Source organism: Streptomyces sp. ERV7 (assembly GCF_001653515.1).
GTDB lineage: Bacteria > Actinomycetota > Actinomycetes > Streptomycetales > Streptomycetaceae > Streptomyces.
In genome coordinates this window covers 1,321,025-1,378,695 of the sequence record NZ_LYOY01000029.1, presented here as the reverse complement: position 1 = coordinate 1,378,695, position 57,671 = coordinate 1,321,025, and the positions used below count along the sequence as shown (strand labels likewise).

Annotated in this window: 45 protein-coding genes, 3 pseudogenes and 1 other annotated feature (2 of these 49 running past the window's edge); of the genes and pseudogenes, 28 read left to right on the top strand and 20 right to left on the bottom strand. The window is 71.6% G+C overall.

Translation table 11 applies throughout. The annotated features are described in order from the left end of the window. Both A8W25_RS32280 and A8W25_RS12565 read right to left on the bottom strand, forming a co-directional pair. Positions 1-1,011 (bottom strand): annotated as a pseudogene (locus tag A8W25_RS32280) (DegT/DnrJ/EryC1/StrS family aminotransferase) (its annotated part extends 114 nt beyond the left edge of the window); the annotation flags it as partial. A 187-nt stretch (positions 1,012-1,198) separates the two neighbouring features. After that, complete coding sequence (locus tag A8W25_RS12565; RefSeq protein WP_234386444.1) at positions 1,199-2,047, bottom strand: RNA polymerase sigma factor SigF; 849 nt, start codon at positions 2,045-2,047, stop codon at positions 1,199-1,201. 390 nt (positions 2,048-2,437) lie between these two features. On the opposite strand from A8W25_RS12565, the gene A8W25_RS12560 reads away from it, so the two are divergent. The 5 genes from A8W25_RS12560 (at position 2,438) to A8W25_RS12540 (ending at position 7,692) form a co-directional block, all read left to right on the top strand. Beyond that, positions 2,438-2,806, top strand: a complete 369-nt coding sequence (locus A8W25_RS12560; protein ID WP_067159854.1) for an STAS domain-containing protein — start codon at positions 2,438-2,440, stop codon at positions 2,804-2,806. A gap of 80 nt (positions 2,807-2,886) precedes the next feature. Next, on the top strand, positions 2,887-3,357 hold the full coding sequence (locus tag A8W25_RS12555; protein WP_067159851.1) for an ATP-binding protein: 471 nt from the start codon (positions 2,887-2,889) through the stop codon (positions 3,355-3,357). 191 nt (positions 3,358-3,548) lie between these two features. Continuing rightward, positions 3,549-4,196 carry a peptidase gene (locus A8W25_RS12550; protein ID WP_067161133.1) on the top strand — a complete coding sequence of 216 codons (648 nt, stop codon included), beginning with the start codon at positions 3,549-3,551 and terminating at the stop codon, positions 4,194-4,196. Between the two features lie 35 nt (positions 4,197-4,231). After that, on the top strand, positions 4,232-5,161 hold the full coding sequence (locus tag A8W25_RS12545) for a hypothetical protein (RefSeq protein ID WP_067161137.1): 930 nt from the start codon (positions 4,232-4,234) through the stop codon (positions 5,159-5,161). Between the two features lie 1,124 nt (positions 5,162-6,285). After that, complete coding sequence (locus A8W25_RS12540) at positions 6,286-7,692, top strand: hypothetical protein (RefSeq protein WP_067161130.1); 1,407 nt, start codon at positions 6,286-6,288, stop codon at positions 7,690-7,692. 72 nt (positions 7,693-7,764) lie between these two features. Here A8W25_RS12540 and A8W25_RS12535 read toward each other — a convergent pair whose 3' ends face one another. Further along, on the bottom strand, positions 7,765-9,294 hold the full coding sequence (locus A8W25_RS12535) for a peptide MFS transporter (RefSeq protein ID WP_067159848.1): 1,530 nt from the start codon (positions 9,292-9,294) through the stop codon (positions 7,765-7,767). Between the two features lie 573 nt (positions 9,295-9,867). On the opposite strand from A8W25_RS12535, the gene A8W25_RS12530 reads away from it, so the two are divergent. Further along, the gene (locus A8W25_RS12530) at positions 9,868-10,545 is read left to right on the top strand and encodes a response regulator transcription factor (protein WP_067159845.1); all 678 of its coding nucleotides are present in this window, start codon (positions 9,868-9,870) and stop codon (positions 10,543-10,545) included. 59 nt (positions 10,546-10,604) lie between these two features. Then, positions 10,605-11,867 carry an ATP-binding protein gene (locus A8W25_RS12525; protein ID WP_067159843.1) on the top strand — a complete coding sequence of 421 codons (1,263 nt, stop codon included), beginning with the start codon at positions 10,605-10,607 and terminating at the stop codon, positions 11,865-11,867. A gap of 5 nt (positions 11,868-11,872) precedes the next feature. Here the strand turns inward: A8W25_RS12525 and A8W25_RS12520 are convergent, their stop codons facing one another. Next, complete coding sequence (locus A8W25_RS12520) at positions 11,873-12,388, bottom strand: GtrA family protein (RefSeq protein ID WP_067159840.1); 516 nt, start codon at positions 12,386-12,388, stop codon at positions 11,873-11,875. 195 nt (positions 12,389-12,583) lie between these two features. Between A8W25_RS12520 and A8W25_RS12515 the strand changes: the two genes are divergently transcribed. The 4 genes from A8W25_RS12515 to A8W25_RS12500 all read left to right on the top strand — a co-directional run bounded on the left by A8W25_RS12515 (position 12,584) and on the right by A8W25_RS12500 (position 16,884). Further along, positions 12,584-13,723: a 5-(carboxyamino)imidazole ribonucleotide synthase gene (locus A8W25_RS12515; protein ID WP_199831730.1), complete on the top strand. Its 1,140-nt coding sequence runs from the start codon at positions 12,584-12,586 to the stop codon at positions 13,721-13,723. Further along, positions 13,720-14,250 carry a 5-(carboxyamino)imidazole ribonucleotide mutase gene (purE, locus tag A8W25_RS12510; RefSeq protein ID WP_067159837.1) on the top strand — a complete coding sequence of 177 codons (531 nt, stop codon included), beginning with the start codon at positions 13,720-13,722 and terminating at the stop codon, positions 14,248-14,250. The genes A8W25_RS12515 and purE overlap by 4 nt, the downstream gene beginning before the upstream one ends. A gap of 5 nt (positions 14,251-14,255) precedes the next feature. Beyond that, positions 14,256-15,422 (top strand): dipeptidase, encoded by a 1,167-nt coding sequence (locus A8W25_RS12505; protein WP_067161127.1) that lies wholly within the window; start codon positions 14,256-14,258, stop codon positions 15,420-15,422. A 214-nt stretch (positions 15,423-15,636) separates the two neighbouring features. Then, positions 15,637-16,884 carry a dipeptidase gene (locus A8W25_RS12500; RefSeq protein ID WP_079125982.1) on the top strand — a complete coding sequence of 416 codons (1,248 nt, stop codon included), beginning with the start codon at positions 15,637-15,639 and terminating at the stop codon, positions 16,882-16,884. A 4-nt stretch (positions 16,885-16,888) separates the two neighbouring features. Here the strand turns inward: A8W25_RS12500 and A8W25_RS12495 are convergent, their stop codons facing one another. Further along, complete coding sequence (locus A8W25_RS12495; RefSeq protein WP_067159834.1) at positions 16,889-18,214, bottom strand: UDP-glucose dehydrogenase family protein; 1,326 nt, start codon at positions 18,212-18,214, stop codon at positions 16,889-16,891. Between the two features lie 189 nt (positions 18,215-18,403). Here A8W25_RS12495 and A8W25_RS12490 point away from each other — a divergent pair, with 189 nt between their 5' ends. Beyond that, a complete protein-coding gene (locus A8W25_RS12490; protein WP_079125981.1) occupies positions 18,404-19,561 on the top strand; it encodes an acyl-CoA dehydrogenase in 1,158 nt (385 codons plus the stop codon). Positions 19,562-19,646: 85 nt separating this feature from the next. Here A8W25_RS12490 and A8W25_RS12485 read toward each other — a convergent pair whose 3' ends face one another. The 5 genes and pseudogenes from A8W25_RS12485 to A8W25_RS12465 all read right to left on the bottom strand — a co-directional run. Next, positions 19,647-20,918, bottom strand: coding sequence for an LAETG motif-containing sortase-dependent surface protein (locus tag A8W25_RS12485; protein ID WP_067159829.1), 1,272 nt, complete (start codon positions 20,916-20,918; stop codon positions 19,647-19,649). Positions 20,919-21,128: 210 nt separating this feature from the next. Continuing rightward, positions 21,129-22,472: an LCP family protein gene (locus A8W25_RS12480; RefSeq protein ID WP_067161117.1), complete on the bottom strand. Its 1,344-nt coding sequence runs from the start codon at positions 22,470-22,472 to the stop codon at positions 21,129-21,131. 154 nt (positions 22,473-22,626) lie between these two features. Then, positions 22,627-24,339 (bottom strand): LCP family protein, encoded by a 1,713-nt coding sequence (locus A8W25_RS12475; RefSeq protein ID WP_067159826.1) that lies wholly within the window; start codon positions 24,337-24,339, stop codon positions 22,627-22,629. A gap of 220 nt (positions 24,340-24,559) precedes the next feature. After that, a complete protein-coding gene (locus tag A8W25_RS12470) occupies positions 24,560-25,894 on the bottom strand; it encodes an LCP family protein (protein ID WP_067159822.1) in 1,335 nt (444 codons plus the stop codon). Positions 25,895-26,195: 301 nt separating this feature from the next. Next, positions 26,196-26,636 (bottom strand): annotated as a pseudogene (locus tag A8W25_RS12465) (TIGR03089 family protein); the annotation flags it as partial. 13 nt (positions 26,637-26,649) lie between these two features. On the opposite strand from A8W25_RS12465, the gene A8W25_RS12460 reads away from it, so the two are divergent. Next, positions 26,650-27,510: a DNA-3-methyladenine glycosylase family protein gene (locus A8W25_RS12460; RefSeq protein WP_067159819.1), complete on the top strand. Its 861-nt coding sequence runs from the start codon at positions 26,650-26,652 to the stop codon at positions 27,508-27,510. A gap of 69 nt (positions 27,511-27,579) precedes the next feature. On the opposite strand, the gene A8W25_RS12455 is transcribed toward A8W25_RS12460, so the two are convergent. From A8W25_RS12455 to A8W25_RS12445, 3 genes are read right to left on the bottom strand one after another with little or no spacing between them, the layout of a single operon-like run. Then, the gene (locus A8W25_RS12455; protein ID WP_067159816.1) at positions 27,580-28,929 is read right to left on the bottom strand and encodes a coenzyme F420-0:L-glutamate ligase; all 1,350 of its coding nucleotides are present in this window, start codon (positions 28,927-28,929) and stop codon (positions 27,580-27,582) included. Beyond that, positions 28,926-29,882 (bottom strand): 2-phospho-L-lactate transferase, encoded by a 957-nt coding sequence (cofD, locus tag A8W25_RS12450; RefSeq protein WP_067161115.1) that lies wholly within the window; start codon positions 29,880-29,882, stop codon positions 28,926-28,928. The genes A8W25_RS12455 and cofD overlap by 4 nt, the downstream gene beginning before the upstream one ends. A gap of 13 nt (positions 29,883-29,895) precedes the next feature. Continuing rightward, the gene (locus tag A8W25_RS12445) at positions 29,896-30,405 is read right to left on the bottom strand and encodes a cysteine dioxygenase (RefSeq protein WP_067159813.1); all 510 of its coding nucleotides are present in this window, start codon (positions 30,403-30,405) and stop codon (positions 29,896-29,898) included. A 669-nt stretch (positions 30,406-31,074) separates the two neighbouring features. On the opposite strand from A8W25_RS12445, the gene A8W25_RS12440 reads away from it, so the two are divergent. Continuing rightward, the gene (locus A8W25_RS12440; protein ID WP_067159810.1) at positions 31,075-31,338 is read left to right on the top strand and encodes a WhiB family transcriptional regulator; all 264 of its coding nucleotides are present in this window, start codon (positions 31,075-31,077) and stop codon (positions 31,336-31,338) included. A gap of 177 nt (positions 31,339-31,515) precedes the next feature. After that, positions 31,516-34,872: a glycosyltransferase family 2 protein gene (locus tag A8W25_RS12435; protein ID WP_234386412.1), complete on the top strand. Its 3,357-nt coding sequence runs from the start codon at positions 31,516-31,518 to the stop codon at positions 34,870-34,872. Positions 34,873-34,999: 127 nt separating this feature from the next. Here A8W25_RS12435 and A8W25_RS12430 read toward each other — a convergent pair whose 3' ends face one another. The 5 genes and pseudogenes from A8W25_RS12430 to A8W25_RS12410 all read right to left on the bottom strand — a co-directional run. Continuing rightward, complete coding sequence (locus A8W25_RS12430) at positions 35,000-36,310, bottom strand: DUF58 domain-containing protein (protein ID WP_067161113.1); 1,311 nt, start codon at positions 36,308-36,310, stop codon at positions 35,000-35,002. Positions 36,311-36,320: 10 nt separating this feature from the next. Continuing rightward, a complete protein-coding gene (locus A8W25_RS12425; protein WP_067159808.1) occupies positions 36,321-37,304 on the bottom strand; it encodes an AAA family ATPase in 984 nt (327 codons plus the stop codon). Continuing rightward, on the bottom strand, positions 37,301-38,506 hold the full coding sequence (locus A8W25_RS12420) for a DUF4350 domain-containing protein (RefSeq protein WP_067159805.1): 1,206 nt from the start codon (positions 38,504-38,506) through the stop codon (positions 37,301-37,303). Before A8W25_RS12420 ends, A8W25_RS12425 begins: the two co-directional genes overlap by 4 nt. Continuing rightward, a complete protein-coding gene (locus tag A8W25_RS12415) occupies positions 38,503-39,219 on the bottom strand; it encodes a DUF4129 domain-containing protein (protein WP_067159802.1) in 717 nt (238 codons plus the stop codon). Before A8W25_RS12415 ends, A8W25_RS12420 begins: the two co-directional genes overlap by 4 nt. 4 nt (positions 39,220-39,223) lie before the next feature. Next, positions 39,224-40,288: pseudogene (locus A8W25_RS12410) on the bottom strand (glycerophosphoryl diester phosphodiesterase membrane domain-containing protein); the annotation flags it as partial. Positions 40,289-40,611: 323 nt separating this feature from the next. Between A8W25_RS12410 and A8W25_RS12400 the strand changes: the two are divergent. After that, on the top strand, positions 40,612-42,183 hold the full coding sequence (locus A8W25_RS12400; protein ID WP_067159793.1) for a DUF5719 family protein: 1,572 nt from the start codon (positions 40,612-40,614) through the stop codon (positions 42,181-42,183). Between the two features lie 29 nt (positions 42,184-42,212). Here A8W25_RS12400 and A8W25_RS12395 read toward each other — a convergent pair whose 3' ends face one another. Continuing rightward, on the bottom strand, positions 42,213-42,683 hold the full coding sequence (locus A8W25_RS12395; protein ID WP_067159790.1) for a metallopeptidase family protein: 471 nt from the start codon (positions 42,681-42,683) through the stop codon (positions 42,213-42,215). 273 nt (positions 42,684-42,956) lie between these two features. On the opposite strand from A8W25_RS12395, the gene A8W25_RS12390 reads away from it, so the two are divergent. From A8W25_RS12390 to A8W25_RS12355, 8 genes are all read left to right on the top strand, one after another. Then, positions 42,957-43,376, top strand: a complete 420-nt coding sequence (locus tag A8W25_RS12390; protein WP_067159787.1) for a DUF3499 domain-containing protein — start codon at positions 42,957-42,959, stop codon at positions 43,374-43,376. 85 nt (positions 43,377-43,461) lie between these two features. Then, positions 43,462-44,823 (top strand): phosphomannomutase/phosphoglucomutase, encoded by a 1,362-nt coding sequence (locus A8W25_RS12385; RefSeq protein ID WP_067159784.1) that lies wholly within the window; start codon positions 43,462-43,464, stop codon positions 44,821-44,823. Positions 44,824-45,035: 212 nt separating this feature from the next. After that, a complete protein-coding gene (locus A8W25_RS12380) occupies positions 45,036-45,218 on the top strand; it encodes a Trm112 family protein (protein WP_067159781.1) in 183 nt (60 codons plus the stop codon). Between the two features lie 97 nt (positions 45,219-45,315). After that, positions 45,316-46,458, top strand: coding sequence for an SIS domain-containing protein (locus tag A8W25_RS12375; RefSeq protein ID WP_067159778.1), 1,143 nt, complete (start codon positions 45,316-45,318; stop codon positions 46,456-46,458). Positions 46,459-46,586: 128 nt separating this feature from the next. After that, positions 46,587-47,753 (top strand): mannose-6-phosphate isomerase, class I, encoded by a 1,167-nt coding sequence (gene manA, locus A8W25_RS12370; protein WP_067159775.1) that lies wholly within the window; start codon positions 46,587-46,589, stop codon positions 47,751-47,753. A gap of 69 nt (positions 47,754-47,822) precedes the next feature. Next, positions 47,823-48,788, top strand: coding sequence for a cation diffusion facilitator family transporter (locus A8W25_RS12365; RefSeq protein WP_067159772.1), 966 nt, complete (start codon positions 47,823-47,825; stop codon positions 48,786-48,788). Positions 48,789-49,335: 547 nt separating this feature from the next. Continuing rightward, positions 49,336-50,793 carry an adenosylhomocysteinase gene (gene ahcY / locus A8W25_RS12360; RefSeq protein WP_067159770.1) on the top strand — a complete coding sequence of 486 codons (1,458 nt, stop codon included), beginning with the start codon at positions 49,336-49,338 and terminating at the stop codon, positions 50,791-50,793. Between the two features lie 175 nt (positions 50,794-50,968). After that, positions 50,969-51,586, top strand: a complete 618-nt coding sequence (locus A8W25_RS12355) for a hypothetical protein (protein WP_067159767.1) — start codon at positions 50,969-50,971, stop codon at positions 51,584-51,586. A gap of 84 nt (positions 51,587-51,670) precedes the next feature. Here the strand turns inward: A8W25_RS12355 and A8W25_RS12350 are convergent, their stop codons facing one another. Further along, positions 51,671-52,621 carry an RDD family protein gene (locus A8W25_RS12350; RefSeq protein ID WP_067159764.1) on the bottom strand — a complete coding sequence of 317 codons (951 nt, stop codon included), beginning with the start codon at positions 52,619-52,621 and terminating at the stop codon, positions 51,671-51,673. 164 nt (positions 52,622-52,785) lie between these two features. Here A8W25_RS12350 and A8W25_RS12345 point away from each other — a divergent pair, with 164 nt between their 5' ends. From A8W25_RS12345 to mtrB, 4 genes are all read left to right on the top strand, one after another. Continuing rightward, positions 52,786-53,793: a stage II sporulation protein M gene (locus A8W25_RS12345; protein WP_067159761.1), complete on the top strand. Its 1,008-nt coding sequence runs from the start codon at positions 52,786-52,788 to the stop codon at positions 53,791-53,793. A 613-nt stretch (positions 53,794-54,406) separates the two neighbouring features. Continuing rightward, positions 54,407-54,668 (top strand) — a sequence feature (16S ribosomal RNA rRNA prediction is too short). Positions 54,669-54,917: 249 nt separating this feature from the next. Then, positions 54,918-56,066 carry an S-methyl-5-thioribose-1-phosphate isomerase gene (gene mtnA, locus A8W25_RS12340; protein WP_067159758.1) on the top strand — a complete coding sequence of 383 codons (1,149 nt, stop codon included), beginning with the start codon at positions 54,918-54,920 and terminating at the stop codon, positions 56,064-56,066. A 4-nt stretch (positions 56,067-56,070) separates the two neighbouring features. Beyond that, positions 56,071-56,760, top strand: a complete 690-nt coding sequence (mtrA, locus tag A8W25_RS12335; protein ID WP_188278465.1) for a two-component system response regulator MtrA — start codon at positions 56,071-56,073, stop codon at positions 56,758-56,760. A 1-nt stretch (position 56,761) separates the two neighbouring features. Beyond that, a protein-coding gene (gene mtrB / locus A8W25_RS12330; protein WP_199831729.1) for an MtrAB system histidine kinase MtrB crosses the window boundary here: on the top strand, positions 56,762-57,671 show its 5' end (the start). 1,178 nt of this gene lie beyond the right edge of the window; 910 of the gene's 2,088 nt are visible here — the first part of the coding sequence; the start codon lies at positions 56,762-56,764; its stop codon lies off the right edge, out of view.

Genomic DNA, 57,671 nt, shown 5'->3' with positions numbered 1-57,671 from the left:
GGGGTCGGTGAAGGCGGCGCCCGCGTAGTCGTCGAGCGGGGGGTCGTAGAGGTAGCCGACGTTCACCCGCGCCTCGGCGAGCGCCGCCCGCGCCGCGTCCCGGTCCTCGACGAGCAGCGGCACCCGGAACAGCGGCTGCACGGGCCCGGACCCGGGCCGGGCCCACTCGCTGGCCAGCAGTTTCTCGGTTCCCGCCCGGTGCAGGGCGAGCACCGCGTCGAGGCGGTCCAGCTTCCGCCCGATCCGGGCGCGTCTGAGGCCGCCCGCGCCGGTGCGGTAGTCGTGCATGTCCACCCGTACCCAGGAGTGGAAGTCGGCCAGGGCGGGCGCGGCGGCGACGGCCCTGGTCAGCTCGCCGGGTCTGAGCGCCATCCGGATGTCCTCGCGCTCCTGGCGCCCGAGCGTCCGCAGCACCGACCGGGCGGCGGGCGCGAGCCGCAGGCCCCGGACGGCCGCCTCCGCGTACGGCCGGGCCCAGTAGGCGAGTTCGGCCGTACGCCGGGGCGGGTCGAGGAGTTCGTCACGGGCCTTGGCCAGGGCCTCGCGCAGGCCCGGGTCGGCGACCGCGAGGAAGCCGCCCGCCTTGGCGGCGGTGTGCTTGGAGAGCGAGAAGACGGCCGCGTCGCCGAAGGTGCCGACCGCCTGCCCGTCCACCTCGCTCCCGATGGCGTGGGCCGCGTCCTCGATGAGCGCGATGCCCGACCGGTCGCACCTGGCGCGCAGTCCGGGCGCCGGGTCCGGGTTGCCGTACAGATTGGTGGTGAGCACCGCCGAAAGCCCCGACCAGGTCTCCTCCGGTACGGCGGCGAGGTCGATCGAGCCGTCGAGCGGGTTCAGCGGCGCCTGTACGGGCCGCAGCCCGGCCGCGAGCACCACGAAGAAGATGACGTCGTCGTTGACGGGCGACATCAGGACCCGGCCGCCGGGCGCGCACCAGTGGCGCAGCGCCACGTACAGCGCGAGCCGGCAGGACGGCAGGTACAGGCACTCACGCCCGAGCCGGTCCCGCATGGTCGCTTCGAGCGTCGAGCACGACGTGGTCTCGTACGGCATGAGTCCCCCCAGACCCCCGGTTGCCCCGCGCTCAATGTGACCGAGACCGCACGGTTCGTCAACAATGCGGCGGGCCCGTCCCCATAAGGAACGGGCCCTCGCACAGGCGTGCCCGGCATGCTGCCGGGCCTGGGGAGCGGCGGTGTCACTCCTCCAGGGTCAGCCCCCTGCGCAGCCGGGTCAGGGTGCGCGCGAGCAGCCGGGAGACGTGCATCTGGGAGATGCCGAGCTCCTCGCCGATCTCGGACTGGGTCATGTTGGCGACGAACCGCAGCGACAGGATCTTGCGGTCCCGGGGCGGGAGTTCGGCGATCAGCGGCCTGAGCGACTCGATGTACTCGACGCCTTCGAGGTCGTGGTCCTCGTAGCCGATCCGGTCCGAGAGCGCGCCCTCGGTGTCGTCCTCCTCGGGCTGGGCGTCCAGCGAGCTCGCGGTGTACGCGTTGCTCGCCGCCATTCCCTCGACGACCTCGTCCTTGCTGATGCCCAGGCGCTCGGCGAGCTCGCCCACCGTCGGTGCGCGGTCGAGTTGCTGGGCGAGTTCGTCGCCCGCCTTGGCCAGGTCGAGGCGGAGCTCCTGGAGGCGCCGGGGGACCCGGACCGACCAGGAGGTGTCGCGGAAGAAGCGCTTGATCTCGCCGACGATGGTCGGCATCGCGAAGGTCGGGAACTCCACGCCCCGGTCGTGCTCGAAGCGGTCGATCGCCTTGATCAGGCCGATGGTGCCGACCTGGATGATGTCCTCCATCGGCTCGCTGCGCGAGCGGAACCGGGAGGCGGCGAACTTGACCAGCGCGAGGTTGAGTTCGACGAGCGTGTTGCGTACGTAGGAGTACGCGTGGGTGCCCTCTTCGAGGGAGTCGAGCCGGGCGAAGAGCGTCTTCGACAGGGCCCGCGCGTCCAGCGGCGCGATGTCTTCGTAGGGAGGGATCTCCGGGAGATCGTCGAGTCCCTCGATCGTGGTGTGCGGCATGTGCGTTGCCGACGTATCCATGGATTCGTCGAGCCGGGGTGACATGGGGTCTCCTCCATCGTTCTCGGCATATGGCTGCCGATGCCCATACGTGGCGAATCGGTGTGCGGCGCCTCCATGGCCGGTCGTGGTGAAAAACTGCTCCTCCTACCCCTACCCGCTTTGGTCGTACCGTCGCAAGGTCGTGTTGTCCGCATATGTCCGGTTCGGGACGGTGTTTGGCTTCCGGCGCGCGTAGGGAAGGCGTAGTGTTCTCGGGGAGTCCGCGTGTACGGAGCCGTGTTCGGTGACATATGCGGAGAGGTGCGTCACTTGTGACGGGGAGCACAGCGACCGCACCCCATGGGCCACGCGAACCACTGCCGCAGCGGTCACGGTGCGGCACGGCGAATCACGGCGAAGAGGGACGGCATGGACCGCGGCACGGTCGGCAGCACAAACGGGGGCCGGCTCAAGGTCGGTGTCCGCTCGCACGGCCGCAGCGAGGTCTTCACGCCCGTGGGCGAGCTGGACCACCACACGGCGGAACTGCTCAGCGAGCCGTTGGAGAACGCGGTGGAGGCGGGTCGCAGCCGGCTGGTCGTCGACTGCGGGCAGCTCGAATTCTGCGACTCCACCGGACTGAACGTGCTGCTCGGCGCCCGGCTGAAGGCCGAGGCCGTCGGCGGCGGGGTCCATCTGGCGGGAATGCTTCCCGTGGTGGCCCGCGTCTTCGAGATCACCGGAGCGGAAGCGGTCTTCACCGTGCATGATTCGCTCGAAGCCGCACTGGACGACTGACCCCGCTCTGGCGGGGCAGGAGACCAGACTCAAGACGTTGGCGAACCAGGCATTCGGTGAATCGGTGAGGTGAAGCGCTGATGAGCACCACCCGGCAGCATCAGCCGGGCGACCGTGGCCCCGAGCCGGACGGAGCTCCGGTGGCGGCCTCACGCGTCCTCGCCCTGTACGGAGCCAGTGGCATCGTGCCGCTGGCGCGCGACTTCACCCGCCAGGCGCTGCACGACTGGGGCTGGCTCCCGGCCGCGTCCGCCGACCGTCGCGCGGCCGCCGAGGACGTCCTGCTCGTGGTCTCCGAGCTGGTCACCAACGCCTGTCTGCACGCCGAGGGCCCCGAGCAGCTCCGGGTCGCCTGCACCTCGAAGGTGCTGCGCCTGGAGGTCACCGACCTCGGCTCGGGCCAGCCCGCGCCCCGCACCCCGCACCGCGCGGGGCGGCCCGGCGGCCACGGCATGTTCATCGTCCAGCGGCTCTGTCTGGACTGGGGGGTCGTCCGGACTCCCGGAGTGCCCGGCAAGATGGTCTGGGCGGAGCTCGCCGCGCCCGCGTAGGGCGCCCCCTCGGAAATCCGGCCCCGCGCGCGGCGCCCGCGCCACGGGGCACTCGTGTCACTTGCGATCCCTCATCCACTGCGTTGTGTGTCTTCCCTCTCCAAGGTCCCCGGCGTACCTTGACGCCCAATCTGATGTGCCGTCAGTAACGTGAACGGCCTCGGGAACGAGGGAAATTCGAGGTGTCGGACGTGTCGTACCAGAAGCGGACAGCACTCGCCCTTGCGGCTGCCGTGGCGGGCCCGGTGGTGCTGATGGCCGCCCCCGCCGCCCACGCCGACGTCGTGGACGTCAACTACAAGTGCGAGACCCCTATCGGACCCAAGAGCGCGGTGTCGCCCATCGACATCAGGGCGGTCAAGAGCGGCAGCGCCTACAAGCTGACCATGTCCTTCCAGAAGGGCGTCTCCTCCAGCCCGGTGGCGCTGGGCGCCGGGGCGATGAACCCGAGCGCGGTCATCAAGCTCGGCGGCCCCGACAAGGGGACGGTGGCGGTGGCCGGACCGGCCAACACGGCCGAGATCCCCGCCAACGCCCCCATCAAGATCAGCGACCTGAGCGGTACGTACACACCGAAGGCGTCGGGCAAGGTCACCTTCACCGCCTCGATCCTCACCATCAAGGCGCTGGGCACCACCACGACCTGCACCCCGGGCAACAGTCCCGGCCCCTCCCTCTCCCTGGACGTCACCGGTGCCTCGGGGCCGGTGGAATCGCTGCCCAGGACCGGCCCGCTCGACTCCGCACTCGCCCTCGGCACGCTCGGCGGCACGGTCCTGCTCACCGGCGCGGCCGGGGTGCTGTGGCTGACCCGGCGCGGCGCCCGGGCGCACGGCTGAACCGGGCCGTATCCACGCCCGACGGGGAGCCGCTGATGCCGCCACGACCGCTCCGCCTGGCCGTGTTCGCCGCGGCCCTGGCCCTGACCGCCCTGTCCGCCCCCGCCGCGCGCGCCGCCGAGGGGGAGTGGAGCGCCGCGCCCGCCTCGGGCGGGGGCTCGCGGCCCAGCGGCGACGGCAGACCGTACTTCTATCTGGAGGGCGCGCCGGGCTCCGTACTGGAGGACCGGCTCTCGCTCACCAACCCCACCGGGCGCCCGCTGACCCTGCGGCTGCGCGGGGCCGGCGCGTACAACACGCCCACCGGCGCCTTCGCGGTGCGGCCCGGCGCCGACCCCTGGCTGGCGCTCGCCTCGGGCGAGGTGCGGATCCCGGCGCGCACCCGGGCCGAGGTGCCGTTCGCGGTGACGGTCCCGGCGGGTGCGGCGCCCGGCGACCACCCGGCGGCGCTGGTCGCGTCCGGCGGCGGACGCGAGGCGGGGGTGCGGGTCCAGGTGCGGGTCGCGGGCCCGGTGCTGCCCGCGCTCACCGTCGAGGACGTACGCCTCGACAAGAGCCGCTCCCTCATCCGGTACGCCCTGGTCAACCGGGGCAACACGACGCTCGCCCCGAGGCTCGCCGTCCGCGCCGACGGGTTCTTCGGGCAGCGGCTGCGGCGCCCGGCCCGCGCGCTGCCGGTGGAGCTGCTGCCCGGCCGGCGCGTCGAGTTGACCGAGCCGTGGCGCCCGCCCGCCCTCGACCGTGTCGAGGTGCGGCTGACGGCGGCGGCGGACGGGGCCGCCCCGAGCGAGGCGAGCGCCTCGGCGGTGTCCGTGCCGTGGGGTCCGGTGGCGGGCGCCGGATGCGTGGCCGCGGGCGCGGGGGCGGCGCTGTGGTTGCGGAGACGGCGCCGCCGGGCCGGGCCCGGTGAGCCGGAAGAGCCCGAGCCCGTAAGCGAGTCGGCGACGACGGGAGCAGCATCGTGAGGCCGCGTACGAGAGTGGCGGCGCTGGTCGCGGCCGTCCTGCTGATGCTTCCGCCTGCGTGGGCGCAGCCGTCCGCGGCCGCGAGCGCCGACGACGCCAAGCCCGTCGTGACGCTCTCCGAGCCGGAGGCGGCCAAGGGGAGCGAGATCACCGCGAGCGGCACCGGCTGGCGGCCCGGCACCCTGCTGATGCTGCTGGTCTGCGGCCAGTCCACCCCCGGCCAGGGCGTGATCGGCGGCACCAACTCCTGCGCCAACGCCGACGGGCGCGCGGTGACCACCGACGCCAAGGGCGCCTTCAGCAAGCCGCTGCCGGTGTCTGCGCCGCCCAAGCCCTGCCCCTGTGTGGTGCACGTGGCCACCGTGACGGGGGAGCAGGCCGTGGTGGACGCCGAGTTGAAGATCACCGGCCATCCGGTGGCGCCGCTGCCCGAGCAGTCCGGTACCGGGCGCCTCAGCGTCCTGACCGCGCCGGAGCTCGACGGGAGCAGCGGGATCCTCACCTGGTTCGGGGCGCCGCCCTCGCGCACGCTGGTCGTCACCGTCGGCAACCTCGGCTCGGCCCCGGTCAAGGACCCGGTCTTCCAAGTGGGCACCTCCCACGGCGTGTTCGCGCCGCAGTGGGAGGACCGGCAGTGGAAGGGCACCATCGCGCCCGGCGGCAAGGCCGAGGTCCGCCTGGGCTTCGAGCTGTCGGCGGGTGCGCACGGCGACTACCAGGTCTCCGTGAAGTACGGGCAGAAGGTGCTCGCCGGCCAGCCGTGGGGGGTGGGCCGCCCGTGGGGCGTCACGCTCTTCTGGATCCTGTTGTGCCTGGTCGTCCCGGCGGCGGTGTTCCGTATCGGCATGGCCGTGGTGGACCGGGTCCGCCCGAGCGGCGCGGGGCACGCACGGCGGGGCCGCGCGGACGGTGGCCGGGGACGGTGGCCGGGCCCGCCTGCTCCGCCCGCGACGCCCCGCGCACGGGCCCGCCGACGGACCGCCCCCGCGGCCGTCCGCCGGCAACGCCTCCACCACGAGCACGGCGACGACGCCCCTGCCGTGGTTCACCCCCGACTCCGCACCGACCGAGAAGCGTCCGAACACCCCCACGACGAAGGGAAATCCGTGACCACGCAACGGAGGATGAGCGCGGCAGGAGTCGCGCTGATGCTCGGGGGCGCGGGGATCATTCTGGCCGCCGGGCCCGCCCGGGCGGCAGAGGTCTCCTACGCCACCGAGTGCATCCCGCCACCCATCTCCGGCCTGCCGGCCGTCGAGGGCACCACCAAGGTGCAGCTCACCGCGCCCGCCGAGGCGAAGGTGGGCGACGAGGTCGAGGTGGTCTGGAAGACCACCCAGGCCGCGTCGAAGAACCCCGACGTCCTCGACCTGGGGAAGGACACGGTGAAGCCGACCGGCACCGTCAAGGTGGCCGGTGCCCAGACCGCCGACCTGGGGGTGGAGGGCCCTCGGCAGAACCCGCCGATCCCCAAGAACAGCCCGATGGTCCTGCCCGACATGAAGGCCAAGCTGAAGCTGACCAAGGCGGGCGAGGTCACGCTCACGCCGGACAAGTACAACATCAACGTCAGCAAGCCGATCTCGACGGACACCAAGTGCTCCCCGAAGGAGAAGGTGGGCGCGGGGGCGACGATCAAGGTGACGGAGGGCGGCGGCACGACGGGCGGCACGACGACGTCCGGCGGGACGACCACGTCCGGCGGCTCGACGGGCAGCGGCGGCACCACGGCCTCCGGCGGCACGACGTCCGGCGGGACCACTTCGGGCGGGACGGCCTCGGGTGGGACCACCTCCGGCGGGACCACCTCGGGTGGGACGACGACGTCCGGCGGCACCACGTCCACGGGCGGCGGCACCGGTGGCTCCGGCGGCCAGAGCGACTTCCCCGGCAAGGAGGTCGCGGTCACCTTCGCCTGTACGGCCCCCGGCCCGTCGAGCATCAACTCCAAGGTGACGATCAACGCCAAGAAGAGCGGCGGGAGTTACGCCCTCACGGTCAAGACCGCCAAGGGCGTCATGAACAGCCCGGCCCCGCTGCCGGTGGGCGCGCTCAAGCCCTCCATGCAGGTCACCGTCGGCGGCGCCGACAAGGGCGCGGTGACGGTGACGGGACCGGCCAACTCCGGCCCCCTGAACACCGGCGACCCGGTCAGCCTCTCCGACATGACCGGCACCTACACACCGGGCGCGAGCGGCAAGTCCACGCTCAGCCCCGGCACCCTGTCGATCGACGTCACCCTGGCCGGCCAGAAGATCCACATCCCGTGCACGGTCAAGGGCGCGGCCCCCGTGTCCCTGGAGCTGGACACCGCGGCCCAGCCGGGCGGCGCGTCCGGCGGCACGGGTGCGTCCGGCGGCTCCGGCGGCGCCACCGGCGGCAGCGCGTCCGCGGCCGGCGGCCTCGCCGATACCGGCGCGAGCGACCACGGCGCCCTGCGCGCCCTCGGCCTCATCGCCGGGACCGCGGTCCTGCTCGGCGGCGCGGTCTTCACGTTCACGCCGTGGCGGCGGCTGCGCGGCACGCGCTGACACAGCGCCCGGTACGCGGAACGGCCCGGTACGCGCGATGCGTACCGGGCCGTTCCGTGCTGTGCGGGCGCGTCAGCGGACGGCGCCCATGTGCTCCTTGACCTTCTTGCGGTACATGAAGACGGCCACACCCGCGAGGACGGCGAGGGCGGCCTCGACCGCCACGGCGCCGGTGCGGTCCAGGCTGATGCCGAACACGGCGGGGTTCGAGAGCAGGCTGGTGATGGAGTCACCGGCGGTGACCGCGAGGAACCACACGCCCATCATCTGGCTGGCGTACTTGGCCGGGGCCATCTTCGTCGTGACCGACAGGCCGACCGGCGACAGGCACAGCTCACCCACGGTCTGGATGAAGTAGATGCCCACCAGCCACATCGGGCTGACCGCGGTGCCGTTCGCCGCCATGCCGAGCGGGATCAGGAAGAAGAAGAACGAGACCCCGATGAGCACCAGGCCCATCGTGAACTTCACGATGCTGCTGGGCTCCTTGCCCTGACGGTTCAGCCACATCCAGATCCAGGCGAAGACCGGCGCCGCCGCCATGACGAACAGCGGGTTCAGCGACTGGTACCAGGAGGTCGGGAAGCCGAAGCCCAGCATCGAGTGGGAGGCCTTGCCCTCACCGAACGCCTGGACGGTGGACGCACCCTGGTCGTAGATCATCCAGAACACGGCGGCCGCGACGAAGAACCAGATGTAGCCGGTCATCTTCGACTGCTCGGGGGCCGAGAGGTCCTTGTCGCGCTTGATCCGCAGCAGCACGGCGGCCGGAACGACCAGGCCGATGATGGTGAGCGGGATCATCGCCCAGTTCAGGGTGAAGTGGCCGGTGAAGCCGACGACCGCGTAGAAGGCGGTGGCGATGGCCACCCAGATCAGGCCCTTGCGCAGGAAGGCCGTGCGCTCCTCGGCCGCCAGCGGCTTGGGAACGAGGTTGCTCTTCGGGCTCAGGTTGCGGGTGCCCAGGAGGAAGGCGGCGAGACCGATGGCCATGCCGACCGCGGCCATGCTGAAGCCGAGGTGCCAGTTGACCTTCTGGCCGACGGTGCCGATGGCCAGCGGGGCGAAGAAGGCCCCCGCGTTGATCCCCATGTAGAAGATCGTGAAGCCACCGTCACGGCGCGGGTCGTCCGGGCCGTCGTAGAGGTGGCCCACCATCGTGGAGATGTTGGCCTTGAGCAGACCGGAACCGGCCGCGACCAGCGCCAGACCCGCGAAGAACGGGGCCTGACCGCCGGGCAGCGCCAGCGTGACGTGCCCGGCCATGATCGTGACGGCCGCGATGGCGACCGTCTTGCGCGGGCCCCAGACTCGGTCGCCGAGCCAGCCGCCGGGCATGGCGAGCAGGTACACCATCGCCGAGTAGACGGAGACGATGACCGTGGTGGTGGCCACGTCCATGGCCAGACCGCCGCCCATGCTCCCTTCGCCGGCGCCGGGGCCGCCGGAGAGCAGGTAGACGGTGAGCAGTGCCTTCATGCCGTAGTAGGAGAAGCGCTCCCACATCTCGGTCATGAAGAGAGTGGCCAGGCCGCGGGGGTGGCCGAAGAAGGTCTTCTCGGCGGTGGTGCTGGCCGAGTCCTTCGTCAGGCTGGACGCCATGGTCGATCCTTGCTTGCTCGGGACGCGCGCTTCGTGAGCGGTGATCGCGCCCGGTGGGGGGTGGCCGGCACCGGCAGGGGAACCGCCCCGCCCCTACGCCCGAGGGGTTCGCATCCGTGGTGACGGAGTCGAGAGGACGGACCCACCGGGATCCACGCCCGGGGCGCGACATCGCGCCCGGGGCCCGGCCCATAGGTCATTCACTGTCTTCGGAACCAGTAATTCCGGTCCTTGTGCAGAAAAGAGACCTTTGGCGCGCCAAGCAAGCCAAAGGTCCCCGTGTTAGTGCTAAAGGCGTTGAGACACCATACGACACCACACAGCCGCATATGGAAGGACTTGAGATATGGATCACAGGCGTCGCCGGAACCATCTGCCCACATTCGAAGGTGGTTAACAGGATCGCATCCCAGAGGCAGAGGGGTGGGCGCACAAAAGACGATCAAGGAACGGCCGTCGGACGATCAAGAGACGGTCAGGCGACGATCAAGAACGGACGCGCTCCCCGGCCCCGTCCGGTCCCTGACGGGTTCCACGGACAGCCCGTCCCGGTCGCGGACTACCATCACCCCCATGACCCGTGTACTGCTCGCCGAGGACGACGCGTCCATCTCGGAGCCGCTGGCCCGCGCACTGCGTCGGGAAGGTTACGAGGTCGAGGTCCGCGAGGACGGCCCGACCGCCCTCGACGCAGGACTCCAGGGAGGCGCCGACCTGGTCGTGCTCGACCTGGGGCTGCCCGGTATGGACGGCCTGGAGGTGGCCCGCAGGCTCCGCGCCGAGGGCCACACCGTCCCGATCCTGGTGCTGACCGCCCGCGCCGACGAGGTGGACACCGTGGTCGGCCTGGACGCCGGCGCCGACGACTACGTCACCAAGCCGTTCCGGCTGGCCGAGCTGCTGGCCCGGGTGCGGGCCCTGCTGCGGCGCGGCGCCACCGAGCCCGCCCCCCAGCCCGCCACCCACGGCGTCCGGATCGACGTCGAGTCGCACCGCGCCTGGATGGGCGACGAGGAGCTCCAGCTCACCGCCAAGGAGTTCGACCTGCTGCGGGTCCTCGTACGCGACGCGGGCCGGGTCGTCACCCGTGACCAGCTGATGCGCGAGGTCTGGGACACCACCTGGTGGTCCTCGACCAAGACGCTGGACATGCACATCTCCTGGCTGCGCAAGAAGCTCGGCGACGACGCCGCCAACCCGCGCTACATCGCCACCGTCCGCGGCGTCGGCTTCCGCTTCGAGAAGAGCTGACCACCGGTGGGCCGACGCCGTACGTCGGCCCGCGCCCGTACGTCCTGGGACACTGAGGCATGCGCCGCCGACTGATCAACTCCACGCTCGCCGTGGTGCTCGTGGTGATCGCCGTCTTCGGCGTCTCCCTCGTCATCGTCGAGACCAGGACGATCAGCAGCAGCGCCCAGGAGAGCGTCAGCTCCGAGGCGTTGCGGCTGGTCAGCGTCATCGACAGCCGGATGCTCGCGGGCGAGTCGGTCGGACCGCAGTCGCTGGCCGGGGTCGGCCCCGACCGCTACGCCCGGATCGACATCCCCGGCCGCGCCCCCATCGAGCTCGGCGCCCGGCCCGGCGGCTCGCTCATCCGCGGCACCGCCACGGGCGCGCGCGGCGAGTCGGTCGTGGTCGAGGAGTCCCGCTCCACGGTCACCCGGGAGGTCGGGCGCACCCTGCTGATCATCGGCGCGGTGGCCCTGCTCGCCATCGTCTCTGCGGTGCTCCTGGCCGTACGCCAGGCCAACAAGCTGGCCTCCCCGCTCACCGATCTGGCCGAGACCGCGGAGCGGCTCGGCTCCGGCGCCCCGCGCCCCCGCCACAAGCGGTACGGGGTGCACGAGCTGGACCGGGTCGCCGACGTCCTGGACTCCTCCGCCGAGCGGATCGGGCGGATGCTCACCGCTGAGCGCCGGCTCGCCGCCGACGCCTCCCACCAGCTGCGCACCCCGCTCACCGCGCTCTCGATGCGGCTTGAGGAGATCGCCCTCACCGACGACCTGGACACGGTCAAGGAGGAGGCGACGATCGCGCTCACCCAGGTCGAGCGGCTCACCGACGTGGTGGAGCGGCTGCTCACCAACTCCCGCGACCCCCGGATCGGCTCGGCCGTGGTCTTCGATCTCGACGAGGTGGTCAAGCAGCAGCTGGAGGAGTGGCGCCCGGCCTACCGCAGCGCGGGCCGCGCGATCGTCCGCTCCGGCAAGCAGGGGCTGCGGGCGGTGGGCACCCCGGGGGCGGTGGCCCAGGTGCTGGCGGCGCTGATCGAGAACTCGCTGATGCACGGCGGCGGCACGGTCGCGGTGCGCACCCGGGTCACCGGCAATCAGACCGTGGTCGAGGTCACCGACCAGGGGCCCGGGGTGCCGGCCGACCTCGGGGCGCGGATCTTCGAGCGGACCATCAGCGGCCGCAACTCCACCGGCATCGGCCTCGCCGTCGCCCGCGACCTGGCGGAGGCCGACGGCGGCCGGCTGGAGATGCTCCAGCAGCAGCCCGCCGTGTTCGCGCTGTTCCTGAGCCGGGTGGCGCGCGGCCCGCGCGAGGCGGAGCAGACGATCAGATGACCGGTTTACGACCCTGAATGGTGGCGGGCGTACGGCTGCGGGGCCTCGCCGAGAAAGGATTCGGCGGTCTGCACGGCCTCCCGGGCGGGCAGCGCCCGGAACACCCAGGTGCGGTACGACCAGAACCGGAAGACCGTGCCCAGGCCCAGGCCCACCACGTTCTTGGCGATGTTGTCGGCGAGCGTCGAGGTGTAGCCGAAGCCGTAGTGCGAGAGCGCGAGGACGCCGTTCTCGATCACCAGGCCGATGCCGCTGAACAGCAGGAAGAGCATCAGCTCCCGGCTGCGCCGGCCGCTGTCGGTGTGCCGGTAGGTCCAGTAGCGGTTGCCGACGTAGTTGGTGCCGATGGCGACGGCGGTGGCGATGACACCGGAGCGCACGACCGCGAGGTGGGCCACGTGCACACACAGGTTGAAGACGATCGCGTTGACGACGAACCCGATGGCTCCGACGGCACCGAACTTCGCGATCTCCCGGGCGAGCAGCTGCAGTCGCGTACGCAATGCGCCCCGTTCACTCATGGTGATCGCTCAGCCCCGTTCGGATCGTTTGTCGTTCTTGGATCGGTGTCATGCGTCGTACGTCAACCCAGCCATGCTAACCAGCGCCTCTGGGCATTGCTCGTGGACGCCCGCAAATCCCGGCCACACCCGGCCCCGCACCGGCCCGCGGGCCGCTCCGGCGGGGGCCCCGGGGACGGCGGATACCCTGGGGGTGTGACGTTCCCGGTAGTCGGCATGGTCGGCGGCGGTCAGCTCGCCCGTATGACCCACGAGGCGGGCATCCCCCTCGGCATCAGATTCAAGTTGCTCAGTGACACCCCCCAGGACTCGGCGGCCCAGGTGGTGAGCGAGGTCGTCATCGGCGACCATCGCGACCTGGACACGCTGCGTGCCTTCGCACGCGGCTGCGACGTGATCACCTTCGATCACGAGCACGTACCCACCGAGCACCTGCGGGCCCTGGAGGCGGACGGCATTCCCGTCCGGCCGGGGCCCGACGCGTTGGTGCACGCCCAGGACAAGGGGGTGATGCGCGCCAAGCTCGACGAGATCGGCGCGCCCTGCCCCCGCCACCGGCTGGTGGCGGACCCGGCCGATGTGTCGCGGTTCGCGGCGGAGGGCGAGGGCTACCCCGTCATCCTCAAGACGGTCCGGGGCGGCTACGACGGCAAGGGCGTGTGGTTCGTACGCTCCGAGGCGGACGCGGCGGACGCCTTCAAGGCGGGCGTCGACGTGCTCGCCGAGGAGAAGGTCGACTTCACCCGTGAGCTCGCCGCCAACGTGGTGCGCTCCCCGCACGGCCAGGCGGTCGCCTACCCGGTCGTCGAGTCGGTCCAGGTCGACGGCGTCTGCGACACCGTGATCGCCCCAGCACCCGGCCTCGACGAGGAGCTGGCGGGCGAGGCCCAGCAGCTGGCCCTGCGCATCGCGGACGAGCTGGGTGTGGTCGGCCACCTCGCGGTCGAGCTCTTCGAGACCCGCGACGGGCGCATCCTCGTCAACGAGCTGGCCATGCGCCCGCACAACTCCGGCCACTGGACCCAGGACGGCGCGATCACCTCGCAGTTCGCCAACCACGTCCGGGCCGTGCTCGACCTTCCGCTGGGCGACCCGCGCCCGAGGTCGAAGTGGACGGTCATGTGCAACGTGCTCGGCGGCGACTACCCGGACATGTACTACGCGTATCTGCACTGCATGGCCCGCGACCCGCAGCTCAAGATCCACATGTATGGCAAGGACGTGAAGCCCGGCCGTAAGGTCGGCCACGTCAACACCTACGGCGACGACCTCGCGGACGTACGCGAGCGAGCCCGTCACGCGGCGGACTACCTCAGAGGAACGATCACCGAATGAGTACCACCCCTCCCGTCATCGGCATCGTCATGGGCTCGGACTCCGACTGGCCGGTCATGGAGGCCGCCGCCCAGGCCCTGCACGAGTTCGAGGTCCCGTACGAGGTCGACGTGGTCTCGGCGCACCGGATGCCGCACGAGATGATCGCGTACGGCGAGCAGGCGGCGGACCGCGGTCTGAAGGCGATCATCGCGGGCGCGGGCGGGGCCGCCCATCTGCCCGGCATGCTCGCCTCGGTCACCCCGCTGCCGGTGATCGGCGTCCCGGTGCCGCTGAAGTACCTGGACGGGATGGACTCCCTGCTGTCCATCGTGCAGATGCCGGCCGGGGTGCCGGTGGCGACGGTGTCGGTGGGCGGGGCGCGCAACGCGGGTCTGCTGGCCGCCCGTATGCTGGCCGCCCACGACCCCGAACTCCTCGCGCGCATGCGGGAGTTCCAGCAGGAGCTGAACGACCAGGCGACCGAGAAGGGCAGGCGTCTGCGCGCGAAGGTGGAGTCCGCGCCGTCCTTCGGCTTCGGAAAGTGAGCACGGTGGACCACCTCGCGCGAGCCCGTACGCTGCTGGCCCAGCACCCCGTCGTCGACGGCCACAACGACCTCCCCTGGGCGCTGCGCAACCAGGTCCGCTACGACCTCGACCGCCGTGACGTGGGGCGGGACCAGAGCGAGCATCTGCACACCGATATCCCCCGGCTGCGGGCGGGCGGTGTCGGCGCGCAGTTCTGGTCGGTCTACGTCCGCACCGACATGGCGGGCGACGAGGCGGTCAGCGCGACCCTGGAGCAGATCGACTGCGTGGACCAGCTGATCGCGCGCTACCCCGGGGAGCTGGCGGGGGCGCTGACGGCGGACGACATGGAGAAGGCGCGGGCGGCGGGCCGTATCGCCTCGCTCAAGGGCGCGGAGGGCGGCCACTCCATCAACAACTCCCTCGCCACGCTGCGGGCGTTGTACGCGCTGGGCGTCCGCTATATGACGCTGACGCACAACGACAACATCGCGTGGGCGGACTCGGCGACGGACGCGCCGGGGGTGGGCGGTCTCTCCGCCTTCGGCCACGAGGTGGTCCGCGAGATGAACCGCCTCGGCATGCTGGTCGACCTCTCGCATGTGGCGGCGACGACGATGCGGGACGCGCTGTCCACGTCGACGGCGCCGGTGATCTTCTCGCACTCCTCGGCGCGGGCGGTCTGCGACCACCCGCGCAACATTCCCGACGACGTGCTGTCGCTCCTCCCCGCCAACGGGGGAGTGGCCATGGTGACCTTCGTGCCGAAGTTCATCCTGCCGGCGGCGGTGGAGTGGACGGCGGCGGCGGACGAGAACCTGCGCGCGCACGGGCTGCACGCGCTGGACACCTCGCCCGAGGCGATGGCGCTGCACGCGGCGTTCGAGGCGGCGCACCCGCGTCCGGTCGCGACCGTCGTCACGGTGGCGGACCACCTCGACCACATGCGGGCGGTGGCCGGGATCGACCACATCGGCATCGGCGGTGACTTCGACGGCACGGCGTTCACCCCGTCCGGCCTGGACGACGTCGCCGGCTATCCGAACCTGATCGCCGAACTCCTCAGCCGGGGCTGGTCGGAGTCCGACGTGGCGAAGCTGACGTGGGGGAACGCGGTGCGGGTGCTGCGGGACGCGGAGGCGGTATCCCGCGAACAAACCCACCGGCCCCCGTCCCTGGCCGGCATTTAGGGGCGCGGGGAACTGCGCGACCAGCCCCCACCGGCCCGCAGGTCAAGACCCGGCCCGGAGGGCCGCCCCCACCGGCCGTAGGCCAACGGGGGCCGGGGCGTAGCCCAGGTCGGGGCGCGGGGATACCCCGAACGCCACGGCTGCCGAGACCTGGCGTCGGTGCCGTGTGAGGGTGGGCCTACTGCCGTCGCCGAGGCCGAACCGGGAGACCGTCATGGCAGATCTGCAGGACGAGGCCGACGTCGCCACCGCCGCGATAGGCGCACCGGACCGCCCCGCCCCCCGGAAACGGGGCGGCTCCAAGGCCAAGGCCACACCCCGGGCCGTGGCCGTGGCTCACGATCCCGCGCCGGGAGCCGCCGCACCGGAGGCCCCCGCGCCAGAGGCCGCCCCGCCGGAGGCCCCCGCGTCCGGGGACATCGGCGACACCCTCGACCCCGACGTGCGCACCCGCATCCACGCCCTCCTGCGCGCCCACCCCGTCGCCGACGGCTACAACACCCTCGCCCAGGTGCTCGTGCACACCCCGTGGCACGACGTGGAGCTCGGGGAGAGTTCGCTGGACACCGACATCCCCCGGCTGCGGCACGGCGGCGTCGGAGCGCAGTTCTGGTCGCTGATGGTCCCGGCCGACTGCCCGGACCCCGTCAGCGCCACCCTCGAACGCGTCGACCGGCTCCGTACGCTCGTCGACGCCTGCCCGGAGGGGCTGCGGCTCGCCCAGGCCGTCGGGGACCTCGCCGACGCCCGTAACCACGGCCGTATCGCCTCGCTCTTCGGGCCCGTCGCCGCCCACGCGCTGGGCGACTCGCTGGGCACGGTCCGGGCGTACCACGCCCTCGGCGTACGAGCCGTCGCCCTCACCGCCACCGCCAGCTGGACCCGCGCGGGACTGACCCGCTTCGGGCAGGAGGTCGTACGGGAGCTCAACCGGCTCGGCATGGTCATCGACCTGTCCGGCGCCGCCCCGGAGACCGTCCGGCAGGCCCTGGGCGCCGCCAAGGCGCCGCTGGTCTTCACCCGCTCGGCCGCCCGCGCCCTCACCGACCACCCGCTCAACGTCACCGACGAGCTGCTCGCCGGGCTGCCCGAGAACGGGGGAGTCTGCCTCGTGAGCTTCGCGCCCGCCCAGGTCGCGCGGGCCGGGCGGCCCGCCTGTGCGCAGGACGTCGCCGACCACATCGAGCATCTGCGCGCAGTCGTCGGGCCGCAGCACATCGGGCTCTCGGGCGGGTACGGCCTGACGGCGGGCGCCCCGCGCACCGTCGGCCTGGAGGACGCCTCCCGCTACCCCGTACTGCTCGCCGAGCTGATCGGCCGCGGCTGGGACGACACCGATCTCGCCGCCCTGACCTGGGGAAATCTCGCCCGGGTCATCCGTGACGTCGACTTCGCCGCCAGAGCCGCCCAGCCCCGCCGAGGGCCCTCGACGGCCACCATCGAGGATCTCGACCCGAGGTAGGGGGCTACGCCCTGGGGCGGCCCATCGCCCGGAACGTCCAGCCCGCCTCGCGCCACTTCACCGCGTCCAGCGCGTTCCGCCCGTCCAGGACGATCCGGGCCCCGGCCACCTCGCCCAGCGCGGCCGGGTCCAGCTCGCGGAACTCGCGCCACTCGGTGAGGTGGAGCACCACGTCCGCGCCCCGGACCGCGTCGAGCGCGGTGTCCGCGTAACCGAGCGTGGGGAAGAGGCGGCGGGCGTTGTCCATGCCCTTGGGGTCGTAGACGGTGACCTGGCCGCCCTGGAGGTGGATCTGCCCGGCCACGTTCAGGGCGGGCGAGTCGCGTACGTCGTCGGAGTCCGGCTTGAAGGTCGCGCCGAGCACCGCGACCCGCTTGCCGAGGAAGGACCCGTCGCCGAGCGCCTCCCGCGCCATCTCGACCATCTGGCCGCGGCGGCGCATGTTGATGGAGTCGATCTCGCGCAGGAAGGTGAGCGCCTGGTCGGCGCCGAGCTCACCGGCCCGGGCCATGAACGCGCGGATGTCCTTGGGCAGACAGCCGCCGCCGAAGCCGATCCCGGCCCGCAGGAACTTCGAGCCGATCCGCTCGTCGTGCCCGATGGCCTCGGCGAGCTTCACGACATCCCCGTCCGCGGCCTCGCACACCTCGGCCATGGCGTTGATGAACGAGATCTTGGTGGCCAGGAACGAGTTCGCGGAGGTCTTCACCAGCTCGGCCGTCGGGAAGTCGGTCACCACGAAGGGGGAGCCCTCCGAGACCGGCGTCCCGTACACCTCGCGCAGCAGCTTCTCGGCCCGCTCGCTCTCCACGCCGACCACGATCCGGTCGGGGTGCAGGGTGTCGTTCACGGCGAAGCCCTCACGCAGGAACTCGGGGTTCCAGGCCAGCTCCACGCCCTCGGGCAGCCCCGCGGCGAGCCGGGCGGCGGACCCGACCGGCACGGTCGACTTGCCGACCACGAGCGCGCCCTCGCGCAGGTGCGGGGCCAGCGACCCGAAGGCGGCGTCGACGTACGACATGTCGCACGCGTACTCGCCGTGCTTCTGCGGAGTGTTCACACAGACGAAGTGCACATCGCCGAAGGCGCCGACCTCCTCCCAGGAGGTGGTGAAGCGCAGCCGCCCGCTGGACCCCTCGATCCCGGCGACGTGCCTGCTCAGCAGCTCTTCGAGGCCGGGCTCGTACATCGGCACGCGCCCCTGGGCCAGCATCTCGATCTTCTCGGGGACGACATCGAGGCCCAGCACCTCGAACCCCAGCTCCGCCATGGCCGCGGCATGGGTGGCCCCGAGGTATCCGGTGCCGATCACAGTGATCTTGAGGGCCATGCGGTGCTCCTGGGAGGTACGGGCTTGAGGGCGCTGCCCGAGCATAGTCGGGGCCCCGCGGCGCCCGTGATCCGCACTGATCACAAGCGATCGCCGCCTGTCGTCAAGCTCACGTATGCCCCGGGCCGTACACCCCACTAAAATTAAGGTTACTTAACGGTAGTTAGCGCCCTTGGGGAGTGAGTCACCTTGGCCGGAACGGCTGATTTCGACCTGTACCGCCCGTCCGAAGAACACGACATGCTCCGCGACGCGATCCGTTCGCTCTCCGAGGCGAAGATCGCGCCGTTCGCGGCCGAGGTCGACGAGGAGGCCCGCTTCCCGCAGGAGGCGCTGGACGCGCTGGTCGCCAACGACCTGCACGCGGTGCACGTCCCCGAGGAGTACGGCGGCGCCGGCGCCGACGCCCTCGCCACCGTCATCGTGATCGAGGAGGTGGCCCGTGTCTGCGCCTCCTCCTCCCTCATCCCGGCCGTGAACAAGCTCGGCTCGCTCCCGGTGATCCTCTCCGGCTCCGAGGAGCTGAAGAAGAAGTACCTGGGCCCGCTGGCCAAGGGCGACGGGATGTTCTCGTACTGCCTCTCGGAGCCGGACGCCGGCTCGGACGCGGCGGGCATGAAGACCCGCGCGGTCCGCGACGGCGACTTCTGGGTCCTCAACGGCGTGAAGCGCTGGATCACCAACGCGGGCGTCTCCGACTACTACACGGTGATGGCCGTCACCGACCCGGAGAAGCGCTCGAAGGGCATCTCCGCCTTCGTCGTCGAGAAGTCGGACCCGGGCGTCTCCTTCGGCGCCCCGGAGAAGAAGCTCGGCATCAAGGGCTCCCCGACCCGCGAGGTCTACCTCGACAACGTCCGGATCCCCGCCGACCGCATGATCGGCGAGGAGGGCACCGGCTTCGCCACGGCGATGAAGACCCTGGACCACACCCGCATCACCATCGCGGCCCAGGCCCTCGGCATCGCCCAGGGCGCCCTCGACTACGCCAAGGGCTACGTCAAGGAGCGCAAGCAGTTCGGCAAGCCGATCGCCGAGTTCCAGGGCATCCAGTTCATGCTCGCCGACATGGCGATGAAGATCTCCGCCGCCCGCGCGCTCACCTACCAGGCGGCCGCGGCCTCCGAGCGCGGCGACGCGGACCTGACCTACCTGGGCGCGGCGGCGAAGTGCTTCGCCTCCGACGTCGCCATGGAGGCCACCACGGACGCCGTCCAGCTCCTCGGCGGCTACGGCTACACCCGTGACTACCCGGTCGAGCGCATGATGCGCGACGCCAAGATCACCCAGATTTATGAAGGTACGAATCAGGTTCAGCGGATCGTGATGGCGCGCAACCTGCCGTAACCCGGCCCGCCCCGGCGGCGAACGACCCGGGCCCGCATCCGTGACGCACGGATGCGGGCCCGAGGTGTGTGCGGGGTGACCGTGCTCAGCCGTGGTTGCGGCGGCGGCGTACGGCCAGGAGCGCGCCCCCGCCGACCACCACGGCCGCACCGCCCGCGAGGGCGAGCTCGGGGGTGGCGGAGGAGGAGCCGGTGGCGGCGAGGGTGCCGGTCGACGGGTCCAGCGGGGTGCTGGACGTCGTGCCCTGCGTCTTGTTGTCCGGGGTGTTCGCCTTGCCCTTGGCGGACTTGGCCGGGTCGACCTTCCCGGGCTTGCTGCCGGCCGCGAGGATCTCGAAGCCGTACTCGGTCAGGTCCGGCGAACCGCCGCACGAGCCGTCGGCGTTGCGGTAGTCACCGGCGACGAACGCGATGCCCGGGCCCGCCGGGGCCTTGGCGTCGACCTTGAGGCGGAGCTTGAGGTCGACGTGGCGGCCCTTGCCCAGGTTGGTGACGACGCCCGCGCGGTGCAGGACGTCGACGTCCTTCCAGCCGCCCGAGGCGGCCGTGGACCACTGCAGGCGCAGCAGGTCGTCGGTGACCTTGTAGCCGCTCCGGTCGGTCGCGTGGACGTACGTGAACGGCCAGACCTTGTCGAGGGTGCGGCCCGTGCCGTTGGTGACCCGCAGCGAGAAGTCGGCGTTCGTCCCCGCGACGATCTTCGACGGCAGGCCGGTGGCGACCGTGGTCAGACCGGCGGCGGGCTCGCAGCCCGGGTTCTCGGCCGCCTTCTTGGCGTCCGCCAGCGCCTTGTCGGCGGCTTCCTTCGCCGTGAAAGCGATCCGGACGGCCTCGGAGGCCTGGTACAGCGCCTTGAACGCGGCGACCTCGGCGTCCTTGGCCTCCTTGGTGGCCGCCGTGGCCTTCTCCACGGCGGTCTTCTCCACGCCGGCCGCCTTCTCGGCGTCCTTCGTGGCCTCCGCGAGCGTCTTCTGGGCGGCGGCCCGGTCCTCGGGCGTCGCGTCGGCGGGCAGCTTGTCCAGCGTGAACCGGGCGTCCGAGACGGCCTTGTCGGCGGCGGTCCGCGCGGCGGTCGCGGTGCCCGCCTCCTTGTCGGCGGCCTTGGCCTTGACGTGGAGCGGCGCGGTGTCGGAGGTCGCCGCGGCCACGGCGTCGCGGGCGCTCTTCTCGGCGGCGAGCGCGTCCTCGTACGCCTTCTTCGCCGCGGCGGCGGCCTTCTCCAGCTCCGCGACGGTCGGCTTCTTCTGTGTCTGCGCGGCCGGCTTGGTGTCGGCGAAGGCGGGTCCGGCCGACAGGATCACCACGGGCGCGGTCACAGCGGCGGCGACGGCCGTCGCCAGAGCACGGCGAATGTTCACTACAGCCCTTCGGAGTACGGGAGAATGCACGAACGCCGGTGATCGTATGACCGGAACAAGGGCCGCAGCAGGGGTTTCTTCACGCCAAAAGCCCCGCCGTGCCCGCCTGTTGGGCGGGCAAAGCGGGGCAAGGGCGGGCAGTTGTGCAGGCTGCCCGTGTTTTCTGTGTGAGTCTTGTCGCGCCGCCGGATGTACCGGCGGTTACCCGAGCTACCGCGACGAAGTCACCGTGACCTTCTGGTCGTTGCTCAGCTCGTTCACCAACTGCTTGACCTTCGAGCTGTCCCACATCAGGGACGACTGCGGGCCGTTGCCGGAGATCGGCATGTTCATCGAGGTGCCGCCGCCGCTGGTGACGCCCTTCATCGCCCAGAACATGTCCGCCAGGTCGAACAGGCTCATGTCCTTGTCGACGACCAGGGTGTCCAGGCCCGCGCCCATCACCGGGTACAGCTTGAACGGGTTGAGCACGGTCGACGGGGTCGCCGTCTGGCTGGCCAGGGCGGACAGGAAGCGCTGCTGGTTCTTGGTGCGCTCCAGGTCGCCCGCCGCGTAGCCGTGGCGGTTGCGGACGAAGGCCAGGGCCTGCTGGCCGTCGAGGGTCTGCTTGCCCTTCTTGAAGTCGGCGCCCGAGTCCTTGTCCTTGATGTCCTGCGGGATGTCGATCTCCACACCGCCGACCGCGTCCACGATGTCCGCGAAGCCCGCGAAGCCGATCTCGGCGTAGTGGTCGATGTGCAGCCCGGTGTTGGCCTCGATCGTGCGCACGAGCAGCTCGGGGCCGTCCATCGCGTACGCCGCGTTCAGCTTGTTGTGGCCCTTGGCCGGGAACAGCTTGCCGGACTCGGAGCCCTTGAAGCTGGGGATCTGCACCCACGAGTCACGCGGCAGCGAGATCATCGTGTTCCCGTTGTCACCGGTGTGCAGGATCATCATCGAGTCGGTCCGCTTGCCCTCGGCGGAGCCGGTGTGCAGCTTCTTCTTCTCGTCCTTGGACAGCCCGTCGCGGGAGTCCGAACCGACGATCAGGTAGTTGGTGCCCTTGCCGTCGCCGGGGCGGTCGATGACCTTGGACAGGTCCACCTCGCGGCGCACCTTGGAGTCGGCCCAGAAGTACGTGCCGACGCCGACGCCGACCACGGTCACCACCAGGACCAGCGAGCCGATCATGATGCGGCGCCGCCAGTTCGGCCGGGGCCTGGCGGGCGCCCCCGCCGCGCCCGGGCCGCCGCCCGGGCCACCGGGACCCCGGCCGCCGGGGCCGCCGGGCCCGCCCGGGCCGCGCCCGGCCGGGGTGCCGTAGACCTGGCCGTCGCTGTAGCCGCTGTCGTACGAACCGGGTGCGGGCACACCGTTGCCGTACTGCTGCTGACCGTAGCCCTGCCCGTCGTCGTACGAGGGCTGCTGCGGCGGGACCGGGCGCTGCGGGCGCACGGGCGCGGAGCCCACGGGGCGCTGCACATGGCGCATCACGCGCGGGCCGTCCGGCTGCGCGGCGGAGCTGCCGCGGCCGTAGCGCTCGCCGCGGTCGTCGTCGGACCATCCGTCGTTCATGCCGTCAAGCATGCACGGGTCCCCCGCGTGTCTGACAGGGCGGGTGGCCCCAATACCCCCTGTCTCAGGTGGTCCCCGCGCCCCGTAAGGGCCGGAAACCTGTTGTCACTTGGCACACGTCAGTTGCGTACGCATCAGTTGCATACGGCAGTCGTCACTTGGCACACACCGACTTGTCCGCTTCGACCTTCTGGATGCCCTCGGGGGCCTTGGCCGGAGCGGTGATCGGAATGCCGGCGCCCTTGAAGTCCGCGCCCAGCGTCAGCACCATCGGCGTCTTGCCGACGGCGTCCTGGGTCCCGGGCTTGAGCGCGGTCGCGGGCAGACCCATCAGATCGGCGATCTTGCGGGCCTGGTCCGCCTGGTTGGGCGCGTACTCCAGTGTGGTGTTGGCCAGCTTCGCCGGGGCGTTGCCGCCGTTGTCCGACTTCAGCACGCCCTTGCTGTTCTGCAGCCACAGCAGCGTCTGGGAGGCGGAACCCGCCACCGCGCCGCCGTTGAGTACCCGCACGCGCACGGCGGACGCCTGGGCGCGGGTGCCCTTGAGGAGCGCCGCCTGGGCGTCCTTGGCCTGGCTCTCCTTCTTCTTCACCTCGGTGAAGGACACATCGGAGCGCATCATGCTGAACACCTGCGGCGCCTTGACCGGGTCGACGACCACGGTCTTGTGCACCTTGCCGTCAGCCGGATTGTCGATGACCGGAACCGTCGCGAAGGTGACGTTCTTCAGATCGACCTTGCTGAGGTCCTGCGCGAGGCTGGTCAGCTTCTTGATCGACCCTATGCCCGAGTCGACCGTGAGCGCCTTGGTCGCCGCGTTCGCCAGCCCGTACATCTTGGTCGGGCTGCTCAGTGTCGAGTCGGACTTCATCTTCCGCATCATCGAACTGAGGAACTGCTGCTGCTGCTTGATCCGGTCGAGGTCGCTCTCGTTGCCGAAGCTGTGCCGGGTCCGTACGAAGGCGAGGGCCTGCTCGCCCTTGATCTTGGAGACACCGGCCGGCAGCTTGAGGTGCGACTTGGGGTCGTTCACCGGCTTGGTCAGGCACACCTCGACGCCGCCGACGGCCGTCGACAACTGCTTGACCGCGTTGAAGTCGGCCATCATGAAGTGGTCGACGCTCAGCCCGGTGAGCGCCTTGACCGTACGCATGGTGCAGCCCGGGTCGCGGCCGTCCTGGCCCAGGCTGGTGTTGAAGCGCACGCTCGTCTCGGACCGCACCGTCCTGCTGGTGCCGTCCTTCTGCTTGGTCGGGCACTCCGGGATGTTGGTGACCAGGTCGCGCGGGATGGACAGGGCGGTCGCGTTCGTCCGGTCCTTGGAGACATGGAAGAGGATGTTGGTGTCGGCGTGGCCCTCGCTGCCCTTGTCGCCGTACCCCTCGTTGCCCTTGCCGGTGCGCTTGTCCGTCCCGATGATCAGGATGTTGACCGGCCCGTCGGAGGTGGCGTGCTTGCTGCCCGCGTCACCGACGTCCACGGTGTTCAGGTTGTTGTTGAAGTGCTGGTAGAGCAGGTACGCGCCGGTCGAGCCCGCGACGAGGACGAACCCCATCACGCCGCCCGTCCACAGCAGCACCTTCTTCTTGCGGGACGCCTTGGGCTTGCGCTTGCGGCGGCCCGGCGCGGCCGGGGCCTCGTCCTGGGCGCCGCCCGAGCGGCGGTTGTCACGCTGACCGGGGACATCGCGGCGGCTGGGGCCGCCTCTGCCGGGGGCGGTGGTTCTGCGCGGGGGAGTGTCTGCCGACGGGGACGACTGCGGTCCGGAGGGATTCAGTCGCAATTCGTAATTGCCCGTCTGCGGGTTGAGTACCCACTGGTCTGCCGGGTCGACTTCCTCTGCCCGCCCACGGCTCTGCGCATCCACGGTTGCCTTAGTCCTCCGTCGGTGCCACTCGAGTCACTTCCCCCAAAGCGCTCAGTCATTCGATCCTGCGGTGCGTGGCCTCGGGTGGCCCACGCACCGGGTCGCGTCACACTATCTGCCCAGTTGAGCGAAGAGCGACGGCCGTGACAAATTCCACGCCCCTTACAACCGGGCAATCCGCCCAATCCGTATCCCCACCTGTTCTCCGTTGGCATGCGCTTTACCCGCACATGCCCACGGCGGCATTCGAACCCGGGTACGTCGGCGCCGGGCTGGGGGACACCGGGTCGTCGGGCTTGTCGTCCGACGACGGGCCGTCCGCCCCTTCGGAGGGTCCCGTCCGCACGGGCGCGTCCCCCTTCTCCTTCTCCGCCGTCCCGGCCGGCCCCACCTTCAGCGGCCGGTCGTCCCTCAGCTGCTGGAACAGCGTCCGCGCGTCCGGCTGGACCAGCTCGTCGCGGTTCGTGTCGTAGGTGTACGGCCTGCGCGGCACGGTGAGGAACTGCACCTTGTCGGTCGGGATTCCGCGCATCCCGCGCACCAGGTCGTACAGGTCCTTCAGGGAATTCAGCCCCGGGTCGGTGGTGAGCGACTTCGTCATCGCGTCGAGCACCGGATAGAGCCGGGTCGGATTGAGCAGCACCCCATTGCTCTGCACCTTGCGCACCAGCGAGCCGAGGAACTGCTGCTGGCGGTCCATGCGCTCGGTGTCACTGCCGTCGCCGAAGCCGTGCCGGGCGCGGACGAAGCCCAGCGCCTGCTCGCCGTGGAGCGTCTGGCGGCCCGCCGGGAGCTTCAGATGCGCCTGCCGGTCGTCCACCGGCTCCTTGAGGCAGACCTCGACGCCGTCGACCGCGTCCACCATGTCCTTGAAACCGCTGAAGTCGACGATCATGTGGTGGTCGACGCGGATTCCCGTCATCTTCTCCACCGTACGGATGGTGCAGGCGGCGCCGCCGAACTCGAACGCCCAGTTGAACTGCGCCAGTTGGGCCTTGGAGCGGTTGCCGTCCTGCTTGAGGCAGTCGGGGATCTCCGCCATCAGGTCGCGCGGCAGCGAGACGGCGGTGGCGGACTTCCGGTCCGCCGCCAGGTGCAGCAGGATCGTGGTGTCCGAGCGCTGGCTCCCGCCGTCGTCGCGGCCGTACGCGCTGTTGCTGCCCGCGCGCGAGTCCGAGCCGATGAGCAGCAGGTTCTGCGCGTCGCCCGTGCCGGGCGGGGGGCGCTCCTTGTCGTAGCGCTCCAGCTCGGCGGCGGCCGTGGTGTCCGTACGGATGTTGTTGTCGAGCTTCTTGTAGAACCACCAGCCGGTACCGGCGGCGGCGAGCACGAGGAACGAGACGCCGAGGGCGGTCCAACGCAGCCAGTGGTGACCGCGGTTGGCGCCTTCGGGCGCGTCGGGCGTATCGGCTTGCGCGGGCGCGTGGGGTTCCGTGGCGGCGGTGGACGTCGTGGGCCCGTCCGGCTCCGGGGGTGTCGGCGTGTCCGGTCGTGGCTCGTCCTCGGCCCGGTGGTCGGGCTCGGGGGGCGGGCTGTCGGTCACGTCGGCGTCCATCCTTCACGGGTCGGCGGCGCACGGAATGCGGCCGGGGCACCCCGGTAGACGGTCGTCGCGCGCGCTTGGTTGTGTGGCGTACCGCTGATCATCCACCGGAGTTGGGCCCGGAGTCCCGGGGACTCGGCCCGCTGTGGGCCACAAGGGTGGCGTCGGGGGGATGGTCGTACCGGGTGCGCGCGACGGGCGTGCGACAGCTGTCCGACGGCCGATCGGACGGCCGTGGGGGTGACCGTTTCCGGTGACCGTTTCCTGTGGACGTACAGCGGGCCGCCGGTGGACGTCCGGCGGCCCGCGCCCGTCACACCGCCCGGTGCGTGACCCGCTCGCTCTCGATCCGCTTCTCGAGGCCGCCGTCGGCCAGTTGGTCCAGGTTGCGGCAGAGCACCACCGAGCCGCCCGAGGCCAGCGGCGCGTACAGGCCGCGCGCCAGGCCCTCCCAGCCGTTGTACGGGAGCGCCGACAGCAGCCGCGAGCCGGGCTCCAGGCCCAGGGCCGCGGCGTCGGCACGGGCGCGCTCCACGAGCCCGGCCGCGCTCAGCTCGGCGCCGTCCACGGCGAGCGCGGGCCCCGCCGGGTCGACCGGGGCGTACGGCGCGAACCGGTCGCCCTGGCTCGGCACCTCGACCGCGTAGTCCTGGAACCCGGCGGGCGGCTGCGGGAAGCGGCCGCCGAGCGGGCGCAGCGCGAGCGCCACCCGCTCGCCGGAGCAGGCGCGGGCCGCGTCCAGCGCGTCCGGCCCCCTCGACCTCGGCCTGGTCCTGGGCCCCCTCCGAAGGGGCCCGGCGGACCCCACCTTCCGCACCACCCCCGACGGCTCGATCTGGCGAGCCTCCCGCACCCCCGACGGCCCCGGCACGATCCGCCTCGCCCTCCGCGACGGCCGGGCGGAGGCCGAGGCATGGGGCCCCGGCGCCGAGTGGCTGCTCGGCCACCTCCCGGAGCTGCTCGGGGACACCGACGAGCCCGACCGCTTCGCCCCCCGCCACCGGCTCATCGCCGAGTCCGCCCGCCGCCGCCCCGGCCTGCGCCTGACCCGGACCGGCCTGGTCCTGGAGTCGCTGATCCCCTCGATCCTGGAGCAGAAGGTCACCACGGACGAGGCCTACCGCGCCTGGCGGCTGCTGGTGCGCAAGTACGGCGAGCCCGCCCCCGGCCCGGCCCCGGCCGGTCTGTACGTCATGCCCGACCCCAGGACCTGGGCCCTGATCCCGTCCTGGGAGTGGCACCGCGCGGGCGTGGACGCCCAGCGCTCGTCGACGGTCCTGCGCGCGGTACGCGTGGCCCGACGTCTGGAGGAGGCCGTCGCCCTGGACCCGGAGGCCGCCGCGGCCCGGCTCCACCTGGTCCCCGGCATCGGCCCCTGGACCAGCGCCGAGACCCTGCAGCGCGCGATGGGCGCCCCCGACCTGGTCAGCGTCGGGGACTACCATCTGCCGGGCATCGTCGGGTACGCCCTGGCGGGCGACCGCACCGCCGACGACGCCGCGATGCTGGAGCTCCTCGCCCCGTACGCGGGTCAGCGCCACCGCGCCACCCGGCTGATCCTCCTCAGCGGCCGCACCCCGCCCCGCCGAGCGCCCCGGATGACGCCCGGCAACATCGGGGCGCTGTAGCGCGAGGCGGGTGAGGTGGGCGGGGAGGGCGAGGAGGGTGGACGGTGAGCCCGACCGTACGGAGAACCCTCAGCGCACCTCGATGAACGCGTCCGCCACCCGCCCCGGCCGCTCCTTCGGCGCCTCGGCGGCCTGTCCGACCGCCACCGCGCCCATCGGGTCCCAGTGCGCGGGCAGGTCGAGGACCTCCCGTACTACCTCGCGGCAGAACATCGTGGACGACACCCACGCCGAGCCGAGCCGCTCGCCCGCCAGCGCCACCAGGAAGTTCTGCACGCCCGCGCCCGTGGCGACCACGAACATCTCGCGCTCGGCCGCGTCCCGGCGCGGGTCGCCGTAGCTGTGCGAGCCGTCCATGACCAGGCAGGGCACCACCAAGTACGGCGCGTCGCGCAGGACCTGGCCACGGCGCACCCGCTTGGCGACGAACTCCTCGGACTTGCCGTCGCGCCGGAGGTCGGCGACCCACGCGTCCCGCATCGCGTCCAGCAGCCGTATCCGCGACTCCTCGGACTCCAGCAGCACGAACCGCCAGGGTGTGGTGTGGTGCGGCGCCGGGGCCGTGACGGCCGCGGCCACCGCGCGGCGCACCGCCCCGGGGTCCACGGGGGCGTCGGTGAACGTCCGGACCGTACGCCGCTGGGTCACCGCCGTGCGGATCGCCTCCGAGGTGCCGAGGCGGAACATGTCGTCGGCCGCGCCCCGCACCAGCGCCCGGGTGCCGCCCTCGGCGTCCGCCGAGACCAGGTGCGCCAGGCCGCTGACCACCGCGACCGGGAAGCCGGTGGCCTTGCCCTTGACCAGGTCGCCCGCGGCGGCCAGCTCGTCGGCGCTGGCCACGACGGTCGCGCTCAGCTCGTTGCCGTGGGTGTCGGTGCCGCCGCGCAGGTCGTCCAGGACGCGCACGCCCGCGGCGCCGATCGCCACGTCGGTGAGCCCGGAGCGCCACGGCCGCCCGAAGGTGTCCGTCACCAGGACGCCCACCTCGACGCCGAGCGCGGCCCGGATCCCGGAGCGGATCGCCTCGGCCGAGGCGTCGGGGTCCTCGGGCAGCAACAGCACGGTCCCGGCGGGGGTGTTGGAGGCGTCGACCCCGGCGGCGGCCATGATCAGGCCCTGCCGGTTCTCGACGATGCGCAGGGCGCCGCGCCGGGCCACCACCCGTACCGTCTCGGCGTCGATCGCCGCCTCCCGGTCCACCGCCTCGACGATGCGCCCCTCGGCCTTGGAGACGATCTTCGAGGTGACCAGCAGGACGTCCCCGTCGACGAGGTCGGGCGCGGCCCCCGCGATGAGCTTCGCGAGATCGTCCCCGGCCCGCACCTCCGGTATCCCGCCCACGGCCCGTACCCGGTACGAGGGCGGGGCGCTCGCGGGGTCGGCGGCCACGGTGTCCGTGGCAAGGGCGTCGGTGGTCATGCCCGCACCTCTTCCGCCAGCGTCAGCGCCTCGCGGGCCATCGCCGCCGTCGCGTCCGGATCCGTCATCATCAGCGGGACCGCGCGGCAGCGGATGCCCGCCGCCTCGACCCGCTCCACGGCGGCCTCGTCGACCGTGTCGACCAGCCAGCCGTCGAGGAGCCCCGACCCGTAGTGCTCGGCGACCGCCGCGGCCGTCGACTCGACGCCGACGGCGGCGAGCACCTTGTCCGCCATGCCCCGCACCGGCGCGTCCCCGACGATCGGGGAGAGCCCGACCACCGGGACGCCCGCCTCCGCGATCGCCTCGCGGATGCCGGGCACGGCCAGGATGGTGCCGACGCTGACGACCGGGTTGGACGGCGGGAAGAGGATCACGTCGGCGGCGGCGATGGCCTCCAGGACGCCGGGCGCGGGCTTGGCCTGGTCGGCCCCGACCGGCACCACGGCCGTCGCGTCCAGGGACGCCCGCAGCTTCACCCAGTACTCCTGGAAGTGGATGACCTTCCGCTCCCCGTCGGCCTCGACGGCCACATGCGTCTCGACCCGGTCGTCGGACATCGGGAGCAGCCGGACGCCCGGCTGCCAGCGGGCGCAGAGCGCCTCGGTGACCGCGCTCAGCGGATAGCCCGCGCCGAGCATCTGCGTACGGACGATGTGGGTCGCGAAGTCGCGGTCGCCCAGGCCGAACCACTCGGGTCCCACCCCGTACGCCGCGAGCTCCTCCTTGACGTGGAAGGACTCGTCGGTCCTGCCCCAGCCCTGCTCCTCGTTGATGCCACCGCCCAGGGTGTACATCACCGTGTCGAGGTCGGGGCAGACCTTCAGCCCGAACAGATGGATATCGTCACCGGTGTTGCCGACCACCGTGATGTCCGCGTCCGGCGCGGCCTGCTTGAGGCCGCGAAGGAAACGGGCACCGCCGATGCCGCCGGCCAGAACCACAATGCGCATGTACAGCAGTCTGTCAGGCGGGTACGACATCCGTGGCGGCGGCTGTGGACAGAGCGGACTGGCTCGCGTGCATCGGCATGTCGGTCAGGCCCGGGTAGTAGATGTGCAGGCTGACGGCCGGTTCCAGGGAGTCGTTGACGACCTCGTGGACGTAGCCGGGCGCGAAGACGCGCTGGGCCCCGGCGGCCAGCGCGCGGGTGCCGCGCTCGGTGCGCTCGGTCAACTCGCCCTGGAGCACGGTCAGTACGCCCGAGGAGGCGCCGTGGTCGTGCAGCCCGCTGCGCTGGCCGGGTACCCAGGACAGCAGCCACACCTCGTATCCGGGTCCGGTGCGCAGCCGGTGGTACCAGCGGCTGGTCGCGTCGTACTGGACGAGCGGCTCCCACTGCGCGGGGTCGGCGGCGAGGGAGCGGGCCAGGCCGACGAAGTCGGCGACGGTGCTCGGGTGCTCGCGGGCGGGCTGGAGGAGGTGCAGGACCTCAAGGAGGTCGCCGGCGATCTGCAGGTCGCTGTCGCTGTTCATGGGTGCGGTGGTTCCTCGGCAGGGACTCGATGACGAGTGCGGGGTGTCGCGAAGGCGTGGGCGCACGGATGCGCGAGGGCCCAAAAAGGCCGGAAATGACGCTGAGAAGGCTGGAGCGCTACGGCATCAACAGCTGGAACAGCAACAGCGCGCCTGGACAGCGCTGCGGAACCCACGGACGTGGGTCGCGAAGAGCGCTGTGGTCGCTGGCATGCAGTCAAAGGTGACCAAGAAGAGCCCGGCTGTCAACTCAATACCCGATTTGGCCGTAATGTTTCACCTCATCCGGTTACTGCGCACGGAGAAAGGTTTGTGCACAGACGCCGCCGGAGATGTGGCGCTGCAACCGCGTGAGCAAACGCCGTTGTGTCGTCGTGACCGGACTGTGATCCCAGTCGCTTCCTCCGTCCGGACGCAACAAGATCGATATTCGGCTCGTCTTCTCTGGGCAGGTGAGGGAGGTCTGATTGAGCCAATGGCATGTGTCATGGTTTTTGCCGATTTGAACACTTTCCGTATAGGCTTGGTTCCGCAGAGTGAATACGGGGCCCAATAGCAGATCTCGGCTTGACTGGCCCGGATCCGCACACTTGTAATTTCACTCGTGTCGTTCGCCCGAAATCGGTAGCGGCAGCATCACGGGGCAGCAAAGACAGACGAGGGGTGCACATGACCGAGGTGTTCCAGGAGCTGCTGGTCGACGATGTGGACGAAGAACTCGGCTGGCAGGAGCGCGCATTGTGCGCCCAGACCGACCCCGAGTCCTTCTTTCCCGAGAAGGGCGGCTCCACCCGGGAGGCCAAGAAGGTCTGCCTCGCCTGTGAAGTCCGCTCCGAGTGCCTCGAATACGCCCTCGCGAATGACGAACGATTCGGCATCTGGGGCGGACTGTCCGAGCGTGAACGCCGCCGCCTGAAGAAGGCGGCGGTCTAGTTTTTTCGGGGGCTTTGCCCCCTCCGGACCCCGTCCGGGCCCCCTCCGGTTCCACCCGGCCCCCGAACGCGGCGGACCGCCGCGTTCCCCAGCCATTAGTGTGGGGCGCTGCCAGTCAGCACAGCAGCCTCCGGGGCCCCCAACCCCCGGACCCCGGCCGGAGGGGCCCGTACCTCGATGTCCGTGCACAGCCAGTCGACTGCCCCGTACTCCGAGGCCGCGACCCCCGAGTTCCCCAGACACGTCGTCACCGCCGTGCTCGTCTCGCACGACGGCGCGCGCTGGCTGCCCGACGCCCTCGCCGGCCTGCTCGGCCAGGAACGCCCCGTGCAGAGCGCGTACGCGGCCGACACCGGCAGCGCCGACGACTCCGCCCGCCTGGTCACCGAGGCCCTGGGCGCCGACCGCGTGCTGCACCTCGCGCGCCGCACCGGCTTCGGCACCGCCGTCGACGAGGCCGTCCGCTCCGCGGGGGTGCTCGGCCCGGAGGAGCTGCCGTATCTGAAGCGCCCCAGCGGCTGGGACCCCGTCTCGCGCAGCTGGCGCGACGACACCTACGACCTGCCCGAACTGCCGCACGGCGAGCCCGTGCAGTGGCTCTGGCTGCTGCACGACGACTGCGCTCCCGCGCCCGACGCCCTCGCCGAACTGCTGCGCGTCGCCGACTCCGACGCCTACGCCGCGGTCGTCGGCCCCAAGCTGCGCGGCTGGTACGACCGCAAGCAGCTGCTCGAAGTGGGTGTCTCCATCGCCCGCAGCGGCCGCCGCTGGACCGGCCTGGACCGGCGCGAGCAGGACCAGGGCCAGCACGACCAGGTCCGCCCGGTCCTCTCGGTGTCCTCCGCCGGCATGCTGGTCCGCCGCGACGTGTGGGAGGAACTCGGCGGCTTCGACCGCCGGCTGCCCCTGATGCGCGACGACGTCGACCTGTGCTGGCGCGCGCACGCCGCCGGCCACTCCGTCCTCGTCGCCCCCGAAGCCGTCGTACGGCACGCCGAGGCCGCCGCCCGCGAGCGCCGGACCGTCGACTGCGCGGGCCGCTCCGCCGTCGACCCGCACCGGGTCGACAAGGCCGGCGCCGTCTACACGATGCTCGTCAACTCGCGCCCCGCCGCACTGCCCTACGTCTTCCTGCGCATCCTCGTCGGCACCGTGCTGCGCACCCTCGCCTATCTGGTGGGCAAGGCGCCCGGCCAGGCCGTGGACGAGATCATGGGCCTGTCCGCGACCCTGCTGCGGCCCGGCCGGATCCTCGCCGGACGCAAGAGGCGCGGCAAGAGCGCGGTGGAGGCGAGCGAGCTGCGGCCGCTCTTCCCGCCGCCCGGCGCCACCGTCCGCGCCACCGTCGAGCAGGTCGCCTCCAGCCTCGGCGCGGGCACCGAGGACACCGGCGGCTCCCGGCACGGCGCCGTCGAGTCCGGCCCCGGCGGCGACGACGCCGACTTCCTGGAGATCGAGCAGTTCGCGCGGCTGAAGAAGATCGCCCGCAAGCCCGCGCCCGTCCTGTTCGCCCTGCTCCTGCTGATCTCGCTGGCCGCCTGCCGCGAACTGCTCGGCGGCAACGCCCTGGCCGGCGGCGCCCTGCTGCCCGCGCCCTCGGGCGTCGGCGACCTGTGGGGCCGTTACGCGGACGCCTGGCACCCCATCGGCACCGGCGGTACCCAGACCGCCCCGCCCTACCTCGCGGCCATCGCCGCCCTCGCCGCCCTCTGCTTCGGCTCCACCGGCTTCGCCCTGACCCTGCTGCTGGTCTGCTCGGTCCCGCTGGCCGGACTCACCGCCTACTTCGCCTCGCGCCCGCTCGTCGAGTCGCGCCTGCTGCGCGCCTGGGCGGCCGTCGCCTACGCCTTCCTGCCCGCCGCCACCGGCGCCCTCGCCACCGGCCGCCTGGGCACCGCCGTCCTCGCCGTACTCCTGCCGCCGATGGCCCGCGCGGCCATCACCGCCGCGGGCTTCCGCGGCGAAGGCCGCGGCTCGTGGCGCGCGACCTGGACGTACGCCCTGCTGCTCACCGCCGCCATGGCGTTCACCCCCGTCGTCTGGCCCGTCGCCGTACTCCTGGGCCTGGCGGTCCTCGCGCTGCGCCGCGACGACCTCACCGCCTACGGACTGCGCCTGCTCGCCGTCGTCGGCACCCCCCTCCTGGTCCTCGCCCCCTGGTCGCTGACCCTGCTCACCGGCCCGTCCGGCTTCCTCCGCGAGGCCGGTCTGGAGTACGGCAAGGGCTCGGCCTCCGCGCTCGACCTGCTCGGCGCGAGCCCCGGCGGCCCCAAGACGGTCGGCGGACTGCTCCTCGTCGGCTTCGTGCTGGCCGCGCTCGCCGCGCTGCTGCGCGGGGAGCGGGAGTTCGCGATCCGCACCGCCTGGGCCGTCGCCCTCACCGGCTTCCTCTTCGCCGCCCTCTCCAACAACAACGGCTGGGCGGGCCCGGCCACCCTCGTCTACGGCCTCGCCCTGATCGCCGCCGCCGTGCTCGGCGCCGAGGGCGCCAAGGAGCGCGTCGCCGCCCACGGCTTCGGCTGGCGCCAGCCGGTCGCCGCGCTGATCGCCCTGGCCGCCCTGGCCGCCCCGCTGATCGCCGCGGGCGGCTGGATGCTGCGCGGCGCCGACGGGCCGCTGGAGCGCCGCGACCCGGTGCAGGTGCCCGCGTTCGTCGCGGAGGAGAGCGGTACCCGCGACCAGGCCCGCACCCTCGTCCTGGGCGGCGCCTCGACCGCCAAGGTCTCCTACACCCTGGTCCGCGGCTCCGGCGGCCGCCTCGGCGACGCCGAACTCGCCGCCTCCGGCGGCAGCGACCCGCGCCTGGACAAGGTCGTCGCCAACCTGGTCGCGGGATCCGGCGCCGACCAGTCCTCCCAGCTCAGCGGCTTCGCCGTGCGCTATGTGCTGGTACGCGACGGAGCCCCCCGTGCCTTCGGCCGGGTCCTGGACACCACCCCCGGCCTCAGCCGGCTGAGCCAGCTCGACGGCAGCGCGCTGTGGCGGGTCGACCGGCAGGTCGCCCGCGCCGTCATCATGCCGCCCACCACCGCCGCCGGGACCCAGACGGGCTCGGCCCAGGCGGGCGCCGCCGAGCCGGTCGCCGTCGCCGCCGACCCGGTCGACGTCCACACCAGGATCCCGGCCGGTGCGGACGGCCGCGTCCTGCGGATCGCCGACCGGGCCGCGCCCGGCTGGACCGCGACGCTCGACGGCAAGCCGCTGAAGAAGACCACCGTCGACGGCTGGGCCCAGGGCTTCGTACTCCCCGCCGACGGCGGCCGCCTGGACATCACCTACGACGCCCCCTTCACCCACACCGCGTGGATCTGGGCCCAGTCGTTCCTCGCCCTGGTGCTCGTCGTGCTCGCCCTGCCGGGCCGACGCCGCCGGATCGACGACGACCTGCCCGAGGAGGAGCAGCCGGTGCTGCCCCCGGCCCGGGACGGCGAGGGCCGCCGGGCCCGCCGTCTGCGCGCCCAGGCGGAGGCCGAGGCGGAGGCGGCCGGTACCGACCCGTCCGCGGAGCCCGAGGGACCGGCCGGCCAGGAGTAGGACGCCGCCGAACAATCTTTAGCCTCAACCCCCGCGCCCTTTTGGGCCGGGGGTTGAGGCATTTTTGCGTTCAGGACCCGTTCAGAACGGGCGCCCTTCCCTTCTCCAAACGGGACCAGATAGAGAATCAGAGCCGGCCTGCGGCCTTCAGCTCCAGATACGCGTCGGCCAATGCTGGAGCGAGTTCATCGGGGGTGGCATCCACGACGGTGACGCCATGGCGCATCAGCTGCTCAGCCGTTCGGCGACGCTGTTCCTGGGTGCGACTGGCAGCCGCCGCCTCGTAAACGGCGTCCACAGTGCCCCGTGACTCCGCCATCTTCTTGATGTGAGGGTCGGCAATCGTCGCGACCAGGACCGTATGGCGCTTGGTGAGCTGGGGGAGGACCGGCAGCAGGCCTTCCTCAACGGGAGCCGCGTCCAGGCTCGTCAGCAGGACAATCAAGGAACGTCGAGGAGCATTGGCGAGCGCGGCGGCGCTCATGCCTCGGGCATCCGTTTCCACCAGCTCCGGCTCGAGTGGCGCCAGTGCGTTGACCAGAGAGGGCAGGAGCTCGCCGGCGGCGCGGCCCTGCACCTGGGCTCGTACACGGCGGTCGTACGCGAGAAGGTCGACGCGGTCGCCTGCGCGGGAGGCGAGGGCGGCCAGAAGCAGAGTGGCGTCCATGGCGGCGTCCAGGCGGGGAACATCGCCGACGCGGCCCGCCGACGTACGGCCCGTATCGAGAACGACGAGGATGTGACGGTCGCGCTCGGGCCGCCAGGTGCGTATGGCGACGGCGTTCTGCCGGGCGGTGGCGCGCCAGTCGATGGAGCGGGTGTCGTCGCCGGGGACGTACGGGCGCAGGCTGTCGAACTCGGTGCCTTCTCCTCGAGTCAACACGCTGGTGCGGCCGTCGAGTTCGCGGAGCCGGGCCAGCCGGGATGGCAGGTGTTTGCGGCTGGTGAACGGCGGCAGGACGCGTACGGTCCAGGGGACGCGGTGGCTGCCCTGCCGGGAGACGAGGCCGAGCGGTCCGTATGAGCGGACGGTGATCTGCTGGGAGCGGCGGTCGCCGCGCCGGGTCGGGCGCAGGGCTGTGGTGACCCGGCGGCGCTCGCCGGCCGGAACCGTCAACGTGTGCCGGGAGGCGTCCTGTTCGGCGCCGGAAGGCCAGCTGCTGGGCGGCCAGGCGTCGCGGAGCTGGGCCCGCAGTGGGCGGGCCGAGGGATTGGTGACGGTGAGGACGACCTCAGCGGCGTCACCCAGTCGAACGGATGTATCACCGTTTCGGGTGAATTGAAGCTTTCGCACTGGCGCGGCGAGTGCGTAGTCGCACATCATTGCGAGTGTGAGGGGAGCGTTGACCGCGAGCATGCCCGCCCAGCTCGGGGCCCATACGCCGACGGGGACGGAGCCGAGAGCAGCGAGCAGTGCAGTGCGTCCGGTGAGAGCCACGGTCACCGCCTCAGCGGGGGACGGGGACGTGGGCGAGGACCGAGGTGATGACGGAGTCGGCGGTGACGCCCTCCATCTCGGCCTCGGGGCGCAGCTGGATGCGGTGGCGAAGTGTGGGGAGGGCCAAGGCCTTTACGTCGTCGGGGATGACATAGTCCCGGCCCGTGAGCCAGGCCCAGGCGCGAGCGGTGGAGAGCAGGGCGGTGGCGCCTCGGGGAGAGACACCGAGGCTGAGTGAGGGGGATTCACGCGTGGCACGACAGATATCGACGACATAGCCGGTGATCTCTGCGGAGACCGACGTCTTGGCTACGGCGGCGCGAGCGGCTTCGAGGTCAGCGGCTCCCGCCACCGGGCGGACTCCGGCTGCCTGGAGGTCGCGCGGGTTGAAGCCCTCGGCGTGACGGGCGAGGACGTTGATCTCGTCCGCGCGCGAGGGCAGAGGCACCGTCAACTTCAGCAGGAAGCGGTCCAGCTGGGCTTCCGGCAGAGGGTAGGTGCCCTCGTACTCGACGGGGTTCTGCGTCGCGGCGACCAGGAACGGCTCGGGGAGCGGCCGTGGCCTGCCGTCGACCGTGACCTGCCGCTCCTCCATGGCTTCGAGGAGAGAGGACTGGGTCTTCGGGGGTGTGCGGTTGATCTCGTCCGCGAGCAGCAGATTGGTGAACACGGGGCCGGCCTGGAAGGAGAACTCGGCGGTGCGGGCATCGTAGATCAGCGAGCCGGTGACATCGCTGGGCATGAGATCGGGGGTGAACTGGACGCGCTTGGTGTCGAGTTCGAGCGAGGCGGCGAGTGAGCGCACCAGGAGTGTCTTGGCGACGCCGGGCACTCCTTCCAGGAGGACGTGGCCGCGGCAGAGCAGGGCCACGACCAGGCCCGTGACGGCGGAGTCCTGGCCGACCACGGCCTTGGCGATCTCGGAGCGCAGAGCCTCCAGGGAGGCGCGGGCGCTGTCCGGGTTCGCTGCGGTCGCCGGGGTTCGGTCGCTCATGAGGTGCGTACCTCTCTTTCGAGGGCGTCGAGTTCGTCCGCGAGGCGGACCAGTGCGGCGTCGTCCGCCGGGGCCGGGCCGAAGAGCAGGACCTGGAGGTCCCGTTCGGCTGACGGGATCCGGGCGGAGACGGCGGGGAGGAGGAGTTCGGGCGCGTGTGCCGAGGTGGCGGGCACGCCCAGCAGGGGGGCGAGACGGGTGCGGGTGGCCGAGCGCAGGGTGTCGGCCGCGCGGTCGCGGGCGTTGGCCTTGCGGTAGAGGCGGGCTCGGCCCTCGGTGGCCTCGGACGCGCGGACGGCGACCGGGAGTTGCTCGGTCACCAGTGGGCCGAGGCGGCGGGCTCGCCAGACGGCGGCGAGGGCGGCCGCGAGGGTGAGCTGGAGGGTGGCCCAGAGCCATCCGGACGGGACGAGGTCGAAGAAGCTGCGGTCACCGCCGTCGGTGGCCGAGACATCACCGAGCGAGGGGAGGTACCAGACCAGATGGGGGCGGGAGCCGAGGAGTTGGAGGGCGAGCGAGGCGTTGCCCTGCTTGTCGAGACGGTGGTTGTAGAGGATGTCCGGGGCGCCGAGCAGAACGGTGTCACCGTGGGTGGGAGCCTGAATCCGGAGCAGGGTGGGCAGCCCGCCTGCCGGGTAGCAGGAATCGTCGGCCTGGCCGTCGGCGGCGTAGCGGACTCCTCCGGTGTCGGCGCTTCCGGCGCGGAGGGCCAAGGAGAGCGAGCAGTTCGGCTCGCGGTTGCTGACCGAGGACGAGCCCTCTTCCCGTACGCCAGGGGCGAGTACGGCAAGGGAGGGTGCGCCCGGGGAGAGCAGTACGGTCCGCCCGCCGGACTTGGTGGCGGCGTCGTGGAGCCGGTGTTGCTGGGATGCGGTGAGCAGATCGGGGACGGTGACCAGGAGGGTGGTGTCCGGTCCCGTGGCTCGGGTGGCTTCGTCGAGGGTGGTGGCCACGCGCGTGGAGACGCCCTGGTCCTTGAGGAGTTCGGCGACGGCGCGGCTGCCGTAGCGGTCCGCCGACCGGGGGTCGAGGCGGCCGTGCTGGTCGCCCGAGCGGGTGGCGGCGAGGACGATCCCGGCGACCAGGAGGATCACGGCGGCGAGCAGCAGTCCGCGGGCACGCGTCCAGATCTGACGGGGCGTCGCGTCAGTGGAGGTGGAGACGGGGGAGGCAGCGGTGGCGGGAGTCTGGGTGCCGGTCATCCGGCGGCTCCCCGGGCAGTCGCTTCCGCCGCGGGGCGCTGGGTGAGGGCACTGAGATCCGGCTTGGTGCGCTCCAGATCCGTGTCGAGCTCACGCAGACGGTCGTACGCGGCCTCGTTCGCCGTACGGCCGCCGTATGTGACGTCGTCGAACTCGCGGGCGGCGGCGCGCAGTCGGTCGGCGTGGCCGGGAAGCGGGCGGCTCGCCTCGGCAGCGGCTTCGTCGGCGGTGCGGCCGGGGCGCGGGTCGAGGAGGGCGCGCTCCTCCAGGGAGCGGACGACCGCGCGCATCCGTTCCTGGACGGCTTGGGTCCAGCGGCCGGCCGCAGCGTGGGCCTCGGCCGTGGCGCGGTGCTCCGCGGAGCTGCGCGGACGGTCGTCGAAGACGGTGCCGACGGTGGAGAAGGCCCGCTTCGGGGTGCCAAGGCGCCACCACAGGGCGGCGATCAGGGCCAGGACGAACACGACGATGGCGACCAGGCCGAGCGCGCCGCCCGGAGCCGCGCCCGAGGCGGCGTCGAACAGGCCGCCGACCCAGTCCCAGAAGCGGTTGAGGGCCCGCTCCAGAAGGTTCGGGTCGTTCTCGTGGTACGTCGGCTTGGACAGTTCGCGCCGTGCCGCCTCGCGGGCGGGCACACGCGGAGTGTCCACCGGTGGTTCGCCTGCCGCCCGGACCAGCAGCCGCACCATGGTTGTGCCCCCCGTTGCGGACACCGCATCAGCTCCCGGGAGTCTCGTAGCCCGGCAGGTTCGCGGCGCGGGCGAGATCGAGGTCGAGAGCCTCGCGGCGGATGCGCTGGTCGATGTAGAGCAGCGCGGCTACACCGGCGGAGATCGGGTAGGTGATCGCAGAACCGATCACGGCGCCGATCCCGGTGATGATCAGGAACGGCCAGCCGAAGTCGGAGACGGTCCCCGAGAAGAGGCTGCCGGCACCGCCGTCGTCCACGAGCGTTCCGATCACGGTGAACGGGATCGCGATGATCATCGAGACGATGAACGTCAGGAGGAGCGTCAGCAGCGTGATGCCGAAGATGCGCCACCAGGAGCCGCGGACCAGCTTGGCGGACCGGCGCAGGGACTTGGTGAGGCTCTGGCGTTCCAGCATCAGCGCGGGCGCGGCGAGGCTGAACTGGACCAGCAGCCAGATGACGACCACGAAGGCGGCCAGCCCGCCGAGCCCGGCCAGGGCCGCACCCGCGTCGGATCCGATGAGCACCCCGGGAAGGACGCCGATGCCGACGACAGCGCCTGCCATGAGGGGCATCAGCACCAGCAGGCCGAGCAGGGGCAGCAGCCTGGGCCGTGCCTCGGCCCAGGCCTCCCGCAGCGTCACCGGGCGCCCCAGGACGGAGCGGCTGATGACGACGGTGAGGACCGCCGTGACGAAGAGCGTGCCGATCAGTGCGAGGACGCCGATGGGCAGCAGGCTGAGCATGCTCGACCGGAGCGAGTCGAAGGCCTGGTCGATGGCCTCGGAGCCGGTGGCGTCCGGGTCGATCTCCGGAGGGTCCGGCAGGAGGTAGCGCTGCACCAGGATGTCCGCGATCTGCGTGATCACGGCGACGGTGAGGGTGAGACCGAGGACCGTGCGCCAGTGGGCGCGCATCGTCGACACGGCGCCGTCGAGGATCTCGCCGACCCCGAGGGGGCGGAGCGGGATGACGCCGGGCTTGGCGGCGGGCGCGGGGCCCCAGCCGGAGTTCCAGTTGCCGCCCGGAGCGGGAGGCGGGCCCCAGCCGCCCTGCTGGGGGCCAGGACGGCCCCCGCGCCCCCGGCCCCCGAGACCGACCCGTACGCGACCGCCCCGTACGCCGAGGTGCCGCAGCAGCAGTCCTACGGGCAGTGGGACACGGCGGCGTACACCAACGCCGAGTACCCGCAGCAGCAGTACGACCCGTACCAGCAGCAGTACCAGCAGTACGACCCGTACCAACAGCAGCAGTACCCGCCGCAGGAGCCCGCGTACGACCCCTACGGCTATGGCTACGGCGGGGAGCAGGCCCCGGGCCAGGGGCAGGGCGAGGGCGGCCGCATCCCCGGCCAGAGCGCTGATGGCCAGGGCCACGACACCGAGCAGCCGCACCGCCCCGACGGGAGCAACCAGTGAACCGCAGCACCCTCTCCCTGATCGCGGCCGCCGTCGCCCTCGCCGCGGTCACCGGCTTCGCGGCCGTCACCGCGCCGGGCGGCGACTCGGCGAAGGCCGACGCGAAGGGCCCGGCACGGCTGCCCGTCGAGCGCTCCAGCCTGCTCTGCCCGGCACCCAGCCTGTCCGACCTGGCGGAGACCACGTACACCACGTTCACCCCGAAGGGCAGCGGTGAGGCGGGCGCCAAGGCGGGCACGGCCGGCAGTGCCGTGCTGAAGCCCGCCGTCACCCCGCTCACCGACGGCACCCCGGCCAAGCCCACCGACAAGGCGGACAAGGACAAGAAGGGCAAGAAGGGGAAGACCCCCGAGAAGCCCGACCCCAACAAGGCGGTCGTCACCCTCAAGGAGCCTGGCAAGCCCGCGTCGGCCACGGCCGACGGCTCCGACGCCCCCGCGCTCGCCGGGTCCGCCGACGGCCCGCTCGCGCCCGGCTGGGCGGCGCAGCAGACCACGGTGGTCTCGGCGGGCGACGCGCGCGCGGTGCTCGGCACCCGCTGCACCGAACCCGACACCGACTTCTGGTTCCCCGGCGCCTCCACCGCCAAGACCCGCCAGGACTACGTCCATCTGACGAACCCGGACGACACCGCGGCGGTCGCCGACATCGAGCTGTTCGGCAAGGACGGCCCCGTCAAGTCGGAGGTGGGGGAGGGGATCACGGTCCCCGCGAAATCCAGCGTCCCTGTTCTGTTGTCAACGTTGACCTCGGCGGCGGCCGATGACCTGACCGTGCACGTCACGACCCGCTCCGGGCGGGTCGGCGCGGTCGTGCAGGCATCGGACGCGAAGGCGGGCGCGGACTGGCTGCCCGCGTCGGCCGACCCGGCGGCGAGCCAGGTCCTCCCGGGCATCCCGGGCGACGCCACCGACGTACGCCTGGTGGTGTACGCCAAGGGCGCCGACGACGCCGATCTCAAGGTGCGCCTCGCCGGTGCGAGCGGCAGCTTCACCCCTGCTGGTCTGGACACCGTCCACGTGAAGTCGGGGATGACGGCGTCCTTTGATCTGAAGAACGTGATGAGGGGTGAGGTGGGTTCCCTGTTGCTCACCCCGACTTCGGATGGCGGGAAAACGCCCATCGCGGCGGCGCTGCGGGTAGTGCGCGGCACGGGTGACAAGCAGGAGACCGCATACATTCCGGCCACCGCGCCGGTCGGCGACCGGTCCACGGCCGCCGACAACCGGGCCAAGGGCTCGATGCTGGCGTTCAACGCGCCGACCGCCGCCGCCACGGTCAAGGTCACCGCGTCGCCCGGCACCGAGGGCGGCGAGCCGCAGACCATGACGTACACCGTGAAGGCCGGAACCACGCTGGCGGTGGAGCCGCCGGTCCCGTCCGGGCTCAAGGGCTCGTACGCGCTGACGGTCGAGACCCAGCCGGGCAGCGGCCCCGTCTACGCCTCCCGCACCCTGGCGCTGCCGCAGGGCGGCATCCCGATGTTCACCGTGCAGACCCTCCCCGACGACAAGGGCACGGTGGCGGTCCCGGCGGCGAAGCAGGACCTTTCGGTACTGGACGACTGAGGCGGGCGCGCCGACCGATCTCTTTCGGTTCAGTCCTGTCCGTAGCGGGGATCGACCGACTCCGGTGCGAGGCCGAGGAGTTCGGCGACCTGCTCGACCACGACCTCGTGGACGAGCAGGGCCCGCTCGTCCCGGTTCTTGGTGCGGATCTCGACGGGCCGCCGGTAGACGATGATCCGTGCGGGCGAGCCCTTGGAGGCGGGCAGCGCGCGCCCCAGCGGCACGGCCTCGTCGCTCCATCCGTCGTCGTCGGACTCGGGCAGCGGCACGTCGGAGACGAGGAAGTCGACGTCGGCCAGCTGCGGCCAGCGCCGCTCAAGGCGCTCCACCGAGTCGCGCACCAGGTCGCGGAAGCTCTCCGCGCGGCTCGCCGAGAGCGGCACCTGGGGCGGGGCCACGGGTCCGCGCATGCCCCTGCCGTGCCGGTCGCGGCGGCGGGGCCGCGGGCCGGCCGGTACGGAGTCGGGGCCGGTGCCGATGCCGGAGCTGGAACTGTCCATCACTGACGCAGCGTAGCCCTCCGGAGCGCCATGCGATCGCGGCGGCGGCCCGTTCGACGGCATGTCGCGAGATGACCGTTTCCCTCTCGCTTGAGAGCGATTACCAGCCCATACCGGACAGTGGATTTCACGTCGTTTGACCGGAAGATTCTCAAGTACGGAACGTAATCGGTCCGGTCACACACCGTGCGGCCCTCTTCCCGTGCAGGTCAGCCCAGTTGCTCACGGGGCCGCTGGGCCCGGGCTCACACCGCGACACGGTGGAGTGACCCGGTGGAGAGTCGTCGCGGCCCGCTCAAGAGTGCGGTACCGTCCAACGTCGTGAGCCCTGTACGTCGCTGTTCGCGCACTGCGTGCGGCCGCCCTGCCGTCGCGACACTGACGTACGTCTACGCGGACTCGACCGCAGTCCTCGGCCCGCTCGCCACCTATGCCGAGCCCCACTGCTATGACCTGTGCGCCGAGCACAGCGAGCGCCTCACCGCGCCGCGCGGCTGGGAGGTCGTCCGCCTCACCGACGCCTCCGCCCCGAGCCGTCCCAGCGGGGACGACCTGGAAGCGCTTGCCAACGCGGTACGGGAAGCGGCCCGCCCCCACGAGCGCGCCGCCGAGGCCGGTGGCGCCCGCGCGGCCGACCCCATGGAGGTCGCCCGCCGAGGCCACCTCCGCGTACTGCGCTCACCGGAACCCTGACCGCACCGGGCCCTGACAGTGCCAGCCGGTAGCCTCGGTCCCAGGGGCCGCACGTCTCCGCAGGTGATTTCAGAAGGGTTGGGCCGTGGCTGCTGATCTGTCGCAGATCGTGAAGGCGTACGACGTCCGCGGGGTGGTGCCGGATCAGTGGGACGAGTCCCTGGCCGAGCTCTTCGGAGCGGCCTTCGTCCGGGTGGTGGGCGCCGACGCGATCGTGGTCGGGCACGACATGCGCCCCTCCTCGCCCGGGCTGTCGGCGGCGTTCGCGCGCGGCGCGGCCCGCCAGGGCGCGGACGTCACCATGATCGGCCTGTGCTCCACGGACCAGCTGTACTACGCGTCGGGGCAGATGGACCTGCCGGGCGCCATGTTCACCGCGTCCCACAACCCGGCCCAGTACAACGGCATCAAGCTCTGCCGCGCGGGCGCCGCCCCGGTCGGCCAGGACACGGGTCTTGCCGACATCCGCGCCCTCGTCGAGAGCTGGTCGCAGTCCGGCGCCCCGGAGGCGGCGCCGACGACCGGCACGCTCGACGAGCGCGACACCCTCGCGGACTACGCCGCGCACCTCAAGTCCCTGGTCGACGTCTCCGGCATCCGCCCCCTGAAGGTCGTGGTGGACGCGGGCAACGGCATGGGCGGCCACACCGTCCCCACCGTCTTCGACGGTCTGCCGCTGACGCTGGTGCCGATGTACTTCGAGCTCGACGGCACCTTCCCCAACCACGAGGCCAACCCCCTCGACCCCGCCAACATCGTCGACCTCCAGGAGCGCGTCCGCGCCGAGGGCGCCGACCTGGGCATCGCCTTCGACGGGGACGCCGACCGCTGCTTCGTGGTGGACGAGCGCGGCGAGGGCGTCTCCCCGTCCGCCGTGACCGCGCTGGTGGCGGCCCGTGAGCTGGCCAAGCACCCCGGCGGCACGGTCATCCACAACCTGATCACCTCCTGGTCGGTCCCGGAGGTCGTCCGCGAGAACGGCGGCAGCCCGGTCCGCACCCGTGTCGGCCACTCGTTCATCAAGCAGGAGATGGCACGTACGGGCGCGATCTTCGGCGGCGAGCACTCCGCGCACTACTACTTCAAGGACTTCTGGAACGCCGACACCGGCATGCTGGCGGCCCTGCACGTGCTGGCCGCCCTGGGCACCCAGAAGGCCCCGCTCTCCCGCCTGCTGGCGGTCTACGACCGCTACACGGGCTCGGGCGAGATCAACTCGACGGTGACCGACCAGGCCGCCCGTACGGAGGCGGTCCGCGCGGCCTTCGCGTCCCGCCAGGGCGTCACCATGGACGAGATGGACGGTCTGACCGTCGCCACGGCCGACTGGTGGTTCAATCTGCGCCCCTCCAACACCGAGCCCCTCCTGCGGCTGAACGTGGAGGCGCGCGACGAGCCGACGATGGCGAAGCTGCGGGACGAGGTCCTGGCGCTGGTACGGGCGTAGTCCCGCGCCGGAGACGGCCGGGCCCGGGTCCCTGCCGTCTCCGGACCTGCCCCGGCGGCCTCGCGGGCCGGTGCCGGCGTCCGCCGCCACCACCGGCCCGGCCATGCCACCCGGGGAGCCCGCACCGCACCCCGGCGGTAGGGTGACAAGGCCTGATCCAGGCACCCGATCCACGTACACGTAGACGACGAAGACGTTCCGGAAGGACCCCCATGCCGCTCGAAGCCGGCCTCCTCGACATCCTCGCCTGCCCCGCGTGCCACGCCCCGCTCAAGGACGCCACGGCCGAGGAGACGCCCGAGCTGGTCTGCACCGGCGCGGACTGCGGCCTCGCGTACCCGGTCCGCGACGGCATCCCCGTACTCCTCGTGGACGAGGCCCGCCGCCCGGCGTAACCCCGCCCCGCGCGGACCTCGTCCCACGGACCCCGCCCGGCGCACCAGCCGGGAACCGAGTGACCCGGAACCCCGATCGCCCCGGAGGCCGCCGCACATGCTCGATGAGTCGCTGCTCGACGCGCCGGAAGCCCTGGCCCGCGCGGACCGCCGCGGTCTGCTGCGCGGAGCCGCCGAGGCCGGCGCCCGCGTCCGTACCGCCGCCCGGCACGCCGTCGAGGCGGGCATCGCGGACCTGCAGCCCGAGGGCCGCCCCCGGGCCGTACTCGTCGCGGGCCCCGGCACCGCGGCCGCCGGCGTGGCCGACCTGGTCACGGCGCTGGCCGGAGCCTCCGCGCCGGTCGCCCGGCTCGTCTCGACCGGGGTGGCCGCCGCGGCGGGCGCCCTGCGCTGGAACCTCCCGGGCTGGGCGGGCTCGGTCGATCTCCTGCTCATCACCACGACCGACGGCAGCGAGCCCGGCCTGGCGCTCCTGGCGGAGCAGGCCTACCGCCGGGGCTGCACGGTCGTGGCCGTCGCCCCGAAGGGCTCCCCGCTCTCCGAGGCCGTCGACGGGGTGCACGGCCTGGTGGTGCCGCTGGCGACCGCCCCGCACGAGCTGTACGAGGACGGGAGCACCCCCGCCGCCTCGCCGAGCGCGCTGTGGGCCCTGTTCACCCCGATCCTCGCCCTGCTCGACCGCCTGGGGCTGACGGCCGCGCCCCCGGAGACGCTGGAGAAGATCGCCGACCGGCTCGACCGCACCGCGGAACGCTGCGGCCCGGCCATCGCCACGTACAGCAACCCGGCGAAGACCCTCGCGACGGAACTCGCCGACTCGCTCCCCCTCGTCTGGACGGAGGGCGAGGGCGCGGCCCCCGCGGGCCGCCGCTTCGCGACCGTACTGGCCGAGCTCGCGGGCCGGCCCGCACTCGCCGGCGAGCTGCCGGAGGCGCTGGCCTCGCACTCCATCCTGCTCGCGGGCACGCTCGGGGAGGGCGCCGACCCGGACGACTTCTTCCGCGACCGGGTGGAGGAGCCCGCGGCGCTGCACGCCCGCGTCGTCCTGCTGCGCGACCGCCCGGCGGACGGCCTCTCGGCCGCCCCGGCCGCGCGTGAACTCGCCCTGAGCCACGAGGCGCAGATCAGCGAACTGGAGCCGGAGGAGGGCACGGAGCTGGAGTGCCTGGCGGAACTCCTGGCCCTCACGGACTTCGCGACCGCCTACCTCGCCCTCACCACGACACCGGCCCCGACGTAGGGCGCCGCCGTCGCAGTGCGATGCCGACGTCGAAATGACCGAGGCCGACCGCTGCCGGGGCACGCGCGCGGTACGCGGCGACCGCACCCGTATCCGTACGAGACCACGCGAAAGAGATCACGCGAACCATGGACCGTCTCGCCAACACCGTGCGCCCCTACGCCTGGGGCTCCACGACGCTGATCCCGGAACTGCTCGGCACCGACCCCACCGGCGAGCCCCAGGCCGAGATGTGGATGGGTGCGCATCCGGGCGCCCCGTCCCGTATCGACCGGGGTGCGGGTGAGACTCCGCTCTCCGACGTCATCGCAGCGGACCCGACGACGGAGCTCGGTGACGCGGCCGTCGCCAAGTTCGGCCCCCGTCTTCCCTTCCTCCTCAAAGTGCTGGCGGCAGGCGCCCCCCTTTCGCTTCAGGTACATCCCGATCTCGCCCAGGCGCAGCGGGGTTACGCGGACGAGGAGAGCGCGGGCGTTCCGCTCGGCGCCCCGCACCGCAACTACAAGGACGCCAACTACAAGCCCGAACTGATCTGTGCCTTGACAACGTTCGAAGGCCTGTGCGGGTTCCGGGCTCCGGAAGAATCCGCGGATCTTCTCGCCGCGCTCGACGTGGACTCCCTCAAGCCGTATGTGGACCTTCTGCGCGCCCACCCCGAGGAGGCGGCGCTGCGCGAGGTCCTCACGGCCGTACTGTCCGCGGATCCACAGGAGATGGCGGCGACGGTGGCCGAGGCCGCGGCGGCCTGTGAGCGCCTCGGCGGCGATCCCTACCGGGCCTGTGCCACGCTCGCCCACCACTTCCCGGGCGACCCGGGCGTCATCGCGGCCATGCTCCTCAATCACGTCCGACTCCAGCCCGGCGAGGCCCTGTTCCTCGGCGCCGGCGTCCCGCACGCGTATCTGAGCGGCATGGGCGTGGAGATCATGGCCAATTCGGACAACGTGCTGCGCTGCGGCCTGACCCCCAAGCACGTGGACGTCCCCGAACTCCTCAGGGTCGTCCGCTTCGAGGCCACCGACCCCGGGGTGCTGCGCCCCGAGGCGTCGGAGACCGGCGAGGAGCTCTACGACACCCCGATCGACGAGTTCCGCCTCTCCCGTTTCGTACGCGCGGAAGGCGGGGCTCCGACGGACCTGACGGCCGCGACCCCGCAGATCGTGCTGTGCACCGCCGGCGCCGTGGAACTCGATGACCTGCGACTCGCCCCCGGCCAGGCAGCCTTCGTCCGGGCGGGCGAAAAGGCCGAACTGTCCGGAACGGGCACTGCTTTTCGCGCCACTGTCGTGGCCTGATGCAACAATGTGCGGCCGTATGGCGGCACCCGGGCAGCCGCGACACCGACGAAGGGAACACGTGCACGTATGAGTGCGTCAGGCGGAACCAAGGCGATCGTGGCGGCGCTCGGCGCCAACCTCGCGATCGCGGCAGCCAAGTTCGTGGCGTTCCTCTTCAGCGGTTCGTCGTCGATGCTCGCGGAGAGCGTCCACTCGCTGGCCGACTCCGGCAACCAGGGCCTGCTGCTGCTCGGCGGCAAGAAGGCGCAGCGTGAGGCGACGCCCCAACACCCCTTCGGCTACGGCCGCGAGCGCTACATCTACGCCTTCCTGGTCTCGATCGTGCTGTTCTCGGTGGGTGGCATGTTCGCCGTCTACGAGGGCTACGAGAAGATCAAGCACCCGCACGAGATCGAGGCCTGGTACTGGCCCGTCGGCGTCCTGGTCTTCGCGATCATCGCGGAGGGCTTCTCCTTCCGTACGGCCATCAAGGAGTCGAACGAGACGCGCGGCTCGCTCTCCTGGTCGCAGTTCGTACGCCGGGCGAAGGCCCCCGAGCTGCCCGTCGTCCTCCTTGAGGACCTCGGCGCGCTCATCGGACTCGTCCTCGCCCTCGGCGGCGTGGGTCTCGCGCTGGCCACCGACGACGGCGTCTGGGACGGCGTCGGCACCCTCTGCATCGGCGTGCTGCTGATCCTGATCGCCCTCATCCTGGCGGTCGAGACCAAATCCCTCCTGCTCGGCGAGGCGGCCGGTACGGAGGAGGTGGCGAAGATCCGCACCGCGATCGTCGACGGCGACACCGTCACTTCCGTCATCCACATGCGCACGCTGCACCTGGGCCCGGAAGAACTGCTGGTCGCGGCGAAGATCGCCGTCGAGCACGACGACACGGCGGCGGAGGTCGCCCACGCCATCAATGCGGCCGAGGCCCGCATCCGCGAGGCGGTCCCGATCGCCCGGGTGATCTACCTGGAACCGGACATCTACAGCGCGGCAGAAGCCGCGGCGGGCCCGGACCCGGCGGCTACGCCGGGGGGTACGGGTCACTGACGGGCGAGTGAAGGTGCGGGCGGACCGGGATGAGGTTTCCCGGCCCGCCCGCATGTTTTACGGGGTCACGCGTCTACGGGGGCGGGTTATGCACCCCGCGCCCGGAGCCCCACGCGCGTACGGGCCGATCGGGCCCGGAACTCCGTGTCCAGGAGCGCCCACCGCATCAGAAGTCCGAAAGACCCCTTTGGGGAGGCTCTCGCCCCTGGATTTCGCCCCCTCGCCATCCGGGCCGGGCTGGGGGCGGCTGGGCCGATCGGTGTAGATTCGTGACCAGAGCCAGACGTCGCTGCTGATGGCGGTCGGTCGGTACGCCACGCGCACCGGCCGAGGGAGAGAGGGCCTCCGACGGACTGCGCTGTGAGCGCGACGGGCACCACTTGGTGCCCACGGACACTCCGGTGTCCACGGACACCCTTGGTGTCCACCCGGACATCGCGATGTCCGCCCGGGCACCCGCTGGTGCCCGTGTGGCCCTCGCTGTGCTCAGGCGCGCCCGCAGACCTTCCGTACCCACCCTCGACCCACCCACGAGGAGCAGCTCGCCATGACGACTGTCGACGCCGGCCAGGACTTCAAGGTCGCCGACCTCTCCCTCGCCGCCTTCGGGCGCAAGGAGATCACCCTCGCCGAGCACGAGATGCCCGGCCTGATGTCGATCCGCAAGGAGTACGCCGCCACCCAGCCGCTCGCCGGCGCCCGGGTCACCGGCTCCCTGCACATGACGGTGCAGACCGCCGTCCTGATCGAGACCCTCGTCGCGCTCGGCGCCGAGGTCCGCTGGGCCTCCTGCAACATCTTCTCCACCCAGGACCACGCCGCCGCCGCCATCGCGGTCGGCCCCGAGGGCACCCCCGAGAACCCCCAGGGCGTCCCGGTCTTCGCCTGGAAGGGCGAGACGCTCGAGGAGTACTGGTGGTGCACGGAGCAGGCCCTCACGTGGCCGAACTCCCCCACCGGCGGCCCGAACATGATCCTGGACGACGGCGGTGACGCCACCCTCCTGGTCCACAAGGGCGTCGAGTTCGAGAAGGCCGGCGCGGCCCCGGACCCGTCCACCGCGGACAGCGAGGAGTACGCCTACATCCTCACCCTGCTGAACCGCACCCTCTCCGAGAACCCGCAGAAGTGGACCCAGCTGGCGTCCGAGATCCGCGGTGTCACCGAAGAGACCACGACCGGTGTCCACCGTCTGTACGAGATGCACCGTGACGGCACCCTCCTCTTCCCGGCGATCAACGTCAACGACGCGGTCACCAAGTCCAAGTTCGACAACAAGTACGGCTGCCGCCACTCCCTGATCGACGGCATCAACCGCGCCACCGACGTGCTCATCGGCGGCAAGACCGCCGTCGTCTGCGGCTACGGCGACGTGGGCAAGGGCTGCGCGGAGTCCCTGCGCGGCCAGGGCGCCCGAGTGATCATCACCGAGATCGACCCGATCTGCGCCCTGCAGGCGGCGATGGACGGCTACCAGGTCACCACGCTCGACGAGGTGGTCGACAAGGCCGACATCTTCGTCACCACGACGGGCAACAAGGACATCATCATGGCCGCGGACATGGCCAAGATGAAGCACCAGGCGATCGTCGGCAACATCGGCCACTTCGACAACGAGATCGACATGGCCGGCCTCGCGAAGATCCCCGGCATCGTCAAGGACGAGGTCAAGCCGCAGGTCCACACCTGGACGTTCCCCGACGGCAGGGTCCTCATCGTCCTCTCCGAGGGCCGCCTGCTGAACCTGGGCAACGCGACCGGCCACCCGTCGTTCGTGATGTCCAACTCGTTCGCGGACCAGACCCTGGCCCAGATCGAGCTGTTCACCAAGCCCGAGGAGTACCCGACCGACGTCTACGTGCTGCCCAAGCACCTCGACGAGAAGGTCGCCCGCCTCCACCTCGACTCGCTCGGCGTGAAGCTCACGACGCTCCGCCCCGAGCAGGCCGCGTACATCGGCGTCGAGGTCGACGGCCCGTTCAAGTCGGACCACTACCGCTACTGATTCCGTACCTCACGGACTCAGCGGCAGCGGTACCGAGAACGTAGAGCGGTACCCAGAACGTAGTACCGAGAGCAGCGGTACAAGGCAGGCCCCCGGACCCCCGTGCCGGGGGCCTGCCCCGTACCCCGCTCCGTACAACGGTCCACCCCTACGCCCCCGAGGACCACAGGACCCCATGCCCCGCGGCCGGTATTCGCTTCACGATCCGCACGACCACACCCCCCTCGGCGAAGAACACTTCCACTGCGCGCCCGGCCCCTCCGGCTGGCGCTACGTCTCCCAGCTCACCACCCCCTCCGGCGACCCCGCCGGCTCTGTCGACCTCGCACTCGACGACCTCGGCCGCCCCATCCGCCTCGAACTCCACGCCGGCGGCTGGCAGGTGCGCGGTGCCGCCCTCGACGGCGTCACCTGGGTCCGCACCGACCCCACCGGCACTCACGCCACCGAAGGCAACGTCCCCGCCCACGCCTTCACCGGCACATCCCCGGCATTCCTCGTCGCCACGTCACGTCTGCTGCGCCTCACCCCCGGTTCCTCCGCGACCCGCGTACGCCTCGTCGCCTTCACCGACCCGGTCCTGGCACCCCGCACCCTCGACCAGTCCTGGGCCTTGGTGAACAGTGAAGCGCACGCCACTGACAACGGCCCCCTGACCGTGGACGAGTACCAGGTCAGCGCCCTGGACACGGGCGAACAGCACGTCGTCCACATCGCCGGTGACGTGGTCCTCGCGGCTCCCGGAATCGAGCTCGAATCGCTCGAAAGCCCGCCGACGGCCTGGACGCCGTAGACGTAGCCCTGCGGCCGGGCCGGGCAGGCATCCGGCCAGGTGGCCTTGACGGGAGAGATGGGCCGAAGGATCGGGCCCGGTGATTCAGGCGGGCGGTACGAAGCCGGTGCCGGACCGGATATCGGGTTCGGGCGCGGGCTCCTGCGTCGCTGCCGAGGGGCCGGACTGTGTGGAGGTGGACGGAGCGGAAGTGGCGGGCGCGGAACTGAACGGAGCAGTCGCGGACGGCTTATGCGGGGGAGCCGCGATCCAGCCGGGCGCGGCCGGGACGTGCGCCGCACCCTGGGGCGCCCCGAACGTCCGCCTCGCGTCCCGCGCCTGCCGCTCGGCCATGACCGCCGCCAGATACGCGGCCGGAGGCACACCCGCTGGCGCCGGCGCCCCCGTCCGCGCCACCAGGTCGTCGGCCAGCCGGACCGCCATCGTCCAGCTCACCTGAGCGTCGAGCTGCCCCATCCGGGTCAGGTACTGCCGTACGGCCAACCACAGCGCGTCCGGCACCCCCGACAGATCGAGCCCGGAGAAACGTCCCATCAGCCAGGGCGGAGGAGGCGGCACGGCAGCGGCCCGACCGGCCGGCACCCTCTCCCGCACGACCAGGGTCCCCGCGAACACATCCCCGATCCGCCGCCCCCGGCCCGAAACCAGCGACGCGATACAGGCGACGACCCCGAAGGTCAGCAGGATCTCCACGACGCCCATGGCCCCGCGCACGAGCGCGTGCCGGAAGCGGATCGGCCCGCCGTCGTCGCGCACCACCCGCAGGCCGCACGCGACCTTCCCCAACGACCGCCCGTGCGTCAGCGTCTCGACCGCTATGGGCGCTCCCACGAGTACGAGAACGAACAGGGCGACGGCTATCGCTGCCTGCGCGGCATCGTCGAGGGAAGCGGTGGCCAGCAGCAGGGCAAAGGACACGATCAAGTAGGCAGCCCAGGCCACGGCCATGTCGATGAGGAGCGCGAGCGCGCGACTGGGCAGCCGCGCGGGCCGCAAGCCCAGCACGACCGCATCCCCCGTGACCAGCGCACTCACCGGTACCCACCCTTCACCGTCACCGTCGAAGCGACGCCCTCTGCCAAGGCCGCCGAAGCGGCGACCTTCCCCGACCCTCGGAAAGCTCAGTCTGCCAAGCTGGCCCGCAGCGCGCCGCAGTAGTACGGACCGTACGCACCCAGTGCCTGGAGCAGCAGCCGACCATGGACCTCGACGTCTTCGTCACCGCCCACCATCTTGAGTGGGACCGACTCGAACAGCTGCTGCGCCGTGGCCGCCGCCTGACCGGAGCGGAGGCCGACGAACTCGTCGCCCTCTACCAGCGCACGTCGACGCATCTCTCACAGATACAGTCCGCGACGCCGGACCCGCAGCTCACGGCCCGTCTCACCCAGCTCGTCGCCCGTGCCCGCGCTACGGTGACCGGTACCCGTCGAGCATCCTGGCGCGACGCCGCCCGTTTCCTGACCGTCGGCTTCCCGGCAGCCGTCTATCGCGCGCGTAGATGGTGGATTCCGGCGGCCCTGCTCTCGACCGCCCTGGCCGCGATCATCGGCTGGTGGATCGGCACCCACCCCGAGGTCCAGTCGTCGATCGCCGCTCCGGAGACGCTCAGGGACATGACGCGACCCGGTGGTGAGTACGAGACGTACTACTCAAGCCACCCCGCAGCCTCCTTCGCGGCCCAGGTCTGGACGAACAACGCCCAGGCAGCCGCGATGTGCCTGGTCCTGGGCGCCTTCCTGGGCCTGCCGGTCCTGTGGGTCCTCTTCTCCAACATGCTGAACCTTGGCGTGGGCATCGGCCTCATGTCCTCGGCCGGCCGCCTCGACACCTTCCTCGGCCTGATCCTCCCGCACGGCCTTCTGGAACTGACGGCTGTCTTCGTAGCCGCGGGTACAGGGCTACGCCTTGGTTGGACGGTCATCGACCCCGGCCCGCGCACCCGCCGTGACGCCCTCGCCGAAGAGGGCCGCGCCGCCCTCGGCATGGCCATCGGCCTGGCCCTGGTCCTGTTCGTCTCAGGCTTGATCGAAGCCTTCGTCACGCCGTCCGGCCTCCCCACCTGGGCCCGCATCACCATCGGCATCGCCGCCGAGCTGGCATTTCTCGTCTACGTGTACGTCCTCGGCGGCCGAGCGGTACGTGAGGGCGAGACGGGCGACGTCGACGAACCGGACCGCAGCGCCGGCCTTCCCACGGCCGCCTGATGTGCGTACGACCCCTCTGACCTGGTACTGTCCTCTTCGCCCGCAAAAACCGTTGACACGGTTCGAGTGGGGAGGTAGATTCAAACGGTTGCGCCGGACTGGACAGGTTCGGGCGCACTGGCTAGTATCTCTCTCGCTCACACCGGAAATTGAATTTCCGAAGAGCCAATCCGATGGATTCGAATCACGAAGCCGATTAGCTCGGCCGAAATGATTCTGATAGAGTCGGAGTCGCCGGAAAGGGAAACGCGAAAGCGAAAACCTGGAAAGCGCCGAGGAAATCGGGTCGAGAAAAGATCTGATAGAGTCGGAAACGAAGGAAGCGCCCGGAGGGCCCGGAAACGGGAACAAAGGAAGCGTCCGTACCTTGAGAACTCAACAGCGTGCCAAAAGTCAACGCCAGATTGACAACCCCGGCCTGCCAGTGATGGCGGGTTGGAGGTTCCTTTGAAAAGTCCATCCGCTTGCGGGTGGCAACAACACAGCGAGGACGCTGAGGACGACTGGTCTTATTCCGACTGGTTCGTTCCGCTCTTTCGTGTGTGTGCACCGGATTACCGGTAAACATTCATGGAGAGTTTGATCCTGGCTCAGGACGAACGCTGGCGGCGTGCTTAACACATGCAAGTCGAACGATGAACCACTTCGGTGGGGATTAGTGGCGAACGGGTGAGTAACACGTGGGCAATCTGCCCTTCACTCTGGGACAAGCCCTGGAAACGGGGTCTAATACCGGATAATACTCCTGCCTGCATGGGCGGGGGTTGAAAGCTCCGGCGGTGAAGGATGAGCCCGCGGCTGGCCCGGGGTGGCGGCCGGAGGCGACCACTGGCCCGCCGGAGGCTGGTTCCGGGACCACTGCGAGGACGCGCGGGCCCGGTCGGAGGGCTCGGGCTGCCGGGGCGTGCCGGAGTCCTCGCCGTCGGAGGGGGCCGATCCGGGCGAGGCCCAGCCCGGAGAGTCGTTCACGGTCGTCCACCTCGTGGATTGGTCGTGGGACCAGCTCGGCGAGCCGGCTCGTTGGGGTTGGCAGCCATCGTGCCATGCGGTCCCGGGCTGCGGACCGGCCCCCGTATCTCGTTAGCACCTTCAATTGTCGGCGGCTCACCGGGCAGACTGGGCGGATGGCTGATCACGAGGTGCGATCCACCGTCGGCTCCGGGCCGTCGGGACTGGCACAGCTTCGCTGGGACGAGCCGCCGGAGGGGCCGGTACTGGTGCTCCTCGACCAGACCCGCCTGCCGGCCGAGGAGGTCGAGCTGGTCTGCACGGATGTGCCGGGGCTGGTGCGGGCCATCCAGACGCTGGCCGTCCGCGGGGCGCCGCTGCTGGGTATCGCCGGGGCCTACGGGGTGGCGCTGGCCGGGGTGCGCGGCTTCGACGTACAGGAGGCCGCGGCTCTGCTGGCGGCGGCGCGGCCCACCGCGGTCAACCTCGGGTACGGGGTGCGGCTGGCGCTCGGGGCGTATCAGGCGGCGGCCGACAAGGGCGCGGGTCCGCAGGCAGCGGGGGAGGCGGCCCTGGCGGCCGCGAAGGCCCTGCACCGGGCGGACGCGGAGGCCAGTGCCAAGATGGCGGCGCACGGCCTGGCCCTGCTCGACGAGCTGCTGCCCGGTGGCAGCCACCGCGTGCTCACGCACTGCAACACCGGGCGGCTGGTGTCCGGCGGTGAGGGCACCGCGTTCGCGGTGGCGCTGGCCGCGCACCGGGCAGGTCGGCTGCGGCGGCTGTGGGTGGACGAGACGCGGCCGCTGCTCCAAGGAGCCAGACTGACCGCGTACGAGGCGGCACGCAGTGGAATGGCGTACAGCTTGCTGACCGACAATGCTGCGGGTTCGCTGTTCGCAGCGGGGGAGGTGGACGCTGTTCTGGTCGGTGCGGACCGGATCGCTGCCGACGGATCGGTGGCGAACAAGGTGGGGAGCTATCCCCTCGCCGTGCTCGCCAAGTACCACCACGTGCCGTTCGTCGTGGTGGCACCGGTCACGACGGTGGATCTGGAAACCCCCGACGGGGCGGCGATCGAGGTCGAGCAGCGACCCGGGCAGGAGGTGACGGAGCTCACCGGACCGCAGGTTTCCGCGGTCGGGTGGGGGACCGGCGGCGGGCTGCCCGTGGCGCCGCTGGGGACGCAGGCCTACAACCCCGCGTTCGATGTGACGCCGCCCGAGCTGGTGACGGCGATCGTCACCGAAGAAGGTGTTCTCTCGCCCGTGACCGGCGGCGGTTTGAGAGAGCTGTGTGCCAGGTCACGCCAGGTAACGATTAGCTAATGGGATGATGACGTTTATGAAGGGACGCGTCCTTGTCGTCGACGACGACACCGCGCTGGCCGAGATGCTCGGCATTGTGCTGCGTGGAGAAGGTTTTGAGCCGTCGTTCGTAGCGGACGGCGACAAGGCACTGGCGGCATTCCGTGAGGCCAAGCCGGACCTGGTGCTGCTGGACCTCATGCTGCCCGGAAGGGACGGCATCGAGGTCTGCAGGCTGATCAGGGCCGAGTCCGGTGTGCCGATCGTGATGCTCACTGCAAAGAGCGACACCGTGGATGTGGTGGTCGGCCTGGAGTCCGGGGCGGACGACTACATCGTGAAGCCGTTCAAGCCGAAGGAACTGGTCGCCCGTATCCGGGCGCGCCTGAGGAGGTCGGAGGAGCCGGCGCCGGAGCAGCTGGCGATCGGCGATCTGGTGATCGACGTGGCGGGTCACTCCGTGAAGCGGGACGGGCAGTCCATCGCCCTGACCCCGCTGGAGTTCGACCTGCTGGTCGCGCTGGCGCGCAAGCCGTGGCAGGTGTTCACCCGTGAGGTGCTCCTGGAGCAGGTGTGGGGGTACCGGCACGCGGCGGACACGCGGCTGGTAAACGTGCATGTGCAGCGGCTCCGCTCGAAGGTCGAGAAGGACCCCGAGCGTCCGGAGATCGTGGTGACCGTCCGTGGTGTCGGTTACAAGGCCGGACCGAGCTGACATGTCCCGCGGCGGTGCTGCTCCGAAGCCCGGGAAGCCCGGGGTCCGTGGGGGGCGGGCTGCTGGTGTGGGACGCAAGACGACGGCATGGGGCGGGCGGATCCTCCAGGAGGGCACGCCCGGCAGCCCCGTGCTGAGGCTTTTCGTGCGCTGGGTGCGGCGTCCGCTGCTGCCCGCCGTGCGGCTGTGGCGGCGCAACATCCAGCTGCGGGTGGTCGCCTCCACCCTGCTGATGTCGCTGGGTGTGGTGCTGCTGCTGGGGTTCGTTGTCATCGGTCAGGTGCGCAACGGGCTCCTCGTCACCAAGGAGAAGGCGTCCGAGAGCCAGTCCGCGGGCGGCTTCGCCGTGGCCAAGGACAAGGCCAGCGCCCCGGCGGCGCCCGGCGGACAGGACGACGGCGGCTCGGACGGGCGCGGTGGAAGCTCGGTGACCTGGCGCAGCGAGCTGGTGACCCAGCTCGCCAGCGGCGGGCAGGGCGCGTTCTACGTGGTCGCGCTGAGCGCCGACTCGGAGGACTCGCCCTCCAGCAACCGGGGCCCGCGCGCCTCGGGCGGCGTGGACCCGGTCTCCAGCGTCCCGCAGAGCCTGCGGGAGAACGTCGACCAGGGCACGGGCGCGTACAAGACGTACGCCTCGATCAAGTACCTCGACGGGCAGGAGTCCAAGCCCGGGCTGGTCATCGGGACCAAGCTGAAGGACGTCGACGGCCAGGCCTACCAGCTGTACTACCTCTTCCCGCTGGCGCAGGAGGAGAAGACGCTGAGCCTGGTCAAGGGCACCCTTGCGACCGCCGGGCTGTTCCTGGTGGTGCTGCTGGGGGCGATCGCCTGGCTGGTGGTGCGGCAGGTCGTCACCCCGGTCCGGATGGCGGCGCAGATCGCGGAGCGGCTCTCCGCGGCCAAGCTCCAGG

Coding starts and splice junctions, on each gene's coding strand:
- A8W25_RS12555 (WP_067159851.1), top strand. CDS start 2,887: ATGAGCACCACCCGGCAGCATCAGCCGGGCGACCGTGGCCCCGAGCCG.
- A8W25_RS12420 (WP_067159805.1), bottom strand. CDS start 38,506: ATGACCGGCACCCAGACTCCCGCCACCGCTGCCTCCCCCGTCTCCACC.
- A8W25_RS12355 (WP_067159767.1), top strand. CDS start 50,969: ATGCCCCGCGGCCGGTATTCGCTTCACGATCCGCACGACCACACCCCC.
- A8W25_RS12530 (WP_067159845.1), top strand. CDS start 9,868: ATGACCCGTGTACTGCTCGCCGAGGACGACGCGTCCATCTCGGAGCCG.
- A8W25_RS12470 (WP_067159822.1), bottom strand. CDS start 25,894: ATGGACGCCGACGTGACCGACAGCCCGCCCCCCGAGCCCGACCACCGG.
- mtrA (WP_188278465.1), top strand. CDS start 56,071: ATGATGACGTTTATGAAGGGACGCGTCCTTGTCGTCGACGACGACACC.
- cofD (WP_067161115.1), bottom strand. CDS start 29,882: ATGCGCATTGTGGTTCTGGCCGGCGGCATCGGCGGTGCCCGTTTCCTT.
- A8W25_RS12535 (WP_067159848.1), bottom strand. CDS start 9,294: ATGGCGTCCAGCCTGACGAAGGACTCGGCCAGCACCACCGCCGAGAAG.
- A8W25_RS12500 (WP_079125982.1), top strand. CDS start 15,637: ATGGCAGATCTGCAGGACGAGGCCGACGTCGCCACCGCCGCGATAGGC.
- A8W25_RS12345 (WP_067159761.1), top strand. CDS start 52,786: ATGGACCTCGACGTCTTCGTCACCGCCCACCATCTTGAGTGGGACCGA.
- A8W25_RS12565 (WP_234386444.1), bottom strand. CDS start 2,047: ATGGATACGTCGGCAACGCACATGCCGCACACCACGATCGAGGGACTC.
- A8W25_RS12375 (WP_067159778.1), top strand. CDS start 45,316: ATGCTCGATGAGTCGCTGCTCGACGCGCCGGAAGCCCTGGCCCGCGCG.
- A8W25_RS12495 (WP_067159834.1), bottom strand. CDS start 18,214: ATGGCCCTCAAGATCACTGTGATCGGCACCGGATACCTCGGGGCCACC.
- A8W25_RS12440 (WP_067159810.1), top strand. CDS start 31,075: ATGACCGAGGTGTTCCAGGAGCTGCTGGTCGACGATGTGGACGAAGAA.
- A8W25_RS12545 (WP_067161137.1), top strand. CDS start 4,232: ATGCCGCCACGACCGCTCCGCCTGGCCGTGTTCGCCGCGGCCCTGGCC.
- A8W25_RS12380 (WP_067159781.1), top strand. CDS start 45,036: ATGCCGCTCGAAGCCGGCCTCCTCGACATCCTCGCCTGCCCCGCGTGC.
- purE (WP_067159837.1), top strand. CDS start 13,720: ATGAGTACCACCCCTCCCGTCATCGGCATCGTCATGGGCTCGGACTCC.
- A8W25_RS12560 (WP_067159854.1), top strand. CDS start 2,438: ATGGACCGCGGCACGGTCGGCAGCACAAACGGGGGCCGGCTCAAGGTC.
- mtnA (WP_067159758.1), top strand. CDS start 54,918: ATGGCTGATCACGAGGTGCGATCCACCGTCGGCTCCGGGCCGTCGGGA.
- A8W25_RS12425 (WP_067159808.1), bottom strand. CDS start 37,304: ATGAGCGACCGAACCCCGGCGACCGCAGCGAACCCGGACAGCGCCCGC.
- A8W25_RS12445 (WP_067159813.1), bottom strand. CDS start 30,405: ATGAACAGCGACAGCGACCTGCAGATCGCCGGCGACCTCCTTGAGGTC.
- A8W25_RS12540 (WP_067161130.1), top strand. CDS start 6,286: ATGAGCGCGGCAGGAGTCGCGCTGATGCTCGGGGGCGCGGGGATCATT.
- manA (WP_067159775.1), top strand. CDS start 46,587: ATGGACCGTCTCGCCAACACCGTGCGCCCCTACGCCTGGGGCTCCACG.
- ahcY (WP_067159770.1), top strand. CDS start 49,336: ATGACGACTGTCGACGCCGGCCAGGACTTCAAGGTCGCCGACCTCTCC.
- A8W25_RS12525 (WP_067159843.1), top strand. CDS start 10,605: ATGCGCCGCCGACTGATCAACTCCACGCTCGCCGTGGTGCTCGTGGTG.
- A8W25_RS12455 (WP_067159816.1), bottom strand. CDS start 28,929: ATGACCACCGACGCCCTTGCCACGGACACCGTGGCCGCCGACCCCGCG.
- A8W25_RS12520 (WP_067159840.1), bottom strand. CDS start 12,388: ATGAGTGAACGGGGCGCATTGCGTACGCGACTGCAGCTGCTCGCCCGG.
- A8W25_RS12395 (WP_067159790.1), bottom strand. CDS start 42,683: ATGGACAGTTCCAGCTCCGGCATCGGCACCGGCCCCGACTCCGTACCG.
- A8W25_RS12480 (WP_067161117.1), bottom strand. CDS start 22,472: ATGAACGACGGATGGTCCGACGACGACCGCGGCGAGCGCTACGGCCGC.
- A8W25_RS12435 (WP_234386412.1), top strand. CDS start 31,516: ATGTCCGTGCACAGCCAGTCGACTGCCCCGTACTCCGAGGCCGCGACC.
- A8W25_RS12365 (WP_067159772.1), top strand. CDS start 47,823: ATGAGTGCGTCAGGCGGAACCAAGGCGATCGTGGCGGCGCTCGGCGCC.